Origin of the sequence: Streptomyces sp. NPDC005794, from assembly GCF_042871445.1 — a bacterium.
Lineage (GTDB): Bacteria > Actinomycetota > Actinomycetes > Streptomycetales > Streptomycetaceae > Streptomyces.
This window is the reverse complement of the sequence record NZ_JBIAIN010000008.1, coordinates 169,435-226,448: the sequence shown is the minus strand read 5'-3', so window position 1 is coordinate 226,448 and position 57,014 is coordinate 169,435. Positions and strand designations below refer to the sequence as shown.

49 protein-coding genes (2 of these 49 only partly in view) are annotated in these 57,014 nt (G+C 71.7%); 29 read left to right on the top strand and 20 right to left on the bottom strand.

Annotation, left to right across the window (positions count from 1 at the left end; genetic code table 11):
* Window positions 1-1,512 carry the beginning of a formate dehydrogenase gene (fdh, locus tag ACFYQ5_RS15570; RefSeq protein ID WP_389197821.1) on the bottom strand. It extends 1,761 nt beyond the left edge of the window, so 1,512 of the gene's 3,273 nt are visible here — the first part of the coding sequence; it begins with the start codon at window positions 1,510-1,512; its stop codon lies off the left edge, out of view.
* Window positions 1,513-1,679: 167 nt separating this feature from the next.
* A complete protein-coding gene (locus ACFYQ5_RS15565; protein ID WP_389197820.1) occupies window positions 1,680-2,645 on the bottom strand; it encodes an LLM class F420-dependent oxidoreductase in 966 nt (321 codons plus the stop codon).
* Window positions 2,646-2,733: 88 nt separating this feature from the next.
* Here ACFYQ5_RS15565 and ACFYQ5_RS15560 point away from each other — a divergent pair, with 88 nt between their 5' ends.
* Both ACFYQ5_RS15560 and ACFYQ5_RS15555 read left to right on the top strand, forming a co-directional pair.
* Complete coding sequence (locus ACFYQ5_RS15560; RefSeq protein WP_389197819.1) at window positions 2,734-3,072, top strand: DUF6479 family protein; 339 nt, start codon at window positions 2,734-2,736, stop codon at window positions 3,070-3,072.
* A 236-nt stretch (window positions 3,073-3,308) separates the two neighbouring features.
* A complete protein-coding gene (locus ACFYQ5_RS15555) occupies window positions 3,309-4,136 on the top strand; it encodes a VOC family protein (RefSeq protein ID WP_389197818.1) in 828 nt (275 codons plus the stop codon).
* A 19-nt stretch (window positions 4,137-4,155) separates the two neighbouring features.
* On the opposite strand, the gene ACFYQ5_RS15550 is transcribed toward ACFYQ5_RS15555, so the two are convergent.
* Window positions 4,156-4,728 carry a DUF6328 family protein gene (locus ACFYQ5_RS15550; RefSeq protein ID WP_389197817.1) on the bottom strand — a complete coding sequence of 191 codons (573 nt, stop codon included), beginning with the start codon at window positions 4,726-4,728 and terminating at the stop codon, window positions 4,156-4,158.
* A gap of 255 nt (window positions 4,729-4,983) precedes the next feature.
* Here ACFYQ5_RS15550 and ACFYQ5_RS15545 point away from each other — a divergent pair, with 255 nt between their 5' ends.
* Complete coding sequence (locus tag ACFYQ5_RS15545; protein ID WP_389197816.1) at window positions 4,984-5,370, top strand: VOC family protein; 387 nt, start codon at window positions 4,984-4,986, stop codon at window positions 5,368-5,370.
* Window positions 5,371-5,436: 66 nt separating this feature from the next.
* Here the strand turns inward: ACFYQ5_RS15545 and ACFYQ5_RS15540 are convergent, their stop codons facing one another.
* Window positions 5,437-5,919 (bottom strand): GNAT family N-acetyltransferase, encoded by a 483-nt coding sequence (locus ACFYQ5_RS15540; protein WP_389197815.1) that lies wholly within the window; start codon window positions 5,917-5,919, stop codon window positions 5,437-5,439.
* An 87-nt stretch (window positions 5,920-6,006) separates the two neighbouring features.
* On the bottom strand, window positions 6,007-6,378 hold the full coding sequence (locus tag ACFYQ5_RS15535) for a hypothetical protein (protein WP_389197814.1): 372 nt from the start codon (window positions 6,376-6,378) through the stop codon (window positions 6,007-6,009).
* A 168-nt stretch (window positions 6,379-6,546) separates the two neighbouring features.
* On the opposite strand from ACFYQ5_RS15535, the gene ACFYQ5_RS15530 reads away from it, so the two are divergent.
* Window positions 6,547-7,368 (top strand): alpha/beta hydrolase fold domain-containing protein, encoded by an 822-nt coding sequence (locus tag ACFYQ5_RS15530; protein WP_389197813.1) that lies wholly within the window; start codon window positions 6,547-6,549, stop codon window positions 7,366-7,368.
* A gap of 188 nt (window positions 7,369-7,556) precedes the next feature.
* Here ACFYQ5_RS15530 and ACFYQ5_RS15525 read toward each other — a convergent pair whose 3' ends face one another.
* Together ACFYQ5_RS15525 and ACFYQ5_RS15520 are read right to left on the bottom strand one after the other, a co-directional pair.
* Window positions 7,557-8,351, bottom strand: a complete 795-nt coding sequence (locus ACFYQ5_RS15525; RefSeq protein WP_389197812.1) for a tyrosine-protein phosphatase — start codon at window positions 8,349-8,351, stop codon at window positions 7,557-7,559.
* A 108-nt stretch (window positions 8,352-8,459) separates the two neighbouring features.
* On the bottom strand, window positions 8,460-8,954 hold the full coding sequence (locus ACFYQ5_RS15520) for an SHOCT domain-containing protein (protein WP_389197811.1): 495 nt from the start codon (window positions 8,952-8,954) through the stop codon (window positions 8,460-8,462).
* Between the two features lie 331 nt (window positions 8,955-9,285).
* Here ACFYQ5_RS15520 and ACFYQ5_RS15515 point away from each other — a divergent pair, with 331 nt between their 5' ends.
* The 5 genes from ACFYQ5_RS15515 to rho all read left to right on the top strand — a co-directional run bounded on the left by ACFYQ5_RS15515 (window position 9,286) and on the right by rho (window position 18,435).
* A complete protein-coding gene (locus tag ACFYQ5_RS15515; RefSeq protein WP_389197810.1) occupies window positions 9,286-11,664 on the top strand; it encodes an ATP-binding cassette domain-containing protein in 2,379 nt (792 codons plus the stop codon).
* 166 nt (window positions 11,665-11,830) lie between these two features.
* Entirely contained in the window at window positions 11,831-13,687 is a 1,857-nt protein-coding gene (gene mutA, locus ACFYQ5_RS15510) for a methylmalonyl-CoA mutase small subunit (protein ID WP_389197809.1), read from the top strand.
* Window positions 13,687-15,921 (top strand): methylmalonyl-CoA mutase, encoded by a 2,235-nt coding sequence (scpA, locus tag ACFYQ5_RS15505; RefSeq protein ID WP_389197808.1) that lies wholly within the window; start codon window positions 13,687-13,689, stop codon window positions 15,919-15,921. The genes mutA and scpA overlap by 1 nt, the downstream gene beginning before the upstream one ends.
* Window positions 15,922-15,943: 22 nt before the next feature.
* On the top strand, window positions 15,944-16,933 hold the full coding sequence (gene meaB, locus ACFYQ5_RS15500; RefSeq protein WP_389197807.1) for a methylmalonyl Co-A mutase-associated GTPase MeaB: 990 nt from the start codon (window positions 15,944-15,946) through the stop codon (window positions 16,931-16,933).
* A 362-nt stretch (window positions 16,934-17,295) separates the two neighbouring features.
* On the top strand, window positions 17,296-18,435 hold the full coding sequence (gene rho / locus ACFYQ5_RS15495) for a transcription termination factor Rho (protein WP_389197806.1): 1,140 nt from the start codon (window positions 17,296-17,298) through the stop codon (window positions 18,433-18,435).
* A 95-nt stretch (window positions 18,436-18,530) separates the two neighbouring features.
* Here rho and pgm read toward each other — a convergent pair whose 3' ends face one another.
* Window positions 18,531-20,177, bottom strand: coding sequence for a phosphoglucomutase (alpha-D-glucose-1,6-bisphosphate-dependent) (gene pgm / locus ACFYQ5_RS15490; RefSeq protein WP_389197805.1), 1,647 nt, complete (start codon window positions 20,175-20,177; stop codon window positions 18,531-18,533).
* Window positions 20,178-20,787: 610 nt separating this feature from the next.
* Here pgm and ACFYQ5_RS15485 point away from each other — a divergent pair.
* The 9 genes from ACFYQ5_RS15485 to ACFYQ5_RS15445 all read left to right on the top strand — a co-directional run bounded on the left by ACFYQ5_RS15485 (window position 20,788) and on the right by ACFYQ5_RS15445 (window position 30,557).
* On the top strand, window positions 20,788-21,963 hold the full coding sequence (locus tag ACFYQ5_RS15485) for a glycosyltransferase family 4 protein (RefSeq protein ID WP_389197804.1): 1,176 nt from the start codon (window positions 20,788-20,790) through the stop codon (window positions 21,961-21,963).
* On the top strand, window positions 21,960-23,450 hold the full coding sequence (locus ACFYQ5_RS15480; protein ID WP_389197803.1) for a sugar transferase: 1,491 nt from the start codon (window positions 21,960-21,962) through the stop codon (window positions 23,448-23,450). Before ACFYQ5_RS15485 ends, ACFYQ5_RS15480 begins: the two co-directional genes overlap by 4 nt.
* A gap of 3 nt (window positions 23,451-23,453) precedes the next feature.
* Window positions 23,454-24,815, top strand: a complete 1,362-nt coding sequence (locus tag ACFYQ5_RS15475) for an O-antigen ligase family protein (RefSeq protein ID WP_389197802.1) — start codon at window positions 23,454-23,456, stop codon at window positions 24,813-24,815.
* Window positions 24,812-26,428: a lipid II flippase MurJ gene (locus tag ACFYQ5_RS15470; protein WP_389197801.1), complete on the top strand. Its 1,617-nt coding sequence runs from the start codon at window positions 24,812-24,814 to the stop codon at window positions 26,426-26,428. Before ACFYQ5_RS15475 ends, ACFYQ5_RS15470 begins: the two co-directional genes overlap by 4 nt.
* The gene (locus tag ACFYQ5_RS15465) at window positions 26,418-27,188 is read left to right on the top strand and encodes a polysaccharide deacetylase family protein (RefSeq protein ID WP_389197800.1); all 771 of its coding nucleotides are present in this window, start codon (window positions 26,418-26,420) and stop codon (window positions 27,186-27,188) included. The genes ACFYQ5_RS15470 and ACFYQ5_RS15465 overlap by 11 nt, the downstream gene beginning before the upstream one ends.
* The gene (locus ACFYQ5_RS15460) at window positions 27,185-28,336 is read left to right on the top strand and encodes a glycosyltransferase (RefSeq protein ID WP_389197799.1); all 1,152 of its coding nucleotides are present in this window, start codon (window positions 27,185-27,187) and stop codon (window positions 28,334-28,336) included. The genes ACFYQ5_RS15465 and ACFYQ5_RS15460 overlap by 4 nt, the downstream gene beginning before the upstream one ends.
* A complete protein-coding gene (locus ACFYQ5_RS15455) occupies window positions 28,333-29,001 on the top strand; it encodes a YveK family protein (protein ID WP_389197798.1) in 669 nt (222 codons plus the stop codon). Before ACFYQ5_RS15460 ends, ACFYQ5_RS15455 begins: the two co-directional genes overlap by 4 nt.
* Complete coding sequence (locus ACFYQ5_RS15450) at window positions 28,998-30,164, top strand: GNAT family N-acetyltransferase (protein ID WP_389197797.1); 1,167 nt, start codon at window positions 28,998-29,000, stop codon at window positions 30,162-30,164. The genes ACFYQ5_RS15455 and ACFYQ5_RS15450 overlap by 4 nt, the downstream gene beginning before the upstream one ends.
* 111 nt (window positions 30,165-30,275) lie before the next feature.
* Window positions 30,276-30,557 carry a chaplin gene (locus tag ACFYQ5_RS15445; protein WP_389197796.1) on the top strand — a complete coding sequence of 94 codons (282 nt, stop codon included), beginning with the start codon at window positions 30,276-30,278 and terminating at the stop codon, window positions 30,555-30,557.
* Window positions 30,558-30,644: 87 nt separating this feature from the next.
* On the opposite strand, the gene ACFYQ5_RS15440 is transcribed toward ACFYQ5_RS15445, so the two are convergent.
* Both ACFYQ5_RS15440 and ACFYQ5_RS15435 read right to left on the bottom strand, forming a co-directional pair.
* A complete protein-coding gene (locus tag ACFYQ5_RS15440; protein ID WP_389197795.1) occupies window positions 30,645-31,505 on the bottom strand; it encodes a tyrosinase family protein in 861 nt (286 codons plus the stop codon).
* A 19-nt stretch (window positions 31,506-31,524) separates the two neighbouring features.
* Window positions 31,525-31,998, bottom strand: a complete 474-nt coding sequence (locus tag ACFYQ5_RS15435; protein ID WP_389197794.1) for a tyrosinase family oxidase copper chaperone — start codon at window positions 31,996-31,998, stop codon at window positions 31,525-31,527.
* Between the two features lie 188 nt (window positions 31,999-32,186).
* Between ACFYQ5_RS15435 and ACFYQ5_RS15430 the strand changes: the two genes are divergently transcribed.
* The 5 genes from ACFYQ5_RS15430 to ACFYQ5_RS15410 all read left to right on the top strand — a co-directional run bounded on the left by ACFYQ5_RS15430 (window position 32,187) and on the right by ACFYQ5_RS15410 (window position 37,610).
* Window positions 32,187-33,476 carry a cytochrome P450 gene (locus ACFYQ5_RS15430; RefSeq protein WP_389197793.1) on the top strand — a complete coding sequence of 430 codons (1,290 nt, stop codon included), beginning with the start codon at window positions 32,187-32,189 and terminating at the stop codon, window positions 33,474-33,476.
* A 110-nt stretch (window positions 33,477-33,586) separates the two neighbouring features.
* Entirely contained in the window at window positions 33,587-34,783 is a 1,197-nt protein-coding gene (locus ACFYQ5_RS15425; RefSeq protein ID WP_389197792.1) for a glycoside hydrolase family 26 protein, read from the top strand.
* 771 nt (window positions 34,784-35,554) lie between these two features.
* Window positions 35,555-36,547: a dihydroxyacetone kinase subunit DhaK gene (gene dhaK, locus ACFYQ5_RS15420; protein WP_389197791.1), complete on the top strand. Its 993-nt coding sequence runs from the start codon at window positions 35,555-35,557 to the stop codon at window positions 36,545-36,547.
* Window positions 36,548-36,585: 38 nt separating this feature from the next.
* Window positions 36,586-37,203: a dihydroxyacetone kinase subunit DhaL gene (dhaL, locus tag ACFYQ5_RS15415; protein ID WP_389197790.1), complete on the top strand. Its 618-nt coding sequence runs from the start codon at window positions 36,586-36,588 to the stop codon at window positions 37,201-37,203.
* Window positions 37,200-37,610, top strand: a complete 411-nt coding sequence (locus ACFYQ5_RS15410; RefSeq protein WP_389197789.1) for a PTS-dependent dihydroxyacetone kinase phosphotransferase subunit DhaM — start codon at window positions 37,200-37,202, stop codon at window positions 37,608-37,610. The genes dhaL and ACFYQ5_RS15410 overlap by 4 nt, the downstream gene beginning before the upstream one ends.
* Window positions 37,611-37,704: 94 nt before the next feature.
* On the opposite strand, the gene ACFYQ5_RS15405 is transcribed toward ACFYQ5_RS15410, so the two are convergent.
* A complete protein-coding gene (locus ACFYQ5_RS15405; RefSeq protein WP_389197788.1) occupies window positions 37,705-41,196 on the bottom strand; it encodes a phosphodiester glycosidase family protein in 3,492 nt (1,163 codons plus the stop codon).
* A 209-nt stretch (window positions 41,197-41,405) separates the two neighbouring features.
* Between ACFYQ5_RS15405 and ACFYQ5_RS15400 the strand changes: the two genes are divergently transcribed.
* Complete coding sequence (locus ACFYQ5_RS15400) at window positions 41,406-41,912, top strand: NUDIX domain-containing protein (protein WP_389197787.1); 507 nt, start codon at window positions 41,406-41,408, stop codon at window positions 41,910-41,912.
* On the opposite strand, the gene abc-f is transcribed toward ACFYQ5_RS15400, so the two are convergent.
* From abc-f to ACFYQ5_RS15380, 4 genes are all read right to left on the bottom strand, one after another.
* Window positions 41,876-43,552 (bottom strand): ribosomal protection-like ABC-F family protein, encoded by a 1,677-nt coding sequence (abc-f, locus tag ACFYQ5_RS15395; protein ID WP_389197786.1) that lies wholly within the window; start codon window positions 43,550-43,552, stop codon window positions 41,876-41,878. The two genes, ACFYQ5_RS15400 and abc-f, sit on opposite strands and share 37 nt — an antisense overlap.
* 290 nt (window positions 43,553-43,842) lie before the next feature.
* On the bottom strand, window positions 43,843-44,109 hold the full coding sequence (locus ACFYQ5_RS15390; RefSeq protein WP_389197917.1) for a hypothetical protein: 267 nt from the start codon (window positions 44,107-44,109) through the stop codon (window positions 43,843-43,845).
* A 373-nt stretch (window positions 44,110-44,482) separates the two neighbouring features.
* On the bottom strand, window positions 44,483-45,679 hold the full coding sequence (locus tag ACFYQ5_RS15385) for a PP2C family protein-serine/threonine phosphatase (protein ID WP_389197785.1): 1,197 nt from the start codon (window positions 45,677-45,679) through the stop codon (window positions 44,483-44,485).
* Between the two features lie 24 nt (window positions 45,680-45,703).
* Window positions 45,704-46,570, bottom strand: coding sequence for a GNAT family N-acetyltransferase (locus ACFYQ5_RS15380; protein WP_389197784.1), 867 nt, complete (start codon window positions 46,568-46,570; stop codon window positions 45,704-45,706).
* A gap of 403 nt (window positions 46,571-46,973) precedes the next feature.
* On the opposite strand from ACFYQ5_RS15380, the gene ACFYQ5_RS15375 reads away from it, so the two are divergent.
* The 4 genes from ACFYQ5_RS15375 (at window position 46,974) to ACFYQ5_RS15360 (ending at window position 51,887) form a co-directional block, all read left to right on the top strand.
* Window positions 46,974-47,846, top strand: a complete 873-nt coding sequence (locus ACFYQ5_RS15375) for an RNA polymerase sigma factor SigF (protein ID WP_389197783.1) — start codon at window positions 46,974-46,976, stop codon at window positions 47,844-47,846.
* Between the two features lie 202 nt (window positions 47,847-48,048).
* On the top strand, window positions 48,049-49,410 hold the full coding sequence (locus tag ACFYQ5_RS15370; protein ID WP_389197781.1) for a bifunctional o-acetylhomoserine/o-acetylserine sulfhydrylase: 1,362 nt from the start codon (window positions 48,049-48,051) through the stop codon (window positions 49,408-49,410).
* Entirely contained in the window at window positions 49,407-50,600 is a 1,194-nt protein-coding gene (locus ACFYQ5_RS15365) for a homoserine O-acetyltransferase (protein WP_389197916.1), read from the top strand. The genes ACFYQ5_RS15370 and ACFYQ5_RS15365 overlap by 4 nt, the downstream gene beginning before the upstream one ends.
* A gap of 27 nt (window positions 50,601-50,627) precedes the next feature.
* Entirely contained in the window at window positions 50,628-51,887 is a 1,260-nt protein-coding gene (locus ACFYQ5_RS15360) for a sulfite oxidase (RefSeq protein ID WP_389197779.1), read from the top strand.
* A 4-nt stretch (window positions 51,888-51,891) separates the two neighbouring features.
* Here ACFYQ5_RS15360 and ACFYQ5_RS15355 read toward each other — a convergent pair whose 3' ends face one another.
* Entirely contained in the window at window positions 51,892-52,788 is an 897-nt protein-coding gene (locus tag ACFYQ5_RS15355) for an NAD(P)-dependent oxidoreductase (protein WP_389197778.1), read from the bottom strand.
* Between the two features lie 86 nt (window positions 52,789-52,874).
* Window positions 52,875-53,543 (bottom strand): adenosylcobinamide amidohydrolase, encoded by a 669-nt coding sequence (locus ACFYQ5_RS15350; protein WP_389197776.1) that lies wholly within the window; start codon window positions 53,541-53,543, stop codon window positions 52,875-52,877.
* Between the two features lie 296 nt (window positions 53,544-53,839).
* Between ACFYQ5_RS15350 and ACFYQ5_RS15345 the strand changes: the two genes are divergently transcribed.
* Entirely contained in the window at window positions 53,840-54,820 is a 981-nt protein-coding gene (locus tag ACFYQ5_RS15345; protein WP_389197774.1) for a PRC and DUF2382 domain-containing protein, read from the top strand.
* 59 nt (window positions 54,821-54,879) lie between these two features.
* Here the strand turns inward: ACFYQ5_RS15345 and ACFYQ5_RS15340 are convergent, their stop codons facing one another.
* The 3 genes in view from ACFYQ5_RS15340 to ACFYQ5_RS15330 are tightly spaced (at most 29 nt apart) and all read right to left on the bottom strand, a layout consistent with a single transcriptional unit that may run on beyond the window.
* On the bottom strand, window positions 54,880-55,713 hold the full coding sequence (locus ACFYQ5_RS15340) for an ABC transporter ATP-binding protein (protein ID WP_389197772.1): 834 nt from the start codon (window positions 55,711-55,713) through the stop codon (window positions 54,880-54,882).
* Entirely contained in the window at window positions 55,710-56,762 is a 1,053-nt protein-coding gene (locus ACFYQ5_RS15335) for a FecCD family ABC transporter permease (RefSeq protein ID WP_389197770.1), read from the bottom strand. The genes ACFYQ5_RS15340 and ACFYQ5_RS15335 overlap by 4 nt, the downstream gene beginning before the upstream one ends.
* A 29-nt stretch (window positions 56,763-56,791) precedes the next feature.
* A protein-coding gene (locus ACFYQ5_RS15330; RefSeq protein ID WP_389197768.1) for an ABC transporter substrate-binding protein crosses the window boundary here: on the bottom strand, window positions 56,792-57,014 show its 3' end. It continues 851 nt past the right edge of the window; the window shows 223 of its 1,074 coding nt (coding positions 852-1,074); its start codon lies off the right edge, out of view; the stop codon is at window positions 56,792-56,794.

Sequence of the window (57,014 nt, the reverse complement as noted above, 5' to 3'; positions counted from 1 at the left end):
CAGATAGCCCGGCAGCAGGTTGAAGAGGGTCGGGATGTCGCTGGAGCCCTGGATCGAGGCGTGTCCGCGCAGGGCCTGGATGCCTCCTCCCGGGCGCCCGATGTTGCCCAGGAGGAGCTGGAGCACGCTCGCCGCGCGGATGCACTGGGCGCCGGTGGTGTGCTGGGTCCAGCCGACGGCGTACGCGAAGGCGGTGGTCCGGTCCCGTCCGGAGTTGGAGGTCAGCGCGTCGCAGACCTCCAGGAAGACCTCCCGCTTCACCCCGGTGATCTCCTCGACCATCTCGGGGGTGTAGCGCGCGTAGTGGCGCTTGAGGATCTGGTAGACGCAGCGGGGGTCCCGCAGGGTCTCGTCGCGCGGCGGCCATGCGCGGGCCTGTGGGCCTCCCGAACCGTGGGTCTCGGACCCGGCCGCGGAGTGGATCCGGCTCCGCGCGTCGTCGCTCCCGGCGCGGTCCTCGTACAGCTCGTCCACGTTCCCGGAGGGTGCCTGTACCTCGGTGTCCCGGTACTGCCACGTGCGGGGGTCGTAGTGGCCCGTCTGCTCGTCCAGGCCGGAGAAGACGCCGTCGAGGTCCTCGGTGTCCCTGAAGTCGTCGCCGATCAGCGTCGCGGCGTTGGTGTAGTTGAGGACGTACTCCCGGAAATCCTTCTCCTCGGTGAGCACGTGGTTGATGATGCCGCCGAGGAACGCGATGTCGCTCCCCGCCCGGATGGGCACGTAGAGGTCGGACAGGGCGCTCGTGCGGGTGAAGCGTGGGTCCACATGGATGATCCGGGCGCCGCGTGCCTTCGCCTCCATCACCCATTGGAAGCCGACCGGGTGAGCCTCGGCGAAGTTCGACCCCTGGATGATGACGCAGTCCGCGTGCTGGAGGTCCTGCATGAAGGTGGTCGCTCCGCCCCGGCCGAACGAGGTACCGAGGCCGGCCACGGTGGAGCTGTGGCAGACCCGCGCCTGGTTCTCCACCTGCACGATGCCGAGACCGGTGAAGAGCTTCTTGATCAGGTAGTTCTCTTCGTTGTCCAGGGTGGCTCCGCCGAGACTGGCGATGCCCAGGGTGCGTGCCGTGCGGAGCCCTTCGTGCTCCCACTGCCAGGTCCTGCGCCGGGTCTCGACGACCCGGTCCGCGACCATGTCCATCGCCGTCTCCAGGTCGAGCGTCTCCCAGTCGCCGGCGTACGGGCGCCTGTGGAGCACCTGGTGGCGGCGGGCCGGGCCGGTGGTGAGCTGAAGCGTCGAGGAGCCCTTCGGGCACAGCCTGCCGCGACTGACCGGGGAGTCCGGGTCACCCTCGATCTGGACGACCCGGTCGTCCTTGACGTACACCTGCTGCCCGCATCCCACCGCGCAGTACGGGCAGACGGACTTGACCACGCGGTCGGCGGTGGCCGTGCGCGGCCGGGTCTCCTGCGTCGCCCGCGAGACGACCGCCTGTCCTCTGCCCAGGGGATCACCGCCGGTCAGCTGCCGGTACACGGGCCAGCGGCCGAGCGGGTTGCGTGCTCCCATCGCGTTTCCTCCAGCGGTCCGGGGACTGGACTGACTCCCAGGCTCACCCCACGGCTCCGTGTCGGCGACACGAGCGACGGCTCGGACGGGCGGGCCCGCGAAGATCTCGTACCCGGTGAGTGGCGGGGAATCGTGCGGCCGCCCCACGCCGTGTACCGGCCGCCCGCCTACAGTCCGCGCAGCGCCGGAAGGAGCGTGCTCTGCGCCCAGTCGATGAAGGGCCGCTGCTGGGCCCCGCCGATCTGGACGAGTGCGACCTCGGTGAAGCCCGCTTCGCCGTAGGGGCGTACGGCCTCGACGAACGCCTCGACGTCGGAACCGCACGGGATCGCTTCGGCGATGTCGTCCTTGCGGACGAACCGGGTCGCCTGGTCGAAGGCGGAGGGGCCCGGCAGTTCCGAGTTGACCTTCCAGCCGCCGAGTGACCAGCGGAACTGGTCGTGGGCGCGGGCGATCGCGGCGTCCCGGTCGGTGTCGTAGCAGACGGGCACCTGTCCCACGCGCGGCTTCCCGGCCCCGCCGTGCCGGTCGAACTCGCTCAGCAGTTCGCTCCTGGGTTCGGTCGCGATGACCAGGTCGCCCAGGGTGCCCGCGAGTTCGCAGGACTTCTCCCCGGATACCGCGATGCCGATGGGGACGCGCCGGTCGGGCAGGTCCCAGAGTCTGGCGTTCTCCACGTCGAAGTGGGTGCCGTGGTGGTTCACGTAGCCCCCGTCGAAGAGCGCGCGGATGATGTGCACGGCCTCTTCGAGCATCTCCAGGCGGACATGGGCCGAGGGCCGTCCTTCGCCCACGACATGCTCGTTGAGGCTCTCGCCGGAGCCGAGGCCCAGGCGGAAACGGCCCTCGGCGAGCAGCTGGAGCGTCGCTGCCTTCTGCGCGACCACGGCCGGGTGGTAGCGCGTGGTCGGGCAGGTCACGTACGTCATCAGCGGGATCCTGGACGTGGCCTGCGCGGCTGCTCCCAGGACCGACCAGGCGTAGGGCGCGTGCCCCTGGGAAGCCAACCAGGGGAAGTAGTGATCGGAGATGACGGAGAAGTCGAAGCCGGCCTGTTCCGCCGCGACCACGTCCGCGACGAGTGCGCGGGGGCCTGCTTGCTCGGTCATCATCGTGTAGCCGATTTGAACCATATGAAACTCATTTACCGTTACATCGCCATAAAACATGAATTCATGTCAATGGCTGTCTGTGATCGACGTCCCGGGGTATGCGCCATGCATGGACGTAACGAACGGAGCATGGGAATCGCTCGCCAGCACCGGCGGCGCCGGCGGGCCGGGCGCGGTAGGCGTGATCATCGGCATCGTCGGCCTGTTCGTGGTGCTTCTGCTGATCGGGGGCTTCTGGTTCGGGATGAGGCGCCGCGACAAGGAATCACGGCCACCACGCCCCGATGAGCAGCCGCCGCGCCCGGAGCACCGGACGGAGATCCAGGAGAGCGGCCAGCACAGCTCGGACCGCTTCCCCGAGAACGGCCGTGCCCTCTCGCCGTACGAGCTCAGCGACCGCGGTAACGAGGTGATCCCGCCCCCGGAGGACGAGCGCCCGCGTGACTGACGCACCGCGCCGGCCACCGGCCGAGTCGGACCGCGGAACCGGCGTCACCGTGCTGGTCGCGAGGTCTTCCTGCGGGCCGCGCTCCGTCGGAGCCGCCGCCCGCCGGACACCCGCCATCCCTTCGGGCACGTGATCACGGCCGCCGCGTGTTGCGGGAGTCGCCGGGGCGCATGAGGCTGGTCCTGGCCGCGCGGCACCGAAGAAGTCATGCCGCAGAACCGATAAGGCAGTGGACCATGACTCCTAGTGATCCGCGGACCGCGCCGGAACCGGCGGTGCTGAGCGGTGCGAGCGCTCCGTGCTGGGTTCACCTGGTGACCCGCGACCTGGAGGACGCGCAGCGCTTCTACGGCACTGTGCTCGGCTGGACGTTCCGCCCCGGACCGCTGGGCAGGGACTTCCTGATGGCGCGCTCGGACGGGGTGCCGGTGGCGGGCATCGGCGCGGTCGCGTCCGCCTACCAGGTGGGCGTGGCCTGGATGCCCTACTTCTCGGTCCGGGACGCAGATGTCGTCTCGGACCGCATCCGCGAACGCAGCGGCACCGTGGGGGTGGGCCCGCTGACGGTCGGGCAGGGCCGCGCGGTCCTGGCCGCCGACCGGGACGGGGCGTCCTTCGGTGTCTGGGAGTGGAGAGGGCGCGCGGCCACCCTCGCGCCGTCCGGGAACCGGGCACACGCCTGGCTCCGGCTGCGCACCAGGGACGCCTTCGACGCCGCGATCTTCTACGGCGAGGTCCTCGGCTGGGAGAGCGGTGAGCCCGGCGGCTGCGAGGTGGCGTACGTGAAGGAAGAGGTCCTCGTACGCTGCAACGGCCGTCCGCTGGCCCGGATCAGCTCAGGTGCCGTGGAGGCCGCTCCCGACCCGCAGGTGCGCCCGCACTGGCAGGTGCAGTTCCCGGTGGCCGATGTGGGCGCGACGGTCCTCGCCGCGGAGCGGAACGGCGGGGCCCTCATGGAGCGGCGCGGCGTGCAGCACGGCAGCGAGGCGACGCTGCGGGACCCGGACGGGGGGCTCTTCACCGTGACGGACGTACGCAGCCCGGCGGACGAGGACGACGACTGAGGGCGAGGAGCCGGCCGGGTCAGGTACGCGGGTCGGCGTCCTGGGCCTCTCGCCCGCCGGCCGGCCGACGGCCGCTGTGCCGGACGATGGCCCACAGGGGGAAAACGAACCAGCAGACCAGGAACCACAGGGCCATCGCGCCCACCAGCCACAGTGCTGCCACGTTGTGCAGGGCGACCCGCAGGATGAGCAGCAGCGTGCTGCACATCGTGCAGAAGAGCAGAGCGAGCCCCAGCTTCGTGAGACGTGAGGCCCAGACGACCGTCTGCGGCTTCATCCGGCGTCCGGTGAGCAGCCGGTGGTACGACACGGGCCCTATCAGGGCGGCCGCGGTCGCGGACCCCAGCATGACGGTCACGACGTAGATGTTCCGGTCGACGGTGGAGAGATCGGCGAACCGGGGCTGGAAGACCACCGCGAGCAGGAAGCCGAACAGGATCTGAACGCCGGTCTGAGCCACCCGGAGTTCCTGGAGCAGATCGCCCCATTGCCGGTCCGCACGCTCCTCGTCGGTCTCGTACCGTCCGCTGCGCGGGTTCCTCCCGGCCCTGTCGCGCTCGTTCCCCTCACTGCCCGCCGGTATCTGTCCCATCGATGCCTCCCGCCTCGTAGAGGTGGTACTGGTGCCGCGCGGAGCTGTGGTGAGTCCTTGTTCTCCATGGTGGGCAGCCGTTGGGAAATCCACCACAGCAACGGGCGGACGGCCGGGAAGCCAGGCCGGTCAGAGGCCACGACCTCGACGCACCGTGACAACTCGCTTAGGATCGGTGTACGGCATCGCGCGTCGGTCACCGGCCGGGTGAGGCGTGGAGGTAGCCCGTGAGATGCCTGTTGGAGGCATTCCACAGTGTCAGTCGAGTTGAATCACACCATCGTCCACAGCCGGGACAACCGCGAGTCCGCCGAGTTCCTGGCGCACATCCTGGGTCTCACCGTCGGAACCGAATGGGGCCCCTTCATCCCGGTCGTTCTCGCGAACGGCGTCACGCTGGACTTCGCGACCGTTCCCGCCGATTCGATCACCGTGCAGCATTACGCGTTCCTCATCTCGGAGGCGGAGTTCGACACGGCCTTCGGTCTCATCGAGGAGAAGGGGATCACGTATTACGCCGATCCCCACCGTAAGCACCCCGGCGAGATCAATCACAACGACGGCGGACGCGGGGTGTACTTCCCCGACCCCAGCGGCCACGGGCTGGAACTCATCACCCGTCCGTACGGCGGCTGGTCGTAGACGTCTCTCCGCCCAGGGCGCACGCGAGTGGCCCGGCCGCGATCCGTGATCCGGCCGGGCCGCCGGTCAGAGGGCGTCGTCGACCGTGAGCGTCAGCTCCGGCCGGTCCCACATCACCGCGGGCGGCCGGGCCGCGACGGTACCGGTGCGTTCGGCGCCCACGCTGCGGTAGAAGCCCTCGGCCGGCGGGTGCGCGACCACACGTACGGCGGCCAGGCCGGCGTGGCGCGCCTCGTCGAGCAGGTGGCCGACGAGGAGCCGGCCGATGCCCCGTCCCTGGGCATCGTCTGCGACGAACATCAGGTCGAGTTCCGGCGGGGACAGGATCAACGCGTAGAACCCCAGCACCCGGCCGTCGTCGTCCTCGGCCACGTGGACGACGTGCGTCTCGATGTAGTCCGGGCCGACCTTGTACCCCTCGACCATGGGTGCGTACGGGCCCTCGTAGGCGCGTGACCTGGTGACCAGGCGGGTGAGCCGCTTGGCGTCCCGTGCGACAGCTCGTCTGACGTGGACCTCGCCACGCCGGTCCGTCCTGCTCGGTCTCATGAGGCGAGTATCGCGCACTCCGGTTGCCGGACACGCATGCCGCTCGCGGCGCCCCGGCACCCTGGAACCGAGGCCCGGCAGGGCTGTTCATTCCGCTGTCGCCCTGGGCGCGTACTCGGTGGCGGGCCGGGACGGCGTGCTCATGCCGTTGCCCAGGCAGTAGTCGACTTCGTGCGGCTGCGTGTATCCCTTGGCGGTCATGTCGTTCCGGTAGGCGGGGTTGTGCGCGAGGGTGTACGGACGGGTGTCGGTCGGCTTGTTCGTGGTGAGGACGATGAGTTCGTCGTAGGAGGCGTTCGTGAAGACGGCCTCCTCCCGCCAGTCGCCGAGCGAGGTGTCCGGTTCCGTCAGCTGCATCGCCTCGCCGGTGTCTCCGGCACACCCGATGGCATGATCGAGGTCGCTTTCCCCGACGGGTCCCTCGCCCGGGTACGGGGAGATCTCCTCGCGGCTCCTCACCTCGGTACCGCACGCGTCCGGGAGCCGCGGCCCGGATGGCAGCAACGACAGCCCATGGAGGCCTCAGTGACCCGCCGCCCTTCTCCTTCCGAGGCGCCGCCCCGATCCAAGCCACGGCATCGGGAGTCCGGGCACGACGCCACGGTCCCGCCGGCGATACCCGGTTCCGTGACGACCGAGGACCTCTGCGCCGAAGGGCCCCACGGCACGGTCCCGCTGCGCCTCTACCTGCCCGCCACCCGCCCCACCGCCACCCTGCTCTGGATGCACGGCGGCGGTTTCAGCAGGGGCACGCTCGACTGGCCGGAGGCGCACCTGGTGAGCGGGGAGCTCGCCGCACGGGCGTCGGCCCGCGTGGTGTCCGTCGACTACCGGCTCGCCGGGAACGGCATCGTCTTCCCGGTCCCTCTCGACGACGTGTACGCGGCGTGGGAATGGCTCACCGCCACGTTCCCCCCGTCGGAGGGCGAGATCCGGGCCCTGGGGGGCGCCAGCGCGGGGGCGGCACTCGCTCTGGGATGCGCGGTCCGCGGCCGGGACGGCTCCTTGCCGGCAGACCGTCTCCTGCTCGCCTATCCGTTCGCGCATTACCCCAACCCGGCGCTCGACGCCGGGACGGTACGCGAGATGGAAGGGATGCAGGACATCCACCGCTTCCCTCCGTCCACGGTCGACGCGATGGTGGCCACCTACGTGGGCAGAACAACTGATCTTCCCCGGCTGGCACTCCCGGGCGCCGCGCGGCTCGACGGTCTGCCGCGCACGGCGCTGGCGCTCTCCCAGTACGACGAGCTCAGGCCTTCCGGGGAGTTGCTCAGCCGCCAACTGGCCTCCGTCGGCGTGCCGGTGAGCCTGCATGTCGCGTCGGGGATGCCGCACGGCCACCTCAACCACTGGCCTTCACCCCCGGAGGCGTCGGCGTCACTGGACTTCCTGGCCGACGCGCTGTCGTCCGTTTCCACCGGGCGGACGGGGACCGCCACGTCATGAGGCAGGGTCACCGCCATGGATCGATCCCCTGCGGTGCTTCATCTCCGCACTCGCGTCGGGTGACAAGGAGGAGCTGTGTCCGGGGCCACGTACGTCTGTCGCGGCCGGGGGACCCGGGACGCCGTCCGGATCGGCGCCCGCGCCTCCCTGCTGTTCCAGCTGTGCGGCGGACCGGGACGGCCCGTACGTCAGACCGGGACGGCCAGGTCGTCGCGGAGCCGTTCGGCCACAGCCGGGGGGAGGCGCAGCGCCTTGGTCAGGTAGCCGTCCAGGCCGCCCCAGCGCTCGTCCATCGCGTCCAGGGCCACCTCGAGGTACCGGGGCCGGGCCTCGATGACCGCACACGCGATGTCCGGGTCCCCGCCCTCGTCGAGAAAGCGCCGTACCGTGGGCCCGAAGGCTGCGCGCACCGCCCGGTTCACCGCGAGGAACTCCGCCCGTACGACATCACGTGAGGCCCCCGCCATCATCAGCAGCAGCGCGGTGGCCCAGCCCGTCCTGTCCTTCCCGGTCGCGCAGTGGAAGAGCAGCGGTCTCGCCCGCGGATCCGCGACGGTGTCGAGGAGGGCACGGTAGGCGGCGGCCGCCCCCGGGGAGAGGACCATCTTCCGGTAGGTCTGCGCGAACAGTGCCTCCGCCCTTCCGCCGCCGAGCAGGCCGGCTGCTCCGTCCGGGTCACTGAGCAGCGCCTTGAGCCGCGCCGGCGTCACCCCCGGGTTGTCGCCGAGGACGTCGGCGACGAAGAGCCTCGCGCCCGCCGGGAGCCGGTCGGGCGCCCATCGGCGTTCGTCGGCGCTGCGCAGATCGACGACGGTGCGGATACCGAGTGCGGCCACCGCCATGTCGTGTTCTCGGAAATCGCTCAGCTGGCCCGAGCGGAGAAGGATTCCCTGCCGCAGGCGGCGGTGGCGCCCCAGGGCGATACCGCCCAGATCGCGGAGGTTGACAACGGTGGAGGCGGGGACGGCCCGGGCGGTCTGCACGATGAACTGCCTCTTTCCCGACAGACTGCAGGTCGGAATCAAACGTCGCACGGCGTGCGAATATCGACAAAGGGAACGTGAGGTACCAGGGCGCCGGCCGGTGGGGATTCAGTCGGCGAGGATCCTCGTCTTCTGCTCCGAGAATTCCGTGTCGGTGAGAACGCCGCGCTGCTTCAGGTCGGCGAGCCTCTCGAGCAGCGTGATGACGTCGTCCCCGCCGTCCGCCGGGACCCGCTCATGGGCCAGGAGTTGGCCACCCGCCTCCTGGGCCGCCCGGGTGAGAGGTACCGACCAGAGGTCCTCCCAGACGATCAGCGCGGCGGAGCTCTCCTCCGTCAGACGTCCGAGGGCGTCAAGTCCCGCGATCTGTGGCAGCCCGGCCGGCGGGTCGTCCGGGGGATCGAACGGTACGAGCCTCTGGGGGTCCATCTCCCTCAGCCCGACGCGCTCGATGGCGCCTGCCGCTGTTCTGCGGGCAAAGGCCAGGTCGAGGATGCGTACCGCGTCGGACGCGACGGCGTCGGCCAGTACGGGCGCGATCGCGTCGGCGAAGTGCCCGACGGGAAAGGTGACGACGAGGTACTCCACAGGTCCCACGGCCACGATGCGTCCTTCCCGTGCGGTTCTGGATCGGTTCTGGATCGGTTCTGGATCGGTTCTGGATCGACAGCAGCTTAACTTCGGGCAATCCGCTACGCACTGTGAAAATAGATGACAGAAGAGACGTATATGGTCCACCGGGCGGGCCAGGGCGAGTCCACGCGACCGGTCAGGATTGAAGAAGCACATGCGGCCGGCCGCCCGTAGCGTGATCCGCATCCGCTCCTCGACCGGCCGAGCAGGCGTTTCCGCCCCGGCCGACACCGCCGGGCTGATAGACAACGACCGTCGCCGCGACCGCGCGGCCCGCGTGACAGATGGAGAAAAGACGAGCATGGCCACCAGGACCGACGAGCCGCATGTTGCCGACAGCCACGGTCTGATCCGCGTGCACGGCGCGCGCGTGAACAATCTCAAGGACGTCAGTGTCGAGATCCCGAAGCGCCGGCTGACGGTGTTCACCGGCGTCTCCGGCTCCGGCAAGAGCTCGCTGGTCTTCAGCACCATCGCCGCGGAGTCGCAGCGGATGATCAACGAGACCTACAGCACCTTCGTCCAGGGCTTCATGCCGACGCCGGCGCGACCCGAGGTCGACGTCCTCGACGGGCTCACGACCGCGATCACCGTCGACCAGCAGCGGATGGGTGCCGACCCCCGTTCCACGGTCGGCACCGCCACCGACGCCAACGCGATGCTGCGCATCCTCTTCAGCCGGCTCGGCACACCGCACATCGGCCCGCCCAGCGCCTACTCCTTCAACACCGCCTCGGTCCGGGCGAGCGGCGGGATCACCGTGGAACGCGGTGCCGCCAGGACCAGGACCGTGAAGGCGACCTTCAACCGCACCGGCGGAATGTGTACGCGCTGCGAGGGCCGGGGCTCGGTCTCCGACATCGACCTCACCCAGCTCTACGACGACTCGAAGTCGCTCGCCGAGGGTGCGTTCACCATCCCGGGCTGGAAGTCGGACAGTCAATGGACCGTGCAGGTCTATGCCCAGTCAGGCTTCGTCGACCCGGACAAGCCGATCCGCGCGTACACCAAGAAGGAGCTGCGGGCCTTCCTCTACGGGGAGCCGGTCAAGGTCAAGGTCAACGGTGTCAACCTCACCTACGAGGGGCTGATCCCCAAGATCCAGAAGTCCTTCCTGTCCAAGGACAAGGAGGCGATGCAACCGCACATCCGGGCGTTCGTGGAGCGGGCGGTCGCCTTCACCACCTGTCCCGAGTGCGACGGCACCCGGCTCAGCGAGGGCGCCCGGTCCTCGAGGATCAAGCGGATCAGCATCGCCGACGCCTGCGCGATGGAGATCCGCAACCTCGCCGCATGGGTGCGCGGCCTCGACGAGCCGTCGGTGGCGCCGCTGCTCGCCGCGCTGCAGCAGACCCTCGACTCGTTCTCGGAGATCGGCCTCGGCTATCTCTCGCTCGACCGGCCGGCCGGCACGCTGTCGGGTGGCGAGGCGCAGCGCGTCAAGATGATCCGCCACCTCGGCTCCTCGCTCACCGACATCACCTATGTCTTCGACGAGCCGACCATCGGTCTGCACCCGCACGACATCCAGCGGATGAACAGCCTGCTGCTGCGGCTCCGGGACAAGGGCAACACGGTGCTCGTCGTGGAGCACAAACCGGAGACGATCGTCATCGCCGACCACATCGTCGACCTCGGCCCGGGGGCGGGCAGCGCGGGCGGCACCGTCTGTTTCGAGGGCACCGTCGAGGGTCTGCGGGCAGGCGACACCGTCACCGGCCGCCATTTCGACGACCGGGCCGCCGTCAAGAAGTCGGTGCGCGAGCCCACCGGCGCGCTGGAGATCCGCGGGGCGTCGACACACAACCTGCGGGACGTCGACGTCGACATCCCGCTCGGGGTACTGACCGTCGTCACCGGCGTCGCCGGATCCGGCAAGAGCTCGCTCGTGCACGGGTCGATCCCCGCCGGCGAGAACGTGGTGTCGGTCGACCAGAGCCCGATCAAGGGCTCACGGCGCAGTAACCCGGCCACGTACACAGGACTGCTCGACCCGATCCGCAAGGCGTTCGCCAAGGCCAACGGCGTGAAGCCGGCACTGTTCAGCGCCAATTCCGAGGGCGCCTGTCCCACGTGCAACGGTGCGGGCGTCATCTACACCGACCTGGGGATGATGGCCGGTGTCGCGACGACCTGCGAGGACTGCGAGGGGAAGCGGTTCGACTCGTCGGTGCTCGAATACCACTTGGGCGGGCGCGACATCAGCGAGGTCCTGGCGATGTCGGTGGCCGAGGCCGAGGAGTTCTTCGGCAGCGGCGACGCGAGTACGCCGGCTGCGCACCGCGTCCTCGGCCGGCTCGCCGACGTGGGGCTCGGGTATCTCAGCATCGGCCAGCCGCTCACCACGCTGTCCGGCGGCGAGCGGCAACGGCTCAAGCTGGCCACCCACATGGCCGAGAAGGGCGGCGTCTACGTCCTCGACGAGCCGACCGCCGGTCTCCATCTCGCCGACGTCCAGCAGTTGCTCGGTCTGCTCGACCGGCTCGTCGACTCCGGCAAGTCGGTCGTCGTCGTCGAGCATCATCAGGCGGTCATGGCGCACGCCGACTGGATCATCGACCTCGGGCCCGGAGCCGGCCACGACGGAGGACGGATCGTCTACGAAGGCACGCCGGCCGACCTCGTCGCCGGCCGCTCCACCCTCACCGGCGAGCACCTCGCGGCCTACGTGGGCGCCTGACCGGAGCGGCCCGACGCCAACCGCCGTGCCCGGCGTCGGGCTTCGCCTCCGGCAGGGTTCCCCGGTACAAGGCCGTCCTACCCGGAGCATCCCCCACATTTCGGCGAGTGCAAGGTCACAGTCGGTAGCCCTGCTGCACGTCAGAGTGCTGACCTAGCATCTGACCATGACGGTCCTGCCTGCCGACGGGCTTCCCCTGGCCGCCGAGTTCCCCGACCCTTCCCACGATCAGTGGCAGAGCCTTGCCGAAGGCGTACTGCGCAGGTCAGGTAAGGAAGTCACGGGTTCGGCCGCCGAGGAAGCGCTGTCCACCGCGCTCGGGGACGGGCTCACAGTCCGCCCGCTGTACACCTCCATCGACGCATCGGCGGACCCAGGTCTGCCCGGCTTCGCGCCCTTCACCCGGGGCAGCAGGGCCGCAGGGAACACCACGGACGGGTGGGACGTGCGCCAGCGCCACGAGCTGGCCGATCCCGTGCGCCTGAACGAGGCGGTTCTCGGCGATCTGGAGAACGGCGTCACCTCGCTCTGGCTCGCCGTCGGCGGGCCCGGCGGGGTTCCGGTCACGGGCCTGGCCCGTGCGCTGGAGGGCGTCCTTCTCGACCTGGCGCCCGTCGCGCTCGACGCGGGCGCCGACCCCGGGCCCGCCGTCCGGGAGCTGCTCGCGCTCTACGAGGCCAAGGGTGTCTCCAAGGAAGCCGCGCTGGGCACCCTCGGGGTGGATCCACTCGGGCGGGCAGCGCGTACTGGCACGGAGCCGGAGCTGGGCGGCGCCGTCCACTGGTCGCTGCTGTGCTCCCGCGAGTACCCGGGGCTGCGCGCCCTGGCCGTGGACGCGCTGCCGTACCACGAGGCGGGCGGCTCCGCCGCGCAGGAGCTGGGGCTCTCGCTGGCCACCGGTGTCGCCTACCTCCGGGCGCTGACGGCGTCGGGGCTTTCCGTCGAGCAGGCGTGCGGGCAGCTGGAGTTCCGGTACGCGGCGACGGCCGACCAGTTCCTGACGATCGCGAAGCTGCGCGCGGCCCGGCGGCTGTGGGCCCGGGTCGCCGAGGTCTGCGGGGCCCCGGACGCCGGGGCGCAGCGGCAGCACGCCGTGACCTCGTCGGTCATGATGACCCGCCGTGATCCCTGGGTGAACATGCTGCGGACGACGCTGGCCTGTCTGGGCGCGGGTGTCGGCGGAGCCGAGTCCGTGACCGTACTGCCGTTCGATCACGCACTGGGCCTGCCGGACGCGTTCGCCCGGCGGATCGCCCGTAACACGTCGACGATCCTGATGGAGGAGTCGCATCTGGCCCGGGTGACGGACCCGGCCGGCGGTTCCTGGTACGTCGAGCGGCTGACCGATGAACTCGCCGCTGCGGCCTGGTCGTTCTTCCAGGAGATCGAGCGGGCCGGCGGTCAGGCCGCCGCTCTGCGCTCCGGCATGGTCCAGGAACGGCTCGCGGCCACCTGGGCGGCCCGGAGCAAGGATCTGGCGCGGCGCAAGGAACCGGTGACCGGGGTCAGCGAGTTCCCGGCTCTCGACGAGCGGCCGGTGGAGCGCGAGTCCGCCCCCGCCGTGCCGCCTGGCGGCGGACTGCCCAAGGTCCGGCGCGACGAGGCGTTCGAGGCGCTGCGTGCCCGGTCGGACGCGCACCTCGCGGCCACGGGAAGCCGCCCGAAGGTGTTCATCGCGGCGCTCGGGCCCGCTGCGGTGCACACCGCACGGGCCTCCTTCGCGGCGAATCTCTTCCTGTCGGGCGGCATCGAACCCGTCCACGAGCCGGTTTCCGTGGACGCGTCGACCGTTGCCGCGGCCTTCGCCGCCAGTGGGGCGACGGCCGCCTGCCTGTGCTCGACCGACACGCTCTACGCCGAGCAGGCCGACGCCGTCGCCTCGGCCCTCAGGGCTGCGGGCGCCGACCGGATCCTCCTCGCGGGGCGGCCGGGCGAGTACGTCGGGGCGGACGTCCATGTGTTCACCGGCTGCGACGTGGTCGCCGTCCTCTCCTCCGAACTCGACCGCATGGGAGTGGCGTGATGCAGACCCCTGGGACCAGCGAGTCCCCCAAGACCCCCGTGCCGGACTTCTCCGACGTCGCGCTGAACGGCGGGCCTTCCCCCGCGGTCACCGAGGACCGGTGGCACGCCGCGGTGAAGGAGTCGGCCGGCCGGTCCGAGGACGAGCTGCTCTGGGAGACCCCGGAGGGCATCGAGGTCAAGCCGCTGTACACCGGGCGGGACCTGGAGGGGGTCGACTTCCTCGGGACCTACCCCGGCATCGCGCCGTACCTGCGCGGTCCGTACCCGACGATGTACGTCAATCAGCCCTGGACGATCCGTCAGTACGCCGGATTCTCCACGGCCGAGGAGTCGAACGCCTTCTACCGGCGGAACCTCGCGGCCGGGCAGAAGGGCCTGTCCATCGCGTTCGACCTGCCCACCCACCGCGGTTACGACAGTGACCATCCCCGGGTGACGGGCGATGTCGGTATGGCGGGTGTGGCGATCGACTCGATCTACGACATGCGTCAGCTCTTCGACGGCATCCCGCTGGACAAGATGTCGGTGTCGATGACGATGAACGGCGCGGTGCTTCCCGTACTCGCCCTGTACATCGTCGCAGCGGAGGAGCAGGGGGTCGCCCCCGAGAAGCTGGCCGGGACCATCCAGAACGACATCCTCAAGGAGTTCATGGTCCGCAACACCTACATCTATCCGCCCGGCCCCTCGATGCGGATCATCTCCGACATCTTCGCGTTCACCTCGCAGAAGATGCCGCGCTACAACTCCATCTCGATCTCCGGGTACCACATCCAGGAGGCCGGCGCGACAGCCGATCTGGAGCTGGCGTACACCCTGGCCGACGGGGTGGAATACCTGCGGGCCGGGCAGGCGGCGGGCCTGGACGTGGACGCGTTCGCCCCGCGCCTCTCGTTCTTCTGGGCGATCGGCATGAACTTCTTCATGGAGATCGCGAAGCTGCGGGCGGCGCGGCTGCTGTGGGCGAAGCTGGTCAAGGAGTTCGGACCGAAGAACGCCAAGTCGCTCTCGTTGCGCACCCATTCACAGACCTCCGGCTGGTCCCTGACCGCGCAGGACGTGTTCAACAACGTGACGCGGACCTGCGTCGAGGCGATGGCGGCGACCCAGGGGCACACCCAGTCGCTGCACACCAACGCGCTCGACGAGGCGCTGGCCCTGCCGACGGACTTCTCGGCGCGGATCGCCCGCAACACCCAGCTGCTGCTCCAGCAGGAGTCCGGCACCTGCCGGGTCATCGATCCGTGGGGCGGCAGCGCGTACGTGGAACGGCTGACGCACGACCTGGCTCAGCGGGCCTGGCAGCACATCGAAGAGGTCGAGGCGGCCGGCGGCATGGCCAAGGCCATCGACGCGGGCATTCCGAAGCTCCGGATCGAGGAGGCCGCGGCCCGGACTCAGGCGCGGATCGATGCCGGACGCCAGCCTGTCATCGGGGTGAACAAGTACCGGGTCGAGACCGACGAGAAGATCGACGTGCTCAAGGTCGACAACTCCTCGGTGCGCACCCAGCAGATCGAGAAGCTGCGCCGGCTGCGCGAGGAGCGCGACGAGGCCGCCTGCCAGGAGGCGCTGCGCGCCCTGACCGCCGCGGCGGAACGGGACCCGGGACCGGGGCTCGAGGGCAATCTGCTGGCGCTGGCCGTGGACGCCGCCCGGGCGATGGCCACGGTCGGGGAGATCTCGGACGCGCTGGAGAAGGTGTACGGCAGGCACGCGGGCCAGATCCGTACGATCTCCGGCGTGTACCGCAAAGAGGCAGGAGAGTCCCCGTCCGTGGACCGCACCCGCGCCCTGGTCGATGACTTCGAGGAAGCGGAGGGACGGCGTCCGCGTATCCTCGTCGCCAAGATGGGCCAGGACGGACACGACCGCGGCCAGAAGGTGATCGCGACGGCCTTCGCCGACCTGGGCTTCGACGTCGACGTCGGCCCCCTGTTCCAGACGCCGGGCGAGGTCGCCCGGCAGGCGGTCGAGGCGGACGTGCACATCGTGGGCGTCTCGTCACTCGCCGCCGGTCACCTCACGCTCGTACCCGCGCTGCGCGAGGAGCTGGCCGCCGAGGGCCGGGAGGACATCATGATCGTGGTGGGCGGTGTGATCCCGCCGCAGGACATCGACGCGCTGCACGAGGCGGGTGCCGCCGCGGTGTTCCCGCCAGGCACCGTGATCCCGGACGCCGCCCACGACCTGGTCGCACGGCTCGGCGCCGCGCTCGGCCACGACCTGTGAGCCGCTGACGGTGGCTGGGACGGTGAGAACGCATATCGACATCGACGCCTATGCCAAGGGTGTGCTCGACGGGAGACGGGCGTTCGTCGCGCGCGCGATCACTCTCGTGGAGTCGACCCGCCCCGACCACCGGGCGCTGGCACAGCGGTTGCTGAGCGAGCTCCTGCCCCATGCCGGGCAGGCCAGGCGCATCGGGATCAGTGGTGTGCCTGGCGTGGGGAAGTCCACGTTCATCGATGCGCTCGGCACGCTGCTGACGGGGCTCGGACACCGGGTCGCGGTACTGGCCGTGGACCCGTCTTCCAGTCGTACGGGCGGTTCCATCCTGGGTGACAAGACCCGGATGGAACGGCTGGCGGTGGATCCCCGGGCGTTCGTACGCCCCTCCCCCACGGCCGGGACGCTCGGCGGGGTGGCCAAGGCGACCCGCGAGTCCATGGTGGTGATGGAAGCGGCGGGCTATGACGTGGTGCTGGTGGAGACGGTCGGGGTCGGGCAGTCGGAGACGGCGGTCGCCGACATGGTCGACACCTTCCTGCTGCTCACCCTGGCCCGTACCGGCGATCAGCTGCAGGGCATCAAGAAGGGTGTCCTGGAGCTGGCCGACGCCATCGCGGTCAACAAGGCCGACGGGCCGCACGAACGCGACGCCCGTTCGGCGGCGCGCGAACTGGCGGGCGCGCTGCGGCTGATGCACCCCGTGGACGCGGCCTGGACTCCCCCGGTGCTGACATGCAGCGCCAGGGAATCGACCGGGCTGGACGCGCTGTGGGAGCGGCTGGAGCAGCACCGTACGCTCCTGGAGTCCACCGGGCGGCTGTCGGCCAAGCGCCGTGAGCAGCAGGTGGACTGGACCTGGGCGATGGTGCGCGACGAGCTGCTGGACAGTCTGCGCAGCCATCCAGCGGTGCGTACGCTCACCCCGGAGCTCGAACAGCGCGTCCGTGAGGGTGAGTTGACGGCCACACTGGCCGCCGACCGGATCCTGCAGGCGTTCCGCGGGGACGACTGAGGGCCGGTAGGGGGGCACGTCACCTTCGGCGCCCGGGGCGGCTGAGGAAGCGCGCGGAGCAGGACAAGACAGTTTGGGAACGGGGAAGCCCCGGTCTCGCCCACCGCCTGACTGTGGGCGGGGCCGGGGCTTCCCCGTTCCCGGACTTGCGTGGTACGGTGCCTTCAGCACACGTGATCGCCCGAATCGGGCGCCGGTGCTTCTCCCCCGCTGTGGCGTCCGTCCTTTGACGACGGCGATCCAGCTTCTCGCACCACTTCTTCCATCCGGTTCGGGCTTCTTCCGCCCGTCGCACGAGGCGTGCTTTCTCCGCCTTGCCTTCGCCGGACCTCTCATTCGCCTTGTCCGCGAAAGGACCCGCCATGACCAGCACACTCGAACGCCCCGTAGTCCGGCAGAATCAGCCCGTCCGCACCGTCGGTGTCCTCGACACCACGAACAACGGACACGGCGTACTGCGCACCGACGGTGGCCACCCCTCCCCCCTCGACGTCCAGGTGTCGCCCGCGCTGATCCGGCGGTACGGCCTGCGCAAGGGCGATGTCGTCGAAGGGACGTGCGACCGGCCTCGTGCGCTGTCCGGTGTCGACTCCGTCAACGGCCGTGCGGCGCACGAGCTCCGGGGCCGCCCGCACTTCCGCGACCTCACCCCGCTCCACCCCCGGGAGCGACTGCGTCTGGAGAGGCCGGACGGGGGCCCGGCCCCGCGGATCATCGACCTCGTCTCACCTGTCGGAAAGGGGCAGCGCGGCCTGATCGTCGCACCGCCGAAGACCGGCAAGACCGTGCTGCTGCAGCAGATCGCCGCATCGGTCGCCGTCAATCATCCCGAGTGCCACCTGATGGTGGTCCTCCTGGACGAACGCCCGGAAGAGGTCACGGACATGCGCCGTTCCGTGCGCGGCGAGGTGTACGCCTCCACCTTCGACCGACCCGCCAAGGAGCACATCGCGCTCGCGGATCTCGCCGTGGAACGCGCCAAGAGGCTGGTCGAACAAGGCCGGGACGTCGTGATCCTCCTCGACTCCCTCACCCGGCTGTGCCGCGCGCACAACAACAACGCCGGGGCCGGCGGCCGCACGTTGAGCGGCGGCGTGGACGCGGCGGCACTCACCGGCCCCAAGAAACTGTTCGGAGCGGCCCGGCTCGCCGAGGAAGGGGGTTCACTCACCATTCTGGCGACCGTACTGGTGGACACCGGCTCCCGCGCCGACGACTACTTCTTCGAAGAGCTCAAGAGCACCGGCAACATGGAGCTCCGCCTCGACCGTACGTCGGCGGACCGGCGGGTCTTCCCCGCGGTCGACATCACTCCTTCCGGCACCCGCCGCGAGGAACTCCTGCTGCCCGCAGGGGAACTGGCCGCCGTACGCGGACTGAGGCGCGCCCTCCGGTCGAGGGACGCCCAGGCCACGCTCGAAGCGCTGCTGGACAAGATCCGCAGGACCCCCGACAACGCCGCCTTCCTCCGGCAGGTCCAGCAGACCGTCCCTGCCGCGTGACCGCACGGTGACCCGGCTCGTCGACGGCGTGCCCGGGCTCGTACGGCGGATTAAGGCCGGGGCGGGTGGACCCGGCCGGTCCGCCGCCCGGCTGCTCAGCCTGTGGCACCCAGTGCGTCGGCGACCAGGGCGCGGGCCTCGTCCTGGACCCTGGCCAGGTGTCCGGCGCCCTGGAAGCTCTCCGCGTACACCTTGTAGACGTCCTCCGTGCCGGACGGCCGGGCCGCGAACCACGCGCTGTCGGTGCAGACCTTGAGCCCGCCGATGGCGGCGCCGTTGCCAGGTGCCTCGGTGAGCACGGCGGTGATCGGCTCACCGGCCAGCGTGTCCGCGGTGACCTGCTCCGGGGAGAGCCTGGCCAGCACCGCCTTCTGCTCGCGGGTCGCCGGCGCGTCGACCCGGGCGTAGGCCGGATCGCCGAACCGGGCGGTGAGTTCGCCGTAGTGCTGGGAGGGGGTGGAGCCGGTGACCGCCGTGATCTCGGAGGCGAGCAGGGCCAGCAGGATGCCGTCCTTGTCGGTGGTCCACACCCGGCCGTCGCGGCGCAGGAAGGACGCTCCTGCGGACTCCTCGCCGCCGAATCCGAGGGTGCCGCCGAACAGCCCGTCGACGAACCACTTGAAGCCGACCGGGACCTCCACCAGCTGACGCCCGAGGTCTGCGGCGACCCGGTCGATCATGGAGGAGGAGACCAGGGTCTTGCCGATGCCGGTGCCGGCCGGCCAGCCCTCACGGTGGGAGCAGAGATAGCGGATGGCGACGGCCAGGTAGTGGTTGGGGTTCATCAGCCCGCCGTCGGGCGTGACGATGCCGTGCCGGTCGGCGTCGGCGTCGTTCCCGGTGGCGATGGTGTACGCGTCGCGTCGCTCGATCAACGAGGCCATGGCGTGCGGCGAGGAGCAGTCCATCCGGATCTTCCCGTCCCAGTCCAGCGTCATGAAACGCCAGGTGGGGTCGGCGAGCGGATTGACGACCGTGAGGTCCAGCCGGTGACGCTCGGCGATCCGCCCCCAGTACGCGACCGAGGCGCCGCCCAAGGGGTCGGCGCCGATCCGGATCCCGGCATCGCGTACGGCGTCCAGGTCGAGGACGGCCGGGAGATCGTCGACGTAGGCGGTCAGGAAGTCGTGCCGCCCGGTGGTGCCGGCGGCGAGTGCCCGGGCGTAGGGGATCCGCCGGACCTCCTTCAGACCGCCCTCGATCAGGGCGTTGGCCCGGTCCTGGATCCAGGAGGTGGCATCCGAGCCGGCCGGCCCGCCGTGTGTCGGGTTGTACTTGAACCCGCCGTCGGCGGGCGGGTTGTGCGAGGGCGTGACGACGATGCCGTCGGCGAGGCCGCCCGTGCGGTCGCGGTTGTACGTCAGGATCGCGTGGGAGACGGCCGGGGTGGGGGTGTAGCCGTCGTCGCTGTCGATCAGGACGGTGGCACCGTTGGCGGCCAGCACTTCCACGGCCGTGACCCGGGCGGGTTCGGACAGTGCGTGGGTGTCGGCGCCGAGGAACAGCGGCCCGTCGGTGCCCTGCCGCTCCCGGTAGTCACAGATGGCCTGGGTGGTGGCGGCGATGTGGTCCTCGTTGAACGCCGCCGCGAGTGCCGATCCCCGGTGGCCCGACGTTCCGAAGGCCACACGCTGGGCGGGCTCGGCCGGGTCGGGGTGAACCGTGTAGTAGGCCGTCACCAGCCGTGCCACGTCCACCAGGTCGCCGGGCTGCGCCGGCTGACCGGCCCGTTCGTGAACCATCGCTTCTCCTCTGTCCTCATCGGCCGTTCGCGGACCGCCATGGGGCGGACGATCATCACGAGTTGTACCCGATACTGCCTCTTCGGCCGCACTCGCGGGTGAGCGGCCGGACCAGAAGTACATCCGAGGCGCACGGGGTCCTGGGACCGTTCCGCCCTGGTTGGCCGGTTCGCGCGGGAGGACGCCGGGATGCGGCGGGAGCGGGAATTCCTCCCGGACGACCGGAACCCGGCAGGCGGAACACGGGCAGCCGTGATCGGGGCGGTCAACTCGGCGAGAATTGCGGCCCATTACCTTCATACGTTTCCGGGGCCGTCGGATTCGCCCTCACGCATACGAGCCGAGGCATACAGCACGGACATCATGCGGCACAGCCGGGAACAATGACGGCCATAGTCGTCCGACACGCCGCAGGATCCGGGATACCCGTGGCCGACGGTTCGGCCGGAGACAACCCATGTGGTCATGAGCGCGAGTCATGCGTGTTTTCCCACGCACATTCTGCCACAGTGCGTTTCGGTTTAACCCACTTGATCTCCGCCGCCAAATTCCTTACCGCCGGTGTTTTACGCGAACCGGCTCTTCGGGGGCATGTGAAAGAGAGCCGTGCGTGCTGCAGAAGAGTTGCACCGACGAAAGCCGACTGACCGTTCTTCACCTGGTCCAGCCGGTGGACGGAGGAGTCGCACGCGTCGTGACCGACCTCGTCGCGGCGCAGGTCCGGGCAGGACTGCGGCCCGTCGTGGCCTGCCCGCCCGACGGACCTCTGGCAGCCGGGGCGTCCGCCGCCGGGGCCCGGGTGTGCGCCTGGCCGGCGGAGCGCGCTCCCGGCCCCGGTCTGGCCCGGGAGGTCCTCACGGCAAGCCGTCTGATCCACGCGTGTGCTCCCGACGTGATCCATGCCCACAGTGCCAAGGCCGGGCTCGCCGGGCGCCTGGCCGTCCGCGGCCGGGTTCCGACGGTCTTCCAGCCACACGCCTGGTCGTTCGAGGCTCTGGAGGGCAGGGCCGCGGGACTGGCCACGGTGTGGGAGCGGCTCGGGGCCCGGTGGAGCGACCGCATCGTCTGCGTCAGCGAGTCCGAGCGCCGGGCCGGCCAGCGCGCGGGCATCTCGGCGCGCTGGTCAGTGATCCACAACGGCATCGACCTCGGCCGCTTCCGGCCCGCCCGCGCGGGTGCCGGCGTGTCGGCCCGCGCCTCGCTTCCGCTGCTCCGGGGGATCCCGGCCGATGCGCCGCTCGTCGTGTGCGTCGGACGCCTGAGCCGGCAGAAGGGCCAGGACGTGCTGCTGCGGGCCTGGCGGACGGCAGCGGTGGGCGGTGCGCGCCTGGTCCTGGTCGGCGACGGGCCGTACGGGGACGAGCTGCGGCGCGCCGCGCCCCCCGGCGTGCTCTTCACCGGGGCCAGCACGGATGTGCGGCCCTGGATCCACGCGGCGGAGCTGCTGGTTCTCCCCTCGCGCTGGGAGGGGATGGCTCTAACCCCCCTCGAAGCCATGGCCTGCGGCACGCCCGTCCTGCTGACCGACGTCAACGGGGCCAGGGAAAGCCTGCCCCCCGGTCATCTGCCCCACTGCCTCGTGCCGCCCGAGGACCCCACGGCCCTCGCGGCGGCGCTGACCACGCTGCTGAGCGACCCGGCGCTGCGGGCGGAGCTGGGCCGCACGGCCCAGCTCCGCACCCGGTCGGTCTTCGACGTGACGAAGACCGCCGGAGCGGTCCTGCGCCTCTACCAGGAACTTGTCGGCCAGTCCCGCCCCACGACGAGGAAGCACACCGAGCGATGACGACGGAGAGTACACCTGTTCCCCGAGCCACCCAGGCGACTGCCGTGCGGCACACCGCTTCCGCGATCCGGCCGCCGCGCGGCGGCAGTCAGGGCGGCACTCCGGCCCCCCGGACCGCCGGAGGCATCCGGTACCGGCGGGCGCCGGCGATGCTCATGACCTCCGACGTGCTCGCGCTCGGTCTGGCCGTGGCCCTGGTCGCCCCCGCGCCGTGGCCACCGCTCGCCGTCCTCCTGCAGGCCGCCGTCCAACTCCTGCTGAACGCCTGCCGGGGCCTCTACCGCACCAGGCTCTCCCCGTCCGCTCTGGCGGAACTGCCCGCGCTGGCCGGGCTGGCCGTGGTCCAGTGGTACGTCGTCACCCACCCGGTGGCCGCCCACGACCCGCTGCGCGCCACCGGGTGGGTGACCCTCGGCTGTGCGGCGGGCGTCCAGACCCTGGTGAGTTTCGGGGCACGCGCCCTCGTCCACCGGTCCCGGCTCTGGTCGGCCGCACGCGATCCGCAGTCCACCCTGGTGGTCGGCGACGGTCCGGTCGCCGACCGGGTCATCGCCGTTCTGCAGGAGCACACGCGGTACGGGATGCGGCCGGTCGGCCGGCTGGTGGGCTCGGGCACGGATGCGGGCGAGACGGCGGAAGCGCCGCCGGGCGAAGCGCCGCTGCCGGTCCTCGCGTCGGTGCAGGACGCCCGCCGGGCCGTCGTGCAGAACTCCGTGCGGCACGCCGTCTTCACGGTTCCGCCCGAGACCGCGCCCGACGGGGCGGAACTCTTCTCCCTGTTCGCACGTCACGGCTGCCGGGTGTGGCTGATCACCGATCAGGGAACGGTCGCGCGGTGCCGTGGCGCGTCCCGGCCGGACCATGTGTGGGGCTTCGCGGCACACCCGCTGCATGCCCCGCACCGTCCGGTGGCTCGCCGGGTGAAGCGGGCCACGGACGCCGTCCTGGCCTCGGTCGCCCTGGTCGCGGCGTCCCCGGTGATGGCCGCCTGCGCCCTCGCCGTACGCGTGTGCGACGGACCGGGCGTCATCTTCCGTCAGGAGCGGATCGGCGGGCACGGACGGCCGTTCGTCCTGCTGAAGTTCCGGACCCTGCGCCCGGCCGACGCCCACGAGTCGGCCACCCGGTGGAACGTGGCGGCGGACCGGGGCATGAGCCGTGTCGGCAGGTTGCTGCGCAGGACGTCGCTCGATGAGCTGCCACAGCTGTGGAACGTCGTACGCGGCGACATGAGTCTGGTCGGTCCGCGACCCGAACGTCCCTACTTCGTCCAGCAGTTCAGCCGGACACACCCTGGTTACCGGGCCCGGCACCGGATGCCCGTCGGCATCACGGGGCTCGCCCAGGTGCACGGCTTGCGCGGCGACACCTCGATCGAGGACCGGGCCCGGTTCGACAACCACTACATCGAGACATGGTCGCTGTGGCAGGACATGTGCGTGCTGGCGCGCACGGCCGGCACGGTGTTCCGGCTCGGAGGCAGCTGAACCGTGACACTCACCGTGACCGTGGCACCCGCACCGCCGGCCGCCCAGGAGAAGGCACCCCCGTCCGGGTGGCGCCATCGGTGGCCGCTGCTGCCGCTGATCGCGACCGTCCTGCTCGTGGGCGTACCGTCGGACGGCACCGGTGCCGGGGCCGTGTTCGGCGTACAGGCGGCCGATCTCGTCTCCGGTGCGGCCGTCCTCGCATGTGCGGGCCACCTGTTGTTCCTTCGGCGGCGTCCGCTCACACCGGCCGCGGCGATCGTGCTGGGGCTGCCGGTCGTGGGCCTCGCCCTGGCCACCGTCACCGCCACGGACCCGGTGGCGGCGCTGCCGGGGTTCGTGCGGTACCTGCAGATCTTCGTCCTGGTGCCGGCCGCGGTCCTTTTCCTGGTCAGGGACGCGTGGGGGTTCCGGGCCGTCACGGGAGCGCTCGTCCTGCTGGCGGCCGTCCAGGGTGTGACGGGTGTCCACCAGTACGTCACCGGCTCCGGCGCCTCCTACATGGGCCAGGACATCCGCGCGGTCGGCACGTTCGGCCCCGGTGACGTGATGGGGATGGCGACGGTCGTCGGCTACGGTCTGGTCGCGGCCACCGCGTACGCGCTCCGCACCCCCGCGGGCGCGCCTCACCGGCTGAAGCCGTGGGCTCCCCTGACCGCCGCGCTGCTGGTCGTCCCGCTCACGCTGTCGTTCAGCCGGGGGGCGTGGATCGCGACGGCGGCGGGGGGCCTCGCCGTGATCGCGCTGACCGGACTCCGGCAGGCCGTTCGCGCGCTGGCGGTGCTGGGCGCGGCCGGGGTCGTCCTGGTCGGCGGTTTCGGCGTCGGGTCCGAGATGATCTCGCAGCGCCTCACCAGCATCACCGAGGTGACCAGCGCCCCCGACCGGTCGGTCAACGACCGCTACACCATGTGGGCCGCCGCGGCGGGCATGTGGCGCGAGCGGCCCGCGACCGGCGTCGGTCTGAAGGGGTTCCCGGCGCACCGGGACGGGCACGCCTCGATCGGGCTCTCCGCCGGAAGTGACACGGCGGGGGCCGGACAGGAGTTCCGCAGGCAGCCGCTGCTCTCGCCCCACAACATGTATCTGCTGGTCCTCAGTGAGCAGGGACTCATCGGCATCACCGCCCTGGCGGGCTCCTGGGCGGCGCTCCTGGTGGGCGGGGTGCGCAGGCTGGTCCACGCACGGGCACGGGGAGCCGCGGCCGTCGACTGCGGTCTCGCCGCCGTCGGGCTGATGACCTGGCAGACGGTCGACTTCCTGTACGCGGACATCGGCGGCCCCTCCACCGTCCTGACCGGGATCGTGCTCGGCCTCGCCGCGTGGTGGGCCCTGGCGGAACCGGAGAGGACGACCGCCGCGTGAGCGGGACCGCCACGGATCCGGCCGCGGAGGCGCCGGTCACCGCGCCGTCCACGCCCGAGGTTCCGGTGCGGCCCGGGCGCTTCCTGGCCCGGGCGGTGGCCGGCGCCGGCGGACTGACCGTGATCGCCGCCCTGCTGGGGCTCGTACGGGACCAGGCCATCGCCCGGTTCTTCGGCGCCAGTCACGCCAGTGACGCCTTCCTGATCGCCTGGACGGTGCCGGAGATGGCGGCCACGCTGCTGATCGAGGACGGCATGGCGCTGCTGCTCGTGCCGGCGTTCAGCCTGGCGCTGACACGGCGTGCCGCCGGCGGGCACACGCAGGACCCGGTCCGCGCCCTGGTGGCCGACACCTTTCCCCGGCTGTTCGCCGTGCTGGCCTGTGCGGGAGGGCTGCTGGTCTGGGGCGCCCCCTGGGCCGTCGGCATCCTGGCGCCCGGGCTGGACGACCCCCGGCTCGCGGTGGACTGCACGCGTCTGACGGCCGTCACGGTGCTCACCTTCGGCGTCACGGGGTACTTCAGCGCCGCGTTGCGGGCGCACGGCCGGTTCCTGGCACCGGCCGGTGTCTACATCGCGTACAACATCGGCATCATCGGCATGACCCTGGCGCTGCACTCCGTCTGGGGTGTGCGCGCCGCGGCCGCGGGGGTCGCCGTCGGCAGTCTGCTGATGATCCTCACGCTGCTGCCCACGTATCTACGGCTGCTGCCCCGGCGCGGCGGGAAGCAGTCGGCAGGGAAGCGGGGTTCCGCCCTTCTGGGCGCGACGGTCCTGGCGCCGGTCGTCCTGTTCGTGGTGAGCCGTCAGTCGCAGGTCTTCGTGGAGCGGTTCCTCGCCTCGTCCCTGCCGGACGGGGCCATCTCCCATCTCAACTACGCGCAGAAGGTCGCGCAGTTGCCGATGGTGCTGTCCATGATGATCTGCACGGTGACCTTCCCCGTCGTCGCACGGGCCATGGCGGCCGGGGACCGGGAGGGCGCCCGGCAGCGGGTCGAACGCGATCTCGCCCTGGCCGGGACCGTGGTGCTGCTGGGCACGGCGACGGTGCTCGGCTGCGCGCCCCGGATCATCGAAGTCCTCTTCCAGCGTGGGGCCTTCGACGCCGCTGACACCGCCGCCACGGCCGGTGTCATGCGGGTCTACGCGCTCGGGCTGCTCGGCCACACCCTGGTCGGCGCCCTGTGCCGGCCGTTCTTCTCGGCCGGCCGGCCCACCTGGTACCCGCTCGGAGCGATGGGCGCCGGACTGCTGGTCACCACCGTCGCCGGACTGCTCCTGACCGGCCCGTTCGGCGTCAACGGCATCGCGGCCGCCAATGCCGTCGGCATCAGCACGACCGCCCTGCTGATGCTCCTGGGGCTGGGCTCGCGGGCGGTCGCCGTACGGGCCGGGGCCGTCGCCCTCTCCCTCGCCCGGCCGATGGCCGCGGCGGCGGTCGCCGCGGCCGCCGGCCGGCTGGCCACGGACCTGGTGCCCGGGCCGGTGGCGGGTCTGGCGGCCGGCTGTCTTCTCGTACCCACGGCGTTCCTGCTCACCGGGCTCGTGCTCAGAGCCCCCGAAGCCGTTCACCTGCTGGCACTCATCCGACAGAGGTTTTCTCATGGCCGCTGACACCTCGGCACCCCGTGCCCGTACGCTCCCCCTCCGGTCCCAGCCGTGGATCCTGACCTATCACTCGGTGAGCGACCCTCTGGACGATCCGTACGGCATCACCGTCTCCGCGGAACGCCTCGACGAGCAGCTGACCTGGCTGCGACGCCGGGGGCTGAGCGGCGTGGGCATGACGGCGCTGCTGCGTGCGCGGGCCGCCGGGAAGCGAGGGATGGTCGGACTCACCTTCGACGACGGGTACGCCGACTTCCTCGACGAGGCACTCCCGGTGCTGCTCGCTCACGGCTGCACGGCGACGGTGTTCGTCCTGCCCGGCAGGCCCGGTGGCTCCAACGACTGGGATCCGCTCGGCCCGCGAAGACCGCTGCTGACCGAGGAGGGCATCCGTACCGTCGCCGCGGCGGGTATGGAGGTCGGTTCTCACGGGATGCTCCACCGGGATCTCACGGCGCTGTCCGACGAGGAGCTGCGCAAGGAGACGCACGGCAGCCGGGGGGAACTGCACCGCATCGTCCGGCAGCCGCCGTCCGGCTTCTGCTACCCGTACGGAACGGCCGACCGGCGGGTGGTCGAATCCGTACGGGAGGCGGGATACGCCTACGGGTGCGCCCTGGTCCCCGGCTCCCTCGCGGGACCGCTCGCCCTTCCCCGCACACATGTCAGTCACGCCGACCGGGGCCCCCGCCTGCGGGCCAAGGAGGTACGGCACCGGCTGCGGCACCGCTCCGCCGGCACCGCGAGGCCCGGTGACGCCGGGTGAAGGCGCTGCACGTCATCACCGGCCTCGGAGTCGGCGGGGCCGAGCAGCAGTTGCGTCTGCTGCTGCGTCACCTGCCGGTGCGCTGCGACGTCGTGACGCTCACCAACCCGGGAGCGGTCGCGGAAGGCCTGCGCGCCGACGGCGTCCGTGTCCGGGATCTGGGCATGCGGAGCAACCGGGACCTCGCCGCCGTGCCCCGGCTGGCCCGCCTCATCCGGAGCGGGGCGTACGACCTCGTGCACACGCACCTGTACCGGGCCTGTGTCTACGGCCGGATCGCGGCGCGTCTCGCCGGGACCACCGTGGTGTCGACGGAGCATTCGCTGGGGCGCGCGGAGATCGAGGGGCGTCCGCTCACCCGGGGCACCCGGGAGCTCTACCTGCGCACCGAGCGCCTCGGGGCGGCGACGGTCGCCGTCTCCGAGACCGTCGCGGGAAGGCTGCGTGACTGGGGGGTGCCTGCCTCCCGCATCCACACCGTCCCCAACGGCATCGATGTGGCGGCCTTCCGCTTCGACGGCGCGCGACGGCGCGCCACACGGGCCCTGCTGGGCCTTCCCGACGCGGCCTTCGTGGTGGGGGGTGTGGGCAGGCTGGTTCCCGGCAAACGGTTCGACCTGCTGATCCGCGCCGTCGCCGCCCTCCCCGGCGCCTGGCTCGTACTGGCCGGGGACGGGCCGGAGGCCGTGCCGCTGCGCGCGCTCGCCGCCCGGCTCGGTGTGGCCGGCCGGGTCAGGTTCCTCGGCGAGTGCGGCACCACGGGCGCGGCCCCCGGCATCCCCGCGGTGCTCAGCGCCGTCGACACGTTCGTCTCGGCGTCCCGCGAGGAGTCCTTCGGTCTCGCCGTCGTCGAGGCCCTGGCCGCGGGGCTGCCCGTGGTGCACGCGGCCTGTCCCGCCATCGAGGACCTGCCGTCCGGCCGGGTGCCGGGCGCCACCCGTATCGGATCCGCCTCCGGCGCGACCGGCCCCACGAACGAGCTGACGGCCGCCCTGCGGCGTCGCATGGAGAGCGGTACCCACAGGCTGCCGCCGCCTCCCGCCGTGGACCACTACGACATCAGGCTCAGCAGCCGGCGCCTCGTGGACGTCTACGCACAGGCCGTCGGCACCGCCACATTTCCCCCGACCGAGAGAGCGAAGCCATGACCGAGTCGCCCGAGCAGCAGTCTGCCGTCCCCGGACGGTGGCGCAGGCGCCGCCCCGCATTCGTACGGCCCAGTTGGTGGCCATTGCCCGCCGGTGTCCTGCTCGGAGCCGCCTGCGGATTCTCGTACGGAATGCTCGCCCAGCCCGAGTACGCGGCGACCAGCTACGCGATGGTCACCGCGGGCAAGGACGTCGATCCGGCCGCGGCGCTGGGGTACGCGCAGTCGTACGGCCGCCTGGCCACCAGCGACGCCACCCTCACCTACGCCAAGGGGGCCGCCGGGGAGCCCGTTCGCGAACTGCGCACGCATGTGCGGTCCGAGACCTCCCCCGACTCGCCCATGATCACGGTCACCGGCACGTCGGCCGACCGGGACCGTGCCGCGGACATCGCCAACGCGGTGACCGAGGCGGTGGTCGTCAGCAGCGGGCATGTCTCGAAGGACACCGGTGTGAAGCTGATCAAGTTCTCGCACGCCGTTCCGCCCGTCGACCCCGCGTCCCCCTCCACGCCGCTCGGCACAGCCGTGGGCGCCGGCGCGGGCGGGCTGGTCGGCGGGCTGGTCCTGCTCGTCCGCCCCCGCCCCGGACGCCGGGGTGTCACCCCGCAGGTACCTGCCCCCGCCCAGGGCGGCGCCGCCGACGAACGGGAGCTCGTGCGTTGAACACCGACCTTCGTGGGCGGCTCACCGTCACCCTCTGCAGGGACCTGCCCGACTTCGCGGACCTCGCCGCCGAATGGGACGCGCTGCACCGCCGCTGCCCCACCGCCACACCGTTCCAGAGCCACGCGTGGCTCCACTCGTGGTGGCTCTCCTACGGAACCCCCGGCCGGCTCAGGGTCGTACTGGCGCGCCGGGGCGGGCGTCTGATCGGCGCGGCGCCGCTGATGCTCGTACACCGCCCGATGCCACTGCTGGTGCCGATGGGCGGCGCGATCTCCGACTTCTCCGACATCCTGGTGGACGGCGAGGACACCCGGGCGGCGGTCACCGCTCTGGAGCGCGGGCTCCACCGGGCGGCCGGGCACACGGTCGTGGACCTGAGGGAGGTCCGTCCCGACGCCTCGGCGCACCTGCTGTTCGAGGCATGGTCCGGCGCCCGGAGCAGCCGTACGGACTCGACCTGCATGGAACTGCCGGCCGGGCCGGTCGACTCCCTCATCGGGCGGATGACCGGTTCGCGCGCCCAGCGGGCCCGGGCCAAGTTGCGCCGGATCGACGCGCTGGGCATCGAGTGCCGCACGGCGCCCGTCCACCGGGTGGCGGGCGCGATCGGCACCCTGCTGCGGCTGCACGAGCTCCAGTGGCTCGGCAGGGGGGTCACCCCGGAGCACCTGCGGCCCCGTTTCTGCGCGCACCTGGTGCGCTCCGCCCGCCGGATGGTGCGCGACGGCGAGGCCTCGGTCAGGGAGTTCCTGCTCGACGGGGAGGTGGTGGCCGCCGATCTGTCGTTCCGGTCCGCGCAGCTGACCGGGGGTTACCTCTACGGCGCCGATCCCCGGCTCAGGGAGCGGAAGGTCGATGTCTCCTTGATGCTGCTGCGTGAGCTCGCGCGGGAGTCCGAGAGCCTGGACCGCGGTGTGCTGAGCCTGCTGCGCGGCTCGGAGCAGTACAAGAATCACTGGAGTCCCGTGTCGGTCGTCAACCAGCGCCTGCTGCTGGCCCGTTCCTCACTGGAGCCGCTGCTGCGCCTGCGCGAGACGCAGATGACCGCGCGGGACCGGGCGGCGGAAACGGTGAAGTCCCGTTTTCCCGCGGCGCGGGACTGGCGTGGCCTGCTGAGGGAGCTCCCGGCGGCCGGGCTCGCTGCGATCGGCCGGAGTTGATCCAGGATGATGAGTTTTGAGCTGATCCGTTACCGTCTGCCGACTTTCGCGTTGTCAGGGCATACCGGCCGCACGTTCAGCAGCCGGTCTCGAACCTCTCAAGGAGAACTGATGTCGCGTATCTCGAAGGTGGCCGCCGTCATGGCAGGTACTGGTGCCCTGATCGCCGGCGGTGCCGGCATGGCTACCGCCGACGCCGGTGCGGAGGCCGTCGCCGCCCACTCCCCCGGTGTCCTTTCGGGCAACGCAGCCCAGGTGCCCGTCCACATCCCGGTCAACGTGTGCGGCAACACGGTCAACGTGATCGCCCTGCTGAACCCGGCGTTCGGGAACACCTGCGTGAACGTGTCGGACAGCCACGCGGACAAGGGCGAGTACGGCTACGGCCACTGACCTCCCCCGAGGTACCCTCCGGGCCTCCCCACTCCGCTTCCGGGCGGCGAGGGGAGGCCCGGTCCCGTTCCGGCCGGGCAACAGGGGTCAGACGTATCGGTAGAGCCGGGAGTGGTCCATGAGCTGTGAGGGCGCCACATTCCACGGGGGCATCGGCTGATCCAGCGCGAAGACCCGGTCCCGCTGCGGGTCGTCGGCGGGGAGCACGCGGGCCGGCAGGTAGCGGGAGCTCGGATGCGCCTTCTGCCAGCGGGTCCAGAGCAGGTCGATGAAGGCGTGGTGCAGCCAGAAGACCGGGTCGTCGGGTGACGCCGCGCCCGCCATCGACCCGCCGATCCAGCGGTGTACCTGGTTGTGGTTGGCCACTCCACGGCTCTCGCCGATGGCCCAGCCCTCGATCCTGTTCCGGAAGCCGGTGGTGCTGACGCTGTTCCAGGGCGCGGCGTCGTACACCGGGTCGCTCAGCGCGCGGTCCACGTCCGCCGCGCCGGGCAGCGTGACGGGTGCGGAGGGCCGGCCGAAGTTACGCCGCAGGAAGGGGTCCGCGGTGGCGCCTGCGCGGATGCGCCAGTTCCCCTGCCGGTAGGCGAACGGCCCGGTCATCACCTGCCGGTCGCCCGGCCTGCCGTTGCCGCCGAGGAAGTCCTCCGCCCAGAGGGAGGCGCTCGGCGTGTCGTCCCGCGTCCAGTCCCAGTACGGGACCGACACCTGGGAGTCGACGGCCTGCAGCGCCTGCTCGAACTCCAGCAGGTATCTGCGGTGCCAGGGGAAGAAGGACGGGGCCATGTGAGCGGCACGTGGTCCGACGTCGCCGTCGGTGACGTAGTACTGCCGGTGCAGGGTGACGAAGTCGTCGTAGCGTCCCGAGCGTTTGAGCTCCAGGATCGCGTCGACGAGGCGTTTCTTCTCGGTGCGCGTGAGATCTCGCTGATTCTTGCGGCTGTACACCCGTGCTCGTCCTTAGGGCTCAGATGGTGTGCGGGGAGACTGCTGACAGCTGGGTGGTGCCGAGTTCGTCGACCGCCGCGCGCGCTGTCTCGAGGAGCGTCGGGAACGACTCGTAGTGGTTGACAGTGCTCAGATAGCTCCCGTCGGCACGCCTCATCACGTGCAGCGCCCTCCCGTCGACACGGACGTCGATGCCGGACGTGGCCGAGACCGTTCCGGCCTCACCGGCGTACGGCTGCGCCCCGGCCGCCACGACGGGCGCGCCCGTACCCCGGATCTCGCGCCCCTTGTACAGCTCGGAGAACCGCTCGGGCCCCACGGCATCGCGCTCCTGGCTACGTTCTCCGGGTTCCGGGCCTGCGAGGAGAACCGGCGCGAGCGCGCCTCCGGTTCCGGCGATCACGACCGAGGTGAAGACGGTGCGCAGCACCGCACGGCGGGCCGGCCGCGGAGCACCGGCCGGCTCCGCGTGTGTGCCGGTGGTCGGATTCATGGCAGGCATACCTCCCTTTGTCCGCTTCTGCGAGATTTCTTGCTCGAGTGGGAAACGAGACGGAGCGCGAACAGTTCTCATCCGCAGCACATCACGCGACCGTGGGAATTCTCCGGCCGCTCCGGCCGTGTCTGCCGCTCGGTTCCGCCCGCGGGGCCAGCATGGCGGTCCGGACTCCTGGAGGTTGCATGAACACGCCGACGCAGGTACCCACCGACCGCGTGCGAGGGACGGTCGGTGCCGATCTGGCCGATCCGGCGTTCTGGCGGCTGCCACGGTCCGAGCGGTTGTCCGCGTTCACCCGGCTGCGGGAACTCGACGCACCGGTCCTCTTCACTCCGCGTACGGGGTCGCCCACACCGTTCTACGCGTTGGTGAAGCACGCGGACGTGAGGGCGGCCAGCCGGCAGCCGCAGGTCTTCGCCAGCGCCCCCGGCGCCACGGTTCCCGAACCGGCGCCTTGGGCCAAGGCCTTGTTCGGCAACTCCATGGTCAACATGGACGGGGCCGAGCACGCGGGGCTGCGCAGGACCATTTCCCGGGCCTTCACGCCCAGGCTGCTCGCCGCCGCCGAGGAGAACATCGGCACCGTCGCCCGGCGGCTGGTGGACGAGATGATCGCCGAGGGCCCGGGTGACTTCATGCGTGCGGCGCCCTCCCGGATGCCCTTCGAGGTCATCTGCGACCTGATGGGCATCCCCGTACGCCATCGGGCCGGCATCGCCGCGCGCATCGACCGGGCGTCGGAGTACGTCGGGGTGCGGCGCCGTGGCCGCGCCCGGCTGCGGGTCCCTGGGCGTGGCCTGCGCTCGCTGGCCCGCATGCAGTGGGAGATGGCGGGCATCGCCCGGGAGCGTCGCCGCGCCCCGGCGGACGATGTGATCTCCGCGCTCGTCCGCGCGGACGTCGGCGGACAGGCACTGTCCTCGCGTCAGCTCGGCGCGTTCTTCTCGCTGCTGCTCGTGGCCGGTGTGGAGACCACCCGGAACGCGATCGCCCACGGAATGGTCCTGCTGACCGCGCATCCGGAGCAGCGGGCCCTCCTGCAGTCCGACTTCGACCGCTACGCCGACGGCGCGGTCGACGAGATCGTCCGTCACTCGACACCGATCATCCAGTTCCGCCGGACGGTGGCGGCCGAACGCGCGCTCGGCGGCCACACCTTTCTGCCCGGGGAGAAGGTCGTACTCCTCTACGCGTCCGCGAACCGGGACACAGCCGTCTTCGACGACCCGGATGCTTTCGACATCACCCGGTCCCCCAATCCGCACCTCGGATACGGCGGCGGAGGTCCTCACCACTGTCTGGGGGCGCATCTGGCGAAGCTGGAGATGAAGGCGCTCTTCCGCGAAATGCTCGCACGCATGGAAGGCCTCCGGACTTCGGGCGAACCGGATCTGGTCGATTCGAATTTCGACAACCGGGTCCGTTCCCTTCCCTTCACCTTCGGAACGGTTCACCCGAACGGACGTCTCTGAACCTGCGCGGGCCGCGAATGGACTATTCACCGGCCTCCCACAGGCCATTACCGAAGCTTTCTCCTTAGGGTCGGCAGAGTCGGAACCAGGCCGCCATCCAAGGAGGAGCCGTGCCCGTGAAGCGCCGTCTCATCGATTTCGGCATCGGCGCGAGCGCGCTCTGCCTCCTGGCCGGCGGAGTGGTACTCGCCGGCCACGACACCGCGGACACCCAGGCCGGCAAGGGCGCCGCCCAGGCGATCCCGGAGCCGGACAGGACGACCGCCGTCGGCGCCTATCTGGACTACGGGCCGAAGGGGGTGCAGCGAATGGGCGAGCTGTCCCGCTGGCTCGGCGGTACGGAACTGCGTGTCGGGCACAGCTATCTGCCGGGCGACCTGTGGGAGAACATCGAGGGCCGCCCCGGCTTCCTCACCTCGTGGGCCGCCTGGCGTAAGGCGGCCGATGACCGGATGTTCGTGCTCAACACGCCGATGCTGGAGCGGAACGAGGAGCGGGTCCCCGACGACGAGGTGCGCGGCCTGTTGCGGGCCGGTGCCGAGGGCCGGTTCGACGAGCACTTCCGCAGGCTGGCCGAGCGCCTGGTCCTGCTGGGCGTCCCGGACACGGTGATCGTCCTCGGCTGGGAGATGAACGGCACGACCTACACACACCGCTGCGGACCCGACCCCGTCGCGTGGAAGGCGTACTGGAACCGCATCGTCACCGCGATGCGGTCCGTGTCCGGCCAGGAGTTCCGTTTCGACTTCGCACCGAGCCGGGGGCGGGACGCCGTGCCCTGGACGGAGTGCTATCCGGGCGACGACGTCGTGGACATCATCGGCATGGACTCCTACGACCAGCCGCCGGCGCGGACCTTCGACGAGCAGGTGAACGAACCGTACGGCCTGCAGAAGCAGGTCGACTTCGCGGCCGAGCACGGCAAGCCGATCTCGTTCCCGGAATGGGGGCTGTTCCGCAACGGCGACAACCCCGAGTACATGCGCCGCATGCTGGAGTGGATCGAGCGGCACAAGCCGCTGTACCAGACGATCACGGACTACTGCCCGCACGGGGTGTGGCAGTGCGCCGAGAACCCCGGGTCCTCCCAGGTGTTCCGCGAGATGCTGAGCGGGCTGCCGGACGCCACCGGGCCCTCGGCGCCCGCTCCCGACCCGAGCGGCACACCGACGGCGCCCGAGCCGGGCCAGTCGACGCCGACCGGGCCCGCACCGGAAACGAACGAGCCCGGATGGTGCGTCACCCTCCCGCTGGGCGACTGGTTCGGCCAGTGGCTGAGCGACCGCGAACTCTGCATGCGCGACTGAGGGCCGCTCGCCGGCGACGTCACATCCGCGGCGGCCGCTCCGTCGTGGAGGCAGGAGACGCGGCCCCGGAACAGCGTTCCCGGGCCGCGTCGGTCCACCGCGTAACGGATTCGAAGGAACGGGACATGCGGGTAGCGGTGGCAGGCGGAACCGGAGTGGCCGGCCGGCCGGCCGTCGAGGAACTGACCGCGGCGGGACACGACCCGGTCGTGCTCGCGCGGCGTCGGCCTCGTCTCGGGCGCGGGACTCGACGCGGCTCCGGCCGGTGTGGCGGCGGTCATCGACGTGAGCAACAGGACGGCCCTCCGCCGTGCGACGGCGGTCTCGTTCTTCGGCACGGTCGGCCGCGATCTGCTGGAGGCGGGTGCACGTGCCGGGGTACGCCACCATGTGGCGCTGTCGATCGTCGGCATCGACCGGGTCTCACGGCTACTACCAGGGCAAGCTCCGCCAGGAGGAGGTCGTGAAGGGCGGGCGGGCTTCCCGGTGCCACGGGTGCCGCCATGGCCGGCGCGGCCGGCTGCCGGCCGCGCCGGGACCGCGGGGCACGGACACCCTTCGACGAGTGGCTCACCCGCGCTGTCACGTGGGGCGGGTGACCGGACGATGTCACCTCCGCGGGGATACGCCGTCCTTCGACGCGTCGCTTCCCGATCATCCGGGTCTCTTCGATACTGGTGCCGTACGTACCTGACGCAAAAGGACCGGATCTCACGCCGACGGCCGGTCGGCACCCTCGGCCGGCTGTCACGCTCTCCCCAGGAGGAACCGTTGCGCATGCTCATCAACGTGCCGGAGACCGTCGTCGCGGACGGACTCCGCGGTATGGCCGCAGCCCATCCGGACCTCGTCGTGGATGTCGAGAACCGTCTTGTCGTCCGGCGTGACGCCCCGGTGGCCGGAAAGGTGGGGCTCGTGTCCGGCGGCGGGTCGGGGCACGAGCCGCTGCACGCCGGGTTCGTCGGGCCCGGCATGCTGTCGGCGGCGTGCCCCGGGGAGGTCTTCACCTCGCCGGTGCCCGACCAGATGGTGCGTGCGGCCGCCGCGGTCGACAGCGGCGCGGGTGTGCTGTTCGTCGTCAAGAACTACACCGGGGACGTACTGAACTTCGACATGGCTGCCGAGCTCGCCGAGGACGAGGGCATCCAGGTCGCCCGGGTCCTGGTCGACGACGACGTGGCGGTGGCCGACAGCACGTTCACCGCGGGCCGGCGCGGGACCGGGGCGACGCTGTTCGTCGAGAAGATCGCCGGCGCCCTCGCCGACGAGGGTGCGCCGCTGGAGCGGGTGGAGTCCCTGGCCCGGCGGGTGAACGAGTCCTCGCGCAGCTTCGGGGTGGCGCTCAGCTCCGTCACCACTCCGGCGAAGGGCACGCCGACGTTCGATCTGCCCTCGGGCGAACTGGAACTGGGCATCGGCATCCACGGCGAGCCCGGCCGGGAGCGCCGCCCGATGATGACGTCCGGAGAGATCGCCGACGTCGCGGTCCACGCGGTGCTGGAGGATCTGCGGCCGGATGGTCCCGTGCTGGTGCTGGTCAACGGGATGGGCGCGACACCGCTGCTGGAGCTGTACGGGTTCAATGCCGAGGTGCAGCGGGTGCTGTCGGAGCGAGGTGTGACGGTGGCTCGTACGCTGGTGGGCAACTACGTGACGTCGCTCGACATGGCAGGCTGCTCGGTGACGCTCTGCCAGGTGGACGAGGAGATGGTGCGGCTCTGGGACGCTCCGGTACAGACGCCCGCGCTCCGCTGGGGCCGGTGAACGGACTTTTCCACCGTGTGTGAGGAACAGGAGATCTTGTGCTCGACACCGATTTCTTCCGTCGCTGGATGGCCGCCACCGCGGCTGCCGTCGACCGCGAGGCGGACCGGCTGACCGAGCTCGACGCCGCGATCGGCGACGCCGATCACGGGAGCAACATGCGGCGCGGCTTCGCAGCCGTGAGCGACGAGCTGGAGAAGGAGACCCCCGCGTCACCGGGGGCGGTACTGACACTGGCCGGCCGGCAACTGATCTCGACAGTCGGCGGAGCGTCCGGGCCCTTGTACGGGACCCTGCTGCGCCGTACCGGGAAGACGCTGGGCGAGGAGCCGGAGGTGACGGCCGGTCAGCTGGCGGAGGCCCTGGGTGCCGGCGTCGCCGCGGTGGCGCAGCTCGGCGGGGCGCAGGCCGGGGACAAGACGATGCTCGACGCGCTGCTCCCCGCCGTCGAGGTGCTGGGCGTCTCGTTCGGCGAGGCCCGGGACGCCGCGCTGGCCGGTGCTCTGGCGACCGTGCCGCTGCGGGCCCGCAAGGGCAGGGCGAGTTATCTCGGCGAGCGCAGCATCGGACACCAGGATCCGGGGGCCGCCTCGGCGGCGCTGCTGGTCGGGGCACTCGTGGAGGCCGGTGAACCGAGCGGTGGAGGCGACGCATGAGTGAGGAGAAGCAGGTCGGGATCGTGCTGGTCTCGCACAGCGGGCCGGTGGCGGAGGCCGTCGTGGAGTTGGCCAAGGGGCTGGCGGCCGGTGGCGCGACGGCCCCGGTGGCAGCGGCGGGAGGCACCTCGGCCGGAGGCCTGGGGACGAGTACGGAGCTGATCGCCGAGGCCGCCAGGACGGTCGACAGGGGCGTCGGGGTCGCGCTGCTGGTGGACCTCGGGAGCGCGGTGCTCACGGTGAAGTCCATGCTGGCGGACGGTGATGAACTGCCCGAGGGGGCACGGCTGGTGGACGCGCCGTTCGTGGAGGGCGCGGTGGCCGCACTGGTGACGTCGTCGGCGGGCGGCGATCTGGACACCGTGGAGGCGGCGGCCACGGACGCGTACGGCTACCGGAAGGTGTGAGTGGGCCGCGCCGGACGCCCCCGCCGGTCCGGAGCAGCACGAGGAAACCCCGCACGGCTCCCGGAACTGGTCCGGGAGCCGTGCGGGGAGTGCGTCAGGCGGCGGGTTCGACCGCCCCGGCCGCGATCTGGATCCGCACCTGGTGGGTGACGCCGTTGACGGTCACCGCGAGCCTGACGGCGCCCGGCCGGAGCGCGGCGAGCGTACCCGTGGTGGGATCCAGCGTCGCGACGTGGCGGCGACGGGCGCCGTCCGCCTTCCCGATGTGGACGTTCGGGGAGGCGGTCCAGTCAGCGCTGAGCGGGGAGGCCGCCAGCACGGTCCGGGTGCCCTGGATGACGTGCGCGCCGATCTTCGTGCGCTCCCCCTCGACGAGGGCCGAGGGGGCGTCAAGGACCAGCGCGTCCACGTGGGCTCGGGTCTGCGCGGACAGCCAGTCGGGCCCGCCCCGCCACGGCTGACGGCGCGCTGCCGCCTGTTCGGCGGGCGATACGCTGTCGGCGCCGATCAGGGACCAGCCGGTGAAGCCTCCCTCGTCCGCCGGACCGGCCGGCGCCTTCCCGGAGTTCCCGTTGACCAGATAGGGGACCCCGTCCACGTGCGAGGCGTCGAACACCCCGGCATGACTGCCGATGAGGGCCGCACCCTTGCCCGTCGTACGCCGGAAGGCCGCGAGCCACTGTTCGACGAGCGCGGCCTCCTTGCGGTCACTCAGCTGGCTCCCCTTCTGCACGGTCGGATCGCGCGGGGGCACGTGCTCGATCAGCATCACGGAGCCGACGGACCGGTCCTTCGCCGCCGCGTCCAGCTGGGCGCGCAGCTCCTTGATCTGGGCGAAGCCGCCGCCGCGCAGGCTGAGACTCGATGTGTCGAGCGTGATGAGCCGGGTGCCCTCGTGGTCGAACGTCCGTCGGGCCGGGCCGAACTGTGTGATGAAGTTGTCGATCTTCCCGCCCATCACCTCGTGGTTTCCCGGTACGTAGTACCAGGGCAACGAGTCGCCCAGCTCCTCGTCGAGGACCTGACGGGCGAAGGCGAGGTCGGCGGGCGAGCCCTCGTCGACGAGGTCCCCGTTGACGACCAGGAAGTCGGGATGCGCGGCCTTGATCTCGCGCAGGGTGCGGCGCGCCTGCCGGACGAGGGCGCTGTCCGGTTCGCGTGCGACGAATTGGGCGTCCGACATCACCGCGAACCGCCAGTCCCGGCCCTCGGTCACCGCGGCCGTGTCGATCAACGGGTCGGCGGGTTCCGCTTGTTCGGGAAGTTCGACGGTGGGCGGCACCTGGGCGGTCAGGCCGTCGATGACGATCTCACCGGTGTACTGCCGGGCCGCGGCCGTCTCGGCGAGGTAGAAGCGGTACACCGACAGCGGCATCGCCGCGCCCGGCGGCACGGCGAACGTGACCTGCCGCCAGCCGGTCCAGGTGATGTACGGCCCCCGCAACAGCTGGTCGGAGCCTGCGGCGTCCTTGAGGTGGAGGGTCGGCCAGGCGCCGTGGCCGTCTCCCTTGATCCAGAGTGAGTAGGCCTGCGGCTGGCCTGTTACGACGACGGGCTGCGGCGGGGCGGCGTACGCGGCGCGCGTGGCCGTCGACCGGGTGAAGTCGTAGGTGAGCCGGAGGCCGGTGCCGGTGTGCCCGTCCGGCGTCGCGGCGAGCGAGCCGTCCGCGCGGGCCTGGCTGAACTTCCAGGATCCGGCGTCCTCGAAGTCCGACACGGTCTGCTCGGTGAGGCCGACGCTCACCGCGAGAGTCGTACTGACGCCTGCCACGGTGGCCTTGATCTGTCCCGCTCCCGAGCCGGTGAGGGACCTGACGGTGAAGGATCCCCGCCCGTCGTCGGCGACGGCGAACAGCCTGCGGTCGTAGTCGAGGGTGATGTCCCCCGGCTCGACGGGAGCACTCGTGCCATGGGCGTCCAGCCCGACGATGCCGAAGCCGCCGGTGGCCGCCTGGTCCGCCAGGCCGACACGTGCGGTGGTGGGCCTGACACGGGCGAGCCGGTCGAGGACGGTGAGCCGAGTCGCGCCGTGCGCCCCCGCGCGTTCCGCCCGGACGTCGGTCGTGCCGCTCCGGTGGGCGGTGAACGTCCCCCGGTCGTCGACGCTGCCGACGGCCGGGCTGACGGCACGCCAGCGCGGGGCGCCGGCGGCGGGGCCGTACGTCTCGTCGTGACCGGCGGCGGTGAGCCGCCGGGTCAGACCCGGAAAGACCCGCTCGGGGTGGCCGCCGGTGACCGGGGCGTCGCCGGGGGCCGCACCGGCCGGCGTACGGGTCTCGACCCAGAACCCTTCGAGCCGCCCGCTGCCGTCGGGGGCGGTCAGGGCGAGTCCGTTGGGCACCGTGCGCTCGCTGCCGTCGGACGGGCTGTTCTCGACCTGGAGCACGTCGCTGCCGGGCTCACGGGCGACGAGCGTCGAGGAGCCTCCGCCGTCGAGGTTCAGGGCGCTGTACGAGCCGGCCCCGCGCATCATCTCGCCCAGCTCGGTGAGGGTGATGCCTCCGCTGTCGGTCTGACGGCCGTCGACGGTGACGACCTGCATGGTCCGGCCGTCCTTGGAGAACCCGACGGCGGTGCGGGGCGCCGCGGTGTTGTTGCCCTCGCCGTCGTGGTTCTGTGCCGTCCCGTCGACGACGAGCAGTTCCCTGCCGCCCACGGCGGTGTGCGGGACGGCCCCGCTGTCGGCGCGTGCCCGGTATGCGATGCCGACCGGGTCACCGGGCTTCAGGGCGGTCAGCAGTGCGGCCCCGGCCTCACGGCCGACGAGCACCACGGTGCCCTCGGGCACCGCGCCCGTTCCGGGGGTGCCGGATACGGAGACGACCTTGCCGTCGCGCACGGCCACTTCGGCGACGGGCTGCGCGGCGTCGACGGTGAGCGCGCGGTCCGCGCTGCCCCAGGCCGGGGTGTAGGCCCCCACACCCCGGGCCGGCACGTTCGCCGCGTTGTAGGCGGCGAGCGGGTGCGCCCCCGAGGGGAGGGTCAGCGTGCCGTCGAAGTACAGCTCCAGGACGCGGCCCGCGTTCTGCGGCCCGATGCCCACCGCGCGGTTGACGCCCGGGGCCGGGGAGTGGACCGTCCGGCCGTCCTTGACCCCGGGGCCCTGGGGCGCCCCGGTCTGGTTGATGTCGAAGAAGTCCGCGTTGATCGCGGCGACGGTACGGCGGCCCTGCCCCGGGTCGTGCCCGGCGGCGAGCTCGGAGACGGTGTGCCGGTCCGCGACCTTGCCCGAGGAGAGGTAGTCGGCACGTACTCCGCTGCCGTCCAGATCGACCGAGAGGGTGTCGACCCGCAGCCACTTGTCGGACTCGAGGCGGTCGTACGAGCTCAGACGGACACCTGGAGCGACGGGGCGGGAGGCGCGGGCGGTCTCGATTCCGTCGCCGTCCACGACGGATCTCGCCTCGCCGGACGGGCCGCTCGCGGCCGGCGGGGCGACGGGTCTGAGGATCTCGGCGGTGGTGTGCGGCCGGGGATCCGGGGTCTGGTCGGCGGCTGCGGGTGCGACGGCCCCTGCCGCCGTCGCCACCACGGTCGCCAGCAGTACGATCGGCCGCAGGGTGCCGCGGAAGGTGCCAGGGCCCACAAATCCTCCTGGTGCAGCGTGGATTGCGCGCGGGATGCGCTGTCGGCGGACAGCATGACCGGGCCCGGTGGGGCGCACCAGAGGGCAAGAGGGACATCAGGTGGAACAGCGCGCGGCGAAGGAGTGACCCCCTGCCCGTCCCTGACGCGTAGCCTTCCGGATCCCCGGCCAGGTCGCCTTCCGCCGCGCCGCCCCGCACACTTGACGACATGCCGACAGTCAAGCGCAGTGCGGGGCTTCTGCTCTTCCGCGTCGTCGCCGGCGAGGACGGCCGGCCGGACGCCGAGGTGCTGATCGGCCACATGGGTGGGCCGTTCTGGGCCCGTCGCGAGACGGCGGCCTGGTCCATTCCCAAGGGTGAGTACGAACCCGCTGAGGAGCCTGCCGCCGCCGCGCGCCGGGAGTTCGAGGAGGAGCTCGGGCTGTCCGTCCCGGACGGGACCTGGGTGCCGCTGGGACAGACGCGTCAGTCCGGCGGCAAGACCCTGACCGTATGGGCTGTGGAAGCGGACCTGGACCCTGCCGGGGCGGTGCCGGGCATCTTCACCATGGAATGGCCCATGGGGTCCGGTGTGCTGCGGGAGTTCCCAGAGATGGACCGGTTCGCCTGGTGCGCACCGGACGAGGCCCTGGTCCTGCTGGTGGCGGGCCAGCGGGTCTTCGTCGAGCGGTTGCGTGTCTACGTCCGGGAGGGGCGCGCGCCCTCGGAGGCGTAGGGCCCGGAATCCGCCACGGCGCGGCCTGCCCGGAGTTCGAGGCGGTCGCCGGTGAAGCGTTCGCGGAAGCTCCGGTCGTGCGAGACGACCACGACAGCTCCCTCGTACCGGTCGAGCGCGGCCTCCAGCTCCTCGACCAGGCCGAGCGCGATGTGGTTCGTGGGCTCGTCCAGGATCAGCAGATCCGCAGGCCGGGTCACCAGCCGCGCCAGGGCGAGCCTGCGCTGCTGCCCGATGGACAGGGCCGCCACGGGCACGGTCAGGTCCTCCGGACGGAACAGGCCGAGGGCCAGCAGTTCGTCCTCGTACTCGTCGGGGAATCCCGGCCGGCCGGCGGCGAAGGTGGCGAGCAGAGAACGGCGGGTGGGCCTGGCGGGGAGTTCCTGCGGGAGGTAGCCGATTCTGCCCCGCCGTCGGACCGTTCCGGCGTCCGGCGCGAGGTCACCGGCCAGGACGCGCAGGAGCGTGGTCTTCCCCGCGCCGTTGGGCCCGGTGACCAGAAGCCGTCGGCCCGGCTCGACGCGCAGGGACGGCAGGTCCAGCCGTTCGCCGACCCGGACGGCGTCCAGCTCGGCCAGGGTGGCGGAGTCGTCGAGGGCACCGGCCACGGCGAGGCCGGCGGTGAAGCTCAGCGGCCGGGGAGGCGCGGGGACGGGTGAGCGCCGCAGCGCCTCCGCACGGGTCCTGGCGGCCCTGACCTGGCCTGACAGCTTGGCCTCGTGCGACCTTCGGTGCTTGCCGAAGCCCTGCCCGGGGTCCTTGCCCGTCCCGGCGAGGCGCCGGGACGCCGCGCCCACCAGCTCCTCGGTGCGGGCGAGCTCGGCCAGCCACTCCTGGTGCTCCTGGGCCCATCGGCGGCGCGCGGCGGTCTTCGCCGCGCGGTAGCCGTCCCAGCCGTCCCCGTACCGGGAGACGCTCCGCAGGTCGCGGTCGACCTCCAGGATCACGGTGGTGATCCGCTCCAGGAACGCCCGGTCGTGGGTGACGGCGACCACGGTGCCACGGTGGGCTCGGAGGTGGTCCTCCAGCCAGGTGACGGCGGCGGCGTCGAGGTGGTTGGTGGGCTCGTCGAGGAGCAGGAGTTCCGGTGCGCCGGCCAGCACGCAGGCCAGGGACAGCCGGGACTGCTCACCGCCGGACAGCGTACCGAGCCCTCGGTCCCTGGTGAGGTGGCCCAGCCCGAGGCCGTGCAGTGCGGCATCTGTCCTGGCGTCCGCCTGGTATCCGCCGCGCTCCTCGTACGCCGTCAGGAGCTCCCCGTACAGGGCGAGCTGCGGGGCGGTGGGTTCGCCGTCGGACATCGCTTCCTCCGCCGCGCGGATCGACCGTTCGAGGGCGCGGAGTTCGGAGAGGGCCGCGTCGACGGCGTCCTGGACCGTGCTGCGGGGGTCGAGGCTGAGGGTCTGGGCGAGGTGACCGGTGCCGCCCGGGAAGCTGACGGTGATGTCGCCGCTGTCCGGGGTCTCCGCCCCGGCCATCAGCCGGAGCAGGGTGGACTTCCCGGACCCGTTCTCGCCGATGACACCGGTCTTCTCCCCGGGGCGGACGGTGAGGGACACCTGGTCGAGGACGGATCGGTCGCCATATGCCTTGGAGACGTCGCTCATGGCCAGTTGGGCGCGGGGGTGCTGTAGAGACATGGGTGCTTTCCCTGAAGTGACATGCCCTCGGCGGCGCGGACATCGACGTCCGTCACGGACGGAGGCGCGCTGCGGGACTGGGGTGTCGGACAACGGAGAGGACTGCGGCAACAGCGTGACCTGACGGGTCACACGACGACGCTCAGCGTCGCTCGGCGGCGTCCTGGCCGCGCATCAGAGAAAAAAGTAGTACGAACCCATGGCACCCATTGTAGCCATGCCGAGGGCGGCCCCGGTGGCCCGTGGTCCACCGGGGCCGCCCGCTCCAGGTCACGTGCGCGGGCTCCGAGTCACCCCGTCGACTCGTCCGGGGTCGGGTGTTCCGGGTGCACGCCGGCGTTGCGGGCGGAGTCGCGGCCCGAGCCGGCCTCGTCGGGGTCGGGATCGCCGGAGCCGGCGTCCGGCTCCGCTCCGGGGCGTTCGGTACCCGGCGGGAGGATCACGTCGAGGGCGTCCTCGCCGTCCTGGGCCTGCTGGTCGGGCATGTCCGCGGGTATCGGCGGCGGGCTGCCCTCCGCCCCGGTGCCGGCGGTTCCCTGCGGCCTGCGGTCGGTCATGTCGTTGCTCCCGTCGGTGCGCGCCGTTCCGGTGCCGGCCCGGTGTCGCACCTCGCGTACCCCCTGTGCCCCGGACGACGCGTACCCGCCCCGCCCTCGCTGTGCCCCGTCCCCCGAGCCCCTGGCCGCTCGGCCCCGGCTGATCTCGAAGTGGTCGACGCGCTCTTGGGGCCCGGCGGGCGCCGTGCCCTTCATCCCGGGCACGCCGGCCGGTCTCCACCTCCACCGCGAGGAACAAGAGGCCGGTGTAGCGCACCCGGGACCACCACAGGTTGGGGCAGTCGGCACTACGGAGCCTGCCGCGACCGCCCTGGACGGTCAGCAGGAGAGGCGGGAGTGTTTCCCAGAAGGTTCCGGAGGGGGCATCGACAGGTCATGAGCGGTGCAGGTGCTGGTTCGTGCGGCCGTGCGCCGCGGCGTTCCCGCCGTCCTGCTGCCTGCTCAGGACGAGCACGGCGATGTCGTCTCGGCGCACTCCGCCCGAGAAGCTCTGCAGGTCGGCCTGGATCGCGTCCAGGACCTGGTCCGGCTCACACCCCGCCCAGCCGCCGAGCCGGTCGTCGAACGGATAGAAGTCTCCCGCCGCGTCACGTGCCTCGGTCACCCCGTCGGTGAAGACCAGCAGGGCGGAGCCCGGCGGGAATCCGACCCACTCGGCGACGCGCGCCTCGCCGCCGAGATCCGCCATGCCCAGCGGTACGGACGTCCGGTACAGGGTGACCGCCGTCGCCGCCCCGTCGTGCAGCAGCCGTGGCGGCAGATGGCCGCAGTTGACGGCCTGCGCCCGGTCGCCACCGTCGAAGCACAGCAGCAGGGCGGTGACGAAGCGCTCCTCCTCACCGGTCTCGGCGGAGAACGCGTTGTGCCGGACGACCGCGTCCTCGACCGCGTCGGCCACCGCGGCGAGCTCGGGTTCCCTGACGGCTGCCTCCCTGAACGCGCCGAGCGCGGCGAAGCCGGCCCCGATCGCGGGCAGGCCCTTGCCCTGTACGTCGCCGATGATCACCCGGGTTCCATGGGGCGACTGCACGACCTCGTAGATGTCGCCGCCTACGAAACGGTCCTCCTCGATCGGCTCGTAGAGACCGTGGGCACAGATCTGCCGCGTGACGATGGGGAGCGGGCGCAGGATCTGGCGCTGCAGGGCGACGGCGGCCGAGCGCAGCCTCGCCACCTCGGTGGCGTGCCGGATGCGTGCGGCACAGGCGACGACGCCCAGGGCACTGGCAAGGGCCGTGAAACCGATGAGGAAGACCACGTCCCAGAAGGCGCCGGTCGATGCGATCCGGGATCCGACGACCACCAGCGTGACCCATACCGCCACGGCGGTGGTCTGGCGGACCGTGCAGAAGACCGAGGCCAATGCGGGCACCACGACCATGAGCGGGATGAGGGGGAGGTCGGTACCGGTCAGGGCGTCGAGGAGGACGACCACGACGGTCAGGAGAAGGAGCCACAGCGCGAGCGCCCAGTTCCCGATCCGGGCGGCGCCCGCCGCCGTTTCTCCCGGATCCGCACCGGGCAGCTGCGGTCTGCGCGCCGCCGTCGGGCGCCGGAGCCCCATGACCACGGCACGCCTCCCACCTGCTCGTCCCTATCGCCCCACCTGTTCCAAGCTACCCGCCCCCTGGTCTCGGGTCCTGGCGTCGGCGGGCGGCGCCGCGTCCGCGGGGACGACCGCCGAGAGGAAGGAGGTTTTGCGGCGCAGGGCGAAGCCGAGGGATTCGTAGAGCCGGATGGCGGAGGTGTTCGAACCAGCGGCGTGCAGGAAGGGCGTCTCGCCTCGTTCCCTGATGCCATGGGCGACGGCCCTGATGAGGCGTGTGGCGAGTCCCTGACCCCGTACGGAACTGTCGGTGCAGACGCCACTGATCTCGGTCCATCCGGCAGGGTGCAGCCGCTCCCCCGCCATCGCGACGAGCACTCCGGAGCGCCGGATGCCGAGATAGGTGCCGAGCTCCACGGTGCGCGGCAGGAAGGGGCCGGGGCGGGTGCGCCCGACCAGGTCCAGCATCTCCGGCACGTCGGCCGGACCGAGGAGCAGGGCCTCCGCGTCGGGGGCGGCGTCCACGGTCTCGTCGACCATCTGGACGCCCTCCGCCTGGAAGACGATCTCCCAGTCGGCCGGCGGGAGCTCGCGGAAGGCGGTGAGTGTGACGGCAGCTCCGGGACCCGCGAGCGCGGCGACGTCGGCCCAGTCCTGGGCGTCGGGCGCGTCCGGCAGGGCGAGCCAGGGGGTGACGTCGGGGCGGTAGCGCAGGATGCGGCCGCGCCGCTCGGCGAAACGGGCGTGCGGACCGGTCAGCGAGGCGCGGGCCGGGTTGTCCAGCGGATGCGACGCTTCGATTCCCGTATCAGGGACGGGCGTCTGCCCCGTGGACGGAACCGGGTGCGGCAGCGCGGAGGGATCCGCGGCCCCCGACGTGGGCAGGCTCGTGGGCAGAGGTGTGGCTTCGGGCATGGGCTCTCTCACTCCGGTTGATATCGACGGCCGGCGACAGGGGGTGGAAGGCTGATCCGCCCCGCGCCTATTCCCGGGCGCCGGTCTGTTCACGAGCGTGCAATCTGAGCGCTCGCCGGGGGAACCGGAGTGTGCGGTACGCGGGGCGGACGCCCCGGCCGTCAGGCGAATCGCGCATTACTGCGCGGGATACGGCCCCAACCGGCGTCGGCCTGTGGCACTCTGGATGCGACCGCCCCACCGGGCTCCCCCGTACCGGTGGGGCGGTTATGTGTACGATCACGCACGTTCCCGGCCAATACACGCATGGGTGTGGCGCAAATCCGCCTCCTCGTGCATGAGTTGCAGCCCGCCGGGCAGGCGCTTACACCTCACGGCCTACAAACCTGAGGAGCGTGACAGGATGACCGCGCACACTGCACAGACCGCCGGTGCGGAACGAGCAGGTGCCCCGGTCGGGCTTCCCTGGATCGAGGACGCCGGGCAGATCGCCCCGCAGGACGCCCGGAAGCTGTCGAAGCTCTTCTTCCAGCGCCTGCGGGCGCTGGAAGAAGGAACCCCCGAGTACCAGTACGCGCGGAACACTCTCATCGAGATGAATCTGTCCCTCGTGCGGTTCGCCGCCGGACGCTTCCGCAACCGGGCCGGCGGCGACATGGAGGACATCATCCAGGTCGGCACCATCGGTCTGATCAAGGCCATCGACCGCTTCGACCTCTCCCGCGAGGTCGAGTTCACCTCGTTCGCCGTGCCCTGCATCGTCGGCGAGATCAAGCGCTTCTTCCGGGACACCACCTGGTCCGTGCATGTGCCACGTCGGCTGCAGGAGTTGCGCGTGGACCTCGCGAAGGCGAAGGACACGCTGGTCGCGGACCTCGACCGGGATCCCACGGTGCAGGAGCTCGCGGAACACCTCGGTCTCGAGGAAGATGAGGTCAGCGAGGGCCTCGTCGCGGCCAACGGCTACACGGCGGGATCGCTCGACATGCCGGCCGACACTGCGGACCCGACGGGCCACGCGGCGGGCAGGCGCTCCTACGCGGATGTGCTGGGCGAACCCGATCCCGGGATGGACACGGTGGAGAATCTCCATACGCTCGCCCCGCTGCTGGGCGAGCTCGACGCACGTGAGCGCCGCATCATCGACATGCGGTTCGGCCAGGAGATGACGCAGGCTCAGGTCGGCGAGGAGCTCGGCATCTCGCAGATGCATGTCTCCCGACTGCTCAGCCGCATTCTGCTCAAGCTGCGCAGCGGGATGTTCACCCAGGACTGACGCGCCACCGACGCCGGGCCGGCTCCGTGAACGACGGGGCCGGTCCGGCGTGTCTGTTGCGGCGGCATTGCAGCTTCGTGGCCACGTGCGCGACCTGCTTCCGTCCTGGCGCCGGCGGCCTCTACGGTCCGTAACCAGTACGCCACCGCGTCCGCCACCGTGCTGACGCGAACCTCCTCCGAACGACCGTGCGAGGTATGACATGAGCCAGCCCGTCGACTCCGTCACAGCGGGGCACACCGTCGAGGACCACGACCGGCCGGACGCCGGGAACGCCTGGTCCTTCGAGACGAAGCAGATCCACTCCGGCGCCGTTCCCGATCCGACGACCGGGGCCCGGGCGGTGCCGATCTACCAGTCGACGTCCTTCGTGTTCAAGGACACCAAGCACGCGGCCGATCTCTTCTCGCTGGCCGAGCCCGGCAACATCTACACACGGATCCACAACCCCACGCAGGACGTCCTGGAACAGCGGATCGCCGCGCTCGAGGGCGGGGTCGCCGCCGTCGCGCTCGCCTCCGGTCAGGCGGCCGAGACGCTCGCGCTCCTGACGCTGGCGGGCGCCGGGGACCACATCGTGTCCTCCGCGTCCCTCTACGGCGGTACGTACAACCTGTTCCGGCACACGCTCCCCCGGTTCGGCATCGAGGTGTCGTTCGTCGAGGACCCCGATGACATCGAGGCGTGGCAGGCAGCGGTCCGGCCCCATACCAAGGCCCTGTTCGCGGAGACGCTCGGCAATCCGCGCGGCGACGTCCTCGACATCCGGAGCGTGGCGGACGTGGCGCACAGGGCGGGGGTTCCGCTGATCGTCGACAACACGGTGCCCACGCCCTACCTCCTGCGGCCGCTGGAGCACGGCGCGGACATCGTGATCCACTCGGCCACGAAGTTCCTCGGCGGTCACGGCACCACGATCGGCGGTGTCGTGGTGGACGGCGGCACCTTCGACTTCGGCGCGCACGCCGAGCGTTTCGCGGACTTCCACACCCCCGACCCCAGCTACCACGGCCTGCGGTACTGGCCGGACCTCGGGCACGGCGCCTTCGCCGTGAAGCTGCGGGTCCAACTGTTGCGTGACCTCGGGCCGGCGCTCTCACCGCACTCGGCCTTCCTGCTCCTCCAGGGCGTGGAGACGCTGAGCCTGCGCCTGGAGCGGCACACGTCCAACGCGCTGGCTCTGGCCCGCTGGCTGGAGGGCCGCGACGAGGTGTCGGCGGTGCATTACGCCGGCCTCGGGTCGAGCCCCTGGTACGAGACCGGACAGCGCTACCTGCCGCGTGGCGCCGGCGCCGTGCTCGCCTTCGAACTCCGGGACGGGGTGGAGGCCGGCAAGCGGTTCGTGGACGCGGTCGAACTGTTCAGTCATCTCGCCAACATCGGTGACGTGCGGAGCCTGATCATCCACCCGGCGTCCACGACGCACAGCCAGCTGACCGAGGAACAGCTCGCCGCCACGGGCGCCACCCCGGGCCTGGTGCGGCTCTCCGTGGGCCTGGAGAACGTGGACGACCTCAAGGCGGATCTGGAGGCCGGGTTCCGCGCCGCGAAGGCGGCGTCCTGAACCGGGTCGCCGCGCCCGCCGCACTCCCCCACCCGCCGGCCGCCGGAGGGTGGCGGGAGGGGGACCCGCCCGGCCGCCGCTCGTGGGTGGTGCTCGACGGTCCGCTCGGGCTCGAGTCCGGTGCCACGCTGCCGGATGTGCGGCTGGCGTACGAGACCTGGGGCCGGCTCGCCCCGGACGGCGCCAACGCGGTGCTGGTCCTGCACGCGCTCACGGGTGACAGCCACGCGGCGGGCCCCGCCGGGCCCGGGCACCCGTCGGCCGGCTGGTGGGACGCGCTGATCGGCCCGGGCCTGGCAGTGGACACCGACCACTGGTTCGTCGTCGCACCGAATGTGCTGGGCGGCTGCCAGGGCAGCACCGGTCCGTCCTCCCGGCGCCCCGACGGCGCCCCCTGGGGTGCCGCCTTCCCGTATCTGACGGTCCGTGACCAGGTGGCGGCGGAGGCACGGCTCGCCGACGCGCTGGGGATCGACCGGTGGGCCGCCGTGCTCGGCGGTTCCATGGGCGGCATGCGGGCGCTCGAATGGGCGGTGAGCCGCCCCGGCCGCACCGGGTCACTGCTGATGCTGGCCGCTCCCGCCGCGTCCTCGGCCGGGCAGATCGCCTGGGGCAGCATGCAGATCACCGCGATCCGGAACGACCCCGGCTGGCAGGGCGGCGACTACCACGACGCGCCGCCCGGCTCGGGCCCGCACCGGGGGCTCGGGCTGGCACGGCGGATCGCCCATGTCACGTATCGCGGCGAGGCGGAACTGACGTCACGGTTCGGCGGGCGGGCGCAGCCCGGTGAACTGCCCTCGCGGGGCGGGCGCTACCAGGTGGAGTCGTATCTCGACCACCACGCGGCCAAGTTGGTGCGCCGTTTCGACGCGGGCAGCTATGTGGCGCTCACCGAGGCGATGAACGGGCACGACGTGGGCCGGGGCCGCGGCGGTGTCGCGCGGGCACTGCGCCGGGCGGACATGCCCGCCCTGATCGCCGGCATCGACACGGACCGGCTGTATCCACCGGCGCAGCAGGCGGAGCCTGCGGCGCTGCTGCCCGGCTCCGACCGTCTCCGGATCATCGAGTCGCCCCACGGGCACGACGGGTTCCTCATCGAGACGGACCAGGTGGGCGCTCTCGTACGGGAATTGCTGCCCCGGCCCGCCGGCCCCGGCCCGCTGTCCTCTCCGAACCGGTCCTGACCGCAGATCTCTTCCCCTGGAGCGCCCATGAGTGCTGTACCACCGTCCGAAGCCGCGTACGACCGGCTGAGGGTTCGTCAATGGACCCGTGGCCGTGCGAGATCGGCGGGGATCGACCGCCGTGATCTGCTGAAGCTGGTCGCCGCCGCCTCGGTGGCGGCTCCGCTGATCCCGGCCGCCGCGTCCCCCGCACACGCGGGGCCGTCGCTCCCCGGGGTGGTGAAGCCCTTGCCGCCGGAGCTGTTCACGGTGCGTGGCACCAACGCCGAGACGAACCTCGCGGCGCTGCGCGACACCGGGCTGCTGACTCCCGCCGACCGTTTCTTCGTCCGCAACCACACCGCGACACCCGTCCTCGACGCTGCGGACTGGAAGCTGACGCTCTGGGGCAGCGGGCTGACCGGCGGTCCGGTGGACTTCTCGTACGAGGCACTGCGCGCCCTGCCGTCCGTCACCCGCACCGCGTTCGTCGAGTGCGCGGGCAACGGCCGGAGCTTCTTCACCTCGCAGCAGGGTCAGCAGGTCAGCGGTACCGCGTGGACCCTGGGCGCGATCGGGACGGCGCGCTGGCGCGGGGTGCGGCTCGCGGAGGTCCTGCGCCGGGCGGGCATCGGCGGGAACGCGGTCGACGTGCTGCCGCGCGGCCTGGACGCGGAAGTCATCAGCGACGGGACGAATCTGGGCCGGGTGCGCAGGCCCCTGCCGGTGGCGAAGGCCCTGGACGACGTGCTCCTCGCGTACGAGATGAACGGTGAGCCGCTGCCGCCCGATCACGGCGCTCCGGTCCGGCTGATCGTGCCGTCCTGGGTGGGCATCGCGAACATCAAGTGGGTGGGCGACATCGAGGTGAGCGCGGAGCCGCTGCTGAGCCCGTGGAACACCGGCCTGTACCGGCTCTTCGGCCCCGGATACCCGCCCGAGGGCAGCGCACCGCTGGCCCGCCAGACGCTCAAGAGCGCGTTCGAGCTCGCCCCGGGTGCCTCGTTCGCCGCCCACCGCAGGCATCTGCTCACCGGCCGGTCCTGGTCGGGCGGCGCGCCGGTGCGCTCGGTCGAGGTCAGCACCGACGGCGGCGTCCGGTGGCGCCCCGCGCGGCTGCGCGACGAGCCGAGGCCCGGCAGCTGGGTGCGCTGGACCGCGGACTGGGTTCCGGAGGAGACCGGGCCCGGCGTGCTGCTCGCGCGGGCGACGGACCGTTCGGGCCGCACCCAGCCGGCGACGACCGCGCACAACACGCAGGGCTATCTGTTCGACGCGGTGGTGCGGCATCCGGTGACCGTGGTCTGAGCGGCTATTCGGGGCGGCCTGCGTAGTAGGTGGCGATCATGTCCTGGCCCCCGTGTCCGGCCGCCTCCGCCCGGGTGAACCGCTCGGCGGAGGCGGCGACCAGGTCGAGCTTCACCCCGGACGCCTCGGCCGCGTCCAGGATCAGCCGGGAGTCCTTGAGCGCGGTGGAGAGTGCGAAGCTCGGGCTGAGATCGCCGGAGAGGACCGCCGCGGACTTGCCCTGGAGGTACGGCGTGTCGAGCGGGCCGCCCTTCATCGCGTCCAGGAAGAGCTGCGGGTCGAGACCGAGTCCCTCGGAGAGGTTGAGGCATTCCGCCACGCTGTTGACCATGTTGATCACCCAGGTGTTGGCGACGAGCTTGAGCCGGGTGGCGGCCCCCGGTTCCTCCCCGACCCATACGGTGCGCTGCCCGATCGCGTCCAGGACGGGCAGCGCCGTCGCGCGGGCGCTGGACGGGCCGGAGACGAACACCGTGAGGGCGCCCTGCTCTGCGGGCTGTTTCGTGCCGGAGACCGGGGCGTCGAGGTAGACCAGCCCCAGTCCGGCGGCCCGGTGGACGAGGTCGGTCGTCGCGTCGAGCCCGACGGTGGAGCTCTGAAGCCAGATCTGCCCCTGCCGCAGACCCGGCGTCGCGGCGGTGAGGGTTTCCGCCACGGACCGGCCGTCGTTCAGGGCGGTCAGGACGACGTCGGCCCCGCGTACCGCTTCCTCGGCCGTGTCCGTCACGGTGGCGCCGTGGGCGGCCAGCGGCTCGGCCCTGGACCGCGTGCGGTTCCAGACCCTGACGGGTAGCCGGTCCCTGAGCAGGCTGCGGACCATCCCGGATCCCATGATGCCGGTGCCGAGGACCGCGACGGTAGGTGTGCCGGGGAGGGCGTCGGCGGGGGGTGCGGTGGTCATGGGGAGATTCCCTTCGTCGGTGCGGGACGGTCTCGGGACCCGGTCCCGGGACGGCCACGGCGCGGTGTCCCGGGGACCGGTGGAGCTCAAGAATGCCGCCGGGCGCTGTCCAGAACGGCGCGGTGCACGGCTCTGGCGAGTCGCGCGCCCCAGCGCGAACGCGGTCCTGCGAACGGTTCACCGGGCCCGCCTCCCGGATCGGGGGCGGCGACGCAGACCGCGTCCGTCGGCGTCCCGGAGCAGTCGAGTCCGGCGTCCACGAGCGCTTGGACCTTCGCCTCGGTGGCCGTGGCCACCGCGTTGACCAGGGCGGCGTCGGAGAGCGCCACGGGGAGGGTGACGACGATGTTGACGGTTCCCGGTGGCGGCGGGCCGTCGGTGCCTTCGGCCGGGGCCGCGGCCCATCCCCGTACGCCGAGGCCACTGGTGACGGTCGCTGTCACGCCTCCGTCGTCGGCGACGGCGTACGCGGTGACGTCGGCGGCCGTCATCAGTCCGGCACCCGGGCCGTCGAGCGCCTCGGCCACCGCGATCTCCGCGAGGTGCCGGTCGGGGTCGAGCCGTGGGTAGCCGCCGGGCACCTGGGCGTTCAGGATCCAGGCACGTGGGCCGAGCCCGCCGCCGAGCACGGCGCTGCTGCACACCCGCCAGCCGGGCCCCAGCCGCCAGACCAGGTGGTGGAGTCCGAGACCGTCCTCCCGCCGGGCCAGCAGTTCGCCGCGCTGCCGGGGCAGAAGGGTGCCTGCGGATCCCATGGCGCACCTCCCGCGACAGGCCGGGCCGACGGTCGGCGACAGCGCGTCGATCATACGGGCGGGCGGGGGCCGCACATCTGGCGCACCCAGGAGAGTGCTCACTCGAATGGCGTAACGCTTGCAGTGGGCCGATATCCGCGTGGAACGGGGCCACCGCCCCTTCCCGGTGTTCTGGGCCGCTCAGCGCCCGGGCCGGGAAGTTGCACCGTCCAACTGGGTGAGGCGCGATGGAATCCGGACGCGCCTCCCCTGCTGGACCCACCCACAGGACGCGCCCGGGCGAGGAGGAATCGGCCATGGGAGCCGCTGACGGTTTCACGGATTCCGGAGAACTCGACGGTCTGACCGTCTATGACAGCGACGGAGAAAAGGTCGGCACAGTGGGGCGGGTGTACGTCGACGACGACACCGGCAAGCCCGACTGGATCACCGTCAAGACCGGCCTGTTCGGCATGAAGGAAAGCTTCGTACCGCTGTCAGGAGCCCGCCGCGTGGGCTCCGACCTGCACGTCTCGCATCCGAAGGACCGCGTCAAGGACGCCCCCCGGGTGGATGCGGACGCACACCTCTCCGTGTCGGAGGAGGAGGAGCTGTACCGGCACTACGGCATGACCAGGAAGGGCACCGGTACCGGCGGGGCGCGCGGTGACGCACGCACGACCTCCGGGACCGGAACGGGAGCGATGGGAGCCGCCGGTGCTGCCGGTGCTGCCGGAACCGCTCGTACCACGTCGGCCGGCCAGGCGAAGGCCACCGGCACCACAGCCGGCGCGGGCAGGCACCGCGACATGGACACCTCCTCCACGTCGCGCCCGCTCGCAGGAGCCGGAGCCGAACGGTCCGCCACGGGCGCCGGAGGCCGGGAAGACATGATCCGGTCCGAGGAGCAGCTCCAGATCGGTACGGAGGAGTACGAGAGCGGAAGGGCACGGCTGCACAAGTACGTCGTGACCGAGAACGTCACCCGGACGGTGCCCGTGTCCCATGAGGAGGTACGCGTGGTGCGTGAGCCTCTGCAGCCTGGCGAGAAGGGAACAGGCATGAAGGGGCGCGAACTCGGAGAGCAGGACGTCGAAGTCACCCTGCACGCCGAACGAGCCACCGTCCGCAAGGAGGCGGTCCCCGTGGAGCGGGTCCACCTCGAAACCAGCAGGGTCACCGAGCAGAAGGAAGTCTCCGCCGAACTCCGCAAGGAGAAGATCGACTACGCGGACGGCAAGGACGCGGGCAGCGGCAAGGACATGGGCGGCGAGTTCGGCCAGGGACGTCGTCGCTGACCCCTCACACACAGCGGCGAAAGGCCGCACGACACCAGCGAGGGGCGGACCCGGGCGGTTCACGGGCCCGCCCTCTCGTCGCACTTCCGCCGTCCGTGGACGGCTTCTCCCGGCAAGAACCGCACCGACGGGCGCCCGTCGGGCCCTTCCGGCGTCACCACCGCCCGTACGCGGTAGACATCGGCGATGAGTTCCTCGGTGATCACCTCCGAGGGCGTTCCGCCGGCCACCACTCGGCCTTCCTTCATGACCGTGACCCGGTCGCAGAACATCGCGGCCAGATTGAGGTCGTGCAGCGCCACCACCGCGGTGACCGGCAGTGCGGCGACCAGGGACAGGAGTTCCAGCTGGTGCTGGATGTCCAGGTGGTTCGTGGGTTCGTCCAGCAGCAGTTCACGCGGCTGCTGGGCCAGGGCACGGGCGATCTGGACGCGTTGGCGCTCACCGCCGGACAGGGTGTGCCAGGACTGCCCGGCGCGGTCGGCGAGCCCGGTGCGGGCCAGAGCCTCCCGTACGGCGGCCTCGTCCTCGGGGCCGGGCCCTGACCAGGCGCGCCGGTGCGGGATGCGGCCGAGGCGTACGACGTCCAGCACGCTCAGGTCGACCTGGGTGACCGCGTGCTGGTCGACGACGGCCACGCGGCGGGCCACGCCTCGCCGGCCGGTCTCCGCGAGGGTGCGGGCGTCGAGGGTGACGACGCCCGCGCCGGGGGTGAGTACGCCCGCCATCACCCGCAGCAGCGTGGTCTTGCCGGAGCCGTTCGGTCCCAGGAGCCCGACCGTGCTGCCCGGTGGCGGCGCGATGCTCACGTCGTCGAGGACGATCCTGCCGCCGGCCTCCCTGCCGACCCGTGCTGCCCGCAGACCGTCGCCGGACGGGCCCGCCCGGGTCATGCGTTTCTCCTCGTGCGGTAGAGGACCAGAACGAAGGCGGGCACCCCGATGAGGGAGGTGACGACTCCGACCGGGACCTCCTGCGGGTCGAGGACGGTCCTGGCCAGGGTGTCGACCCAGACCAGGAACACGGCTCCTGCGAGCGCGGTCACCGGCAGCAGCCTCCGGTGCCCGGATCCGGTGAGTGCCCGGGCGGCGTGCGGCAGGACGAGGCCCACGAACCCGATGGCTCCGGCCGAGCTGACGAGTGCTGCGGTGAGCAGCGAGGTGGTGCAGAGCAGCACGATCCGGGTGCGGGCCACGTGCACCCCGAGGGCGGCCGCGGCGTCCTGCCCGAAGGCGAAGGCGTCGAGGGTACGGGCATGGCCGAGGCAGATCAGCAGGGTCACGCCCAGCACGGCGGAGCACATCCACACATCGCCCCAGCCGACCCCGCTCAGCGAGCCGAGCAGCCAGAACAGCACGCCGCGGGTCTGTTCGGCGTCGGCCGCGGTCATCACGACGAAGGAGGTGAGCGCGGAGAAGAGCTGCATGGCCGCGACCCCGGAGAGGACCACCCGGTCGGTGGAACCGCCGAGGGAATGACTGAGCAGCAGGACGAGGGCGAACGAGCACAGGGCTCCGACGAAGGCGCCGCCCGAGATCGACACCGCTCCCCCGCCGACGCCCAGGATGACGACCACGACCGCCCCGGTGGACGCCCCGGAGGAGACGCCGAGGACGAACGGGTCGGCGAGCGGGTTGCGCAGCAGCGACTGCATCACGGTGCCGCACACCGCGAGCCCGGCTCCGCACACCGCGGCGAGCAGGGTGCGGGGCATGCGCAGATTCCAGATGATGCCGTCGCGTATGGGGGTCAGCCGCGCGTCGGCGAGGCCGAGGTGGGAGGCCACCACGGACCAGACGTCGGGGACGGAGACGCGGGCGGGTCCGATGGTGACGGCGACCGCGACGGACAGGAGCAGCAGGGCGATCCCGGCGCCCCACAGCACGCCGTCGCGCAGGCGCCGGGCTCCTGCGGCCGTACGGACCGCGGGTGGCTGCTCCACGTGTGTGTCCGGAGCGTGTTCGGTCCTCGTCACCCCGCGAGTCCGAACGAACGCAGCCCCGCCGCGACGCGCTCCACGCCCTCCACGGTCCGGATGGTCGGGTTCATGGCCTGGCCGCTGAGCAGGACGTACCGCTTGTGCCGCACGGCGTCCAGGTTTTTCGTGGCGGGGTTGGACTCCAGGAACTCGATCTTCTTCGCGGCGCTCTCGGCCGTCTGCGACTTACGGGTCAGGTCGCCGATGACCAGCACG

What these genes read in the sequence shown, in the direction of transcription:
- ACFYQ5_RS15565 (WP_389197820.1), bottom strand. Translation starts at nt 2,645, where the DNA reads ATGGTTCAAATCGGCTACACGATGATGACCGAGCAAGCAGGCCCCCGC.
- ACFYQ5_RS15560 (WP_389197819.1), top strand. Translation starts at nt 2,734, where the DNA reads ATGGACGTAACGAACGGAGCATGGGAATCGCTCGCCAGCACCGGCGGC.
- ACFYQ5_RS15555 (WP_389197818.1), top strand. Translation starts at nt 3,309, where the DNA reads ATGACTCCTAGTGATCCGCGGACCGCGCCGGAACCGGCGGTGCTGAGC.
- ACFYQ5_RS15550 (WP_389197817.1), bottom strand. Translation starts at nt 4,728, where the DNA reads ATGGGACAGATACCGGCGGGCAGTGAGGGGAACGAGCGCGACAGGGCC.
- ACFYQ5_RS15540 (WP_389197815.1), bottom strand. Translation starts at nt 5,919, where the DNA reads ATGAGACCGAGCAGGACGGACCGGCGTGGCGAGGTCCACGTCAGACGA.
- ACFYQ5_RS15515 (WP_389197810.1), top strand. Translation starts at nt 9,286, where the DNA reads ATGGCCACCAGGACCGACGAGCCGCATGTTGCCGACAGCCACGGTCTG.
- mutA (WP_389197809.1), top strand. Translation starts at nt 11,831, where the DNA reads ATGACGGTCCTGCCTGCCGACGGGCTTCCCCTGGCCGCCGAGTTCCCC.
- scpA (WP_389197808.1), top strand. Translation starts at nt 13,687, where the DNA reads ATGCAGACCCCTGGGACCAGCGAGTCCCCCAAGACCCCCGTGCCGGAC.
- rho (WP_389197806.1), top strand. Translation starts at nt 17,296, where the DNA reads ATGACCAGCACACTCGAACGCCCCGTAGTCCGGCAGAATCAGCCCGTC.
- pgm (WP_389197805.1), bottom strand. Translation starts at nt 20,177, where the DNA reads ATGGTTCACGAACGGGCCGGTCAGCCGGCGCAGCCCGGCGACCTGGTG.
- ACFYQ5_RS15480 (WP_389197803.1), top strand. Translation starts at nt 21,960, where the DNA reads ATGACGACGGAGAGTACACCTGTTCCCCGAGCCACCCAGGCGACTGCC.
- ACFYQ5_RS15465 (WP_389197800.1), top strand. Translation starts at nt 26,418, where the DNA reads ATGGCCGCTGACACCTCGGCACCCCGTGCCCGTACGCTCCCCCTCCGG.
- ACFYQ5_RS15455 (WP_389197798.1), top strand. Translation starts at nt 28,333, where the DNA reads ATGACCGAGTCGCCCGAGCAGCAGTCTGCCGTCCCCGGACGGTGGCGC.
- ACFYQ5_RS15445 (WP_389197796.1), top strand. Translation starts at nt 30,276, where the DNA reads ATGTCGCGTATCTCGAAGGTGGCCGCCGTCATGGCAGGTACTGGTGCC.
- ACFYQ5_RS15435 (WP_389197794.1), bottom strand. Translation starts at nt 31,998, where the DNA reads ATGAATCCGACCACCGGCACACACGCGGAGCCGGCCGGTGCTCCGCGG.
- ACFYQ5_RS15430 (WP_389197793.1), top strand. Translation starts at nt 32,187, where the DNA reads ATGAACACGCCGACGCAGGTACCCACCGACCGCGTGCGAGGGACGGTC.
- ACFYQ5_RS15410 (WP_389197789.1), top strand. Translation starts at nt 37,200, where the DNA reads ATGAGTGAGGAGAAGCAGGTCGGGATCGTGCTGGTCTCGCACAGCGGG.
- ACFYQ5_RS15400 (WP_389197787.1), top strand. Translation starts at nt 41,406, where the DNA reads ATGCCGACAGTCAAGCGCAGTGCGGGGCTTCTGCTCTTCCGCGTCGTC.
- abc-f (WP_389197786.1), bottom strand. Translation starts at nt 43,552, where the DNA reads ATGTCTCTACAGCACCCCCGCGCCCAACTGGCCATGAGCGACGTCTCC.
- ACFYQ5_RS15390 (WP_389197917.1), bottom strand. Translation starts at nt 44,109, where the DNA reads ATGACCGACCGCAGGCCGCAGGGAACCGCCGGCACCGGGGCGGAGGGC.
- ACFYQ5_RS15380 (WP_389197784.1), bottom strand. Translation starts at nt 46,570, where the DNA reads ATGCCCGAAGCCACACCTCTGCCCACGAGCCTGCCCACGTCGGGGGCC.
- ACFYQ5_RS15375 (WP_389197783.1), top strand. Translation starts at nt 46,974, where the DNA reads ATGACCGCGCACACTGCACAGACCGCCGGTGCGGAACGAGCAGGTGCC.
- ACFYQ5_RS15370 (WP_389197781.1), top strand. Translation starts at nt 48,049, where the DNA reads ATGAGCCAGCCCGTCGACTCCGTCACAGCGGGGCACACCGTCGAGGAC.
- ACFYQ5_RS15360 (WP_389197779.1), top strand. Translation starts at nt 50,628, where the DNA reads ATGAGTGCTGTACCACCGTCCGAAGCCGCGTACGACCGGCTGAGGGTT.
- ACFYQ5_RS15355 (WP_389197778.1), bottom strand. Translation starts at nt 52,788, where the DNA reads ATGACCACCGCACCCCCCGCCGACGCCCTCCCCGGCACACCTACCGTC.
- ACFYQ5_RS15350 (WP_389197776.1), bottom strand. Translation starts at nt 53,543, where the DNA reads ATGGGATCCGCAGGCACCCTTCTGCCCCGGCAGCGCGGCGAACTGCTG.
- ACFYQ5_RS15345 (WP_389197774.1), top strand. Translation starts at nt 53,840, where the DNA reads ATGGGAGCCGCTGACGGTTTCACGGATTCCGGAGAACTCGACGGTCTG.
- ACFYQ5_RS15340 (WP_389197772.1), bottom strand. Translation starts at nt 55,713, where the DNA reads ATGACCCGGGCGGGCCCGTCCGGCGACGGTCTGCGGGCAGCACGGGTC.